The sequence below is a fragment of the Pantoea vagans genome (assembly GCF_004792415.1).
GTDB lineage: Bacteria > Pseudomonadota > Gammaproteobacteria > Enterobacterales > Enterobacteriaceae > Pantoea > Pantoea vagans.
On sequence record NZ_CP038853.1, the window covers coordinates 1,894,449 to 1,952,119 of the forward strand.

The window sequence follows — 57,671 nt, forward strand, 5'->3', positions numbered from 1 at the left end:
GTGATGCAGGCCTGACCGATCTCAGCGTCAAGGATTCATGGGGTGTTGCGGGCCAGGTCGGTCTGGATTACCAGATTAACCGCGACTGGATGCTGAATGCGTCGGTGTGGTACATGGATATCGATACGGAAGTGAAGTTCAAAGCCGCTGGCGAGCAGCAGAACATCAATATGCGCATCGACCCATGGGTCTTCTTCTTCGGGGCGGGTTACCGCTTCTGATGAGAAAAAGGCCGCTGAATTAGCGGCCTTTTTTTGTCTGTGAAGACGTTATTTGATCTGCATATTGTTGACGACTGATTTCACGCCCGGCACGCTGCGCGTAACCTGAACGGCACGATTCGCCATCTGTGGTGATGAAACAAAACCGCTCAGCTGAACTTTACCTTTAAAGGTTTCTACGTTGATTTCAGTCGATTTCAGCGAGTCATCTTTCAGCAGTTCACCTTTAACTTTAGTGGTCACCACGGTGTCATCAATATAGCCACCGGTTCCCTCTTTGGTTGCGGTTGGCGCACAGGCGCTCAGTGTCAGCGCAACCACGCCCGCCAGTACAGCACCTGTCAGCAGTTTAACGAATTTCATTGCTTTCTCTCCCTGTCACAAAATGGATGCGACGTTACCGTAACGGCGCATTGTCATTGTGGTGCAGATTTTGCAAAAAGGGCAAATAGCGGAATGAAAAAAAAGGAAACAAATCATGCCTTATCGCGCGATAAGGCATGATGGCAGGATTAACGGCTGGCGGCCTTGAGGCGGCTGACAAAATTCTTCAGTTCACTCAGCATGACCTCAGGCTCTGCATGGTGTTTTTCAATGATTCTGACAATCGCAGAGCCGGAGATAGCGCCCGCTGCACCGGCAGCGATCGCCTCCTTCACCTGTTCCGGTTCTGAAATACCAAAGCCCTGCAGCGGTGGCGCGGCGTGGTATTCACGCAGCTTGTCGATCAGATGCTTCAGCGGCAGGCTGGCGCGGTTTTCAGCACCGGTCACACCCGCGCGTGACAGCAGATAGGTGTAACCCCGTCCGTGCGACGCGATCTCACGCAGCAGCTCATCGCTGGCGTTAGGCGGACAGATAAAGATAGGGGCTACACCATGACGCAGTGCGGCCTGACGGAAGGGCGCAGACTCTTCAACCGGCACATCCGCCACCAGCACCGAATCCACACCGGCTTCAGCACAACGGGCATAGAACTCATCCACGCCGTTGGTGAAGACCAGGTTCGCGTACATCAGCAAGCCAATCGGCAGATCCGGGTATTTACGGCGGATAGTCGCCAGCATTTCAAAACACTGGCTGGTGTTGGTGCCCGCCGCAAAGGCGCGCAGCGTCGCGTTCTGAATGGTCGGGCCATCTGCCAGCGGATCGGAGAAGGGAATACCCAGCTCCAGTGCATCAGCGCCACCTTCCACCAGCGCGTCAATCACGCGCAGTGAAAGCTCCGGAGAGGGATCGCCCAGCGTAACGAAAGGAACGAAAGCGCCTTCGTTATTCGCTGACAGCCGGGTAAACAGTTGATTGTAACGTTCCATCAGATTTCTCCCTGCGCTGTCAGAATGTCATGAACGGTGAAAATATCTTTGTCGCCGCGGCCAGAGAGGTTGACCACAATCAACTGCTCTTTTTCTGGTTCAGCGTGAATCATCTTCAGGGCGTGCGCCAGCGCGTGCGAGGATTCGAGCGCCGGAATAATACCTTCCGCGCGACACAGCTGTTTAAAGGCGTCCATCGCTTCATTATCGGTAATAGAGACATACTCCGCGCGACCAATGCTGTTCAGATGCGCATGCTGCGGACCGACCGACGGGAAGTCGAGGCCGGCAGAGATGGAGTAAGACTCCTCAATCTGGCCATCGTGGGTCTGCATCATCGGCGATTTCATACCGAAGTAGATGCCGACGCGACCATGTTTAAGCGGTGCGCCATGCTCGCCGGTTTCAATGCCGTGACCCGCAGGCTCAACGCCGATCAGCTTCACGCTGGTCTCATCGATAAAGTCGGCAAACATCCCGATGGCATTTGAACCGCCGCCTACGCAGGCGAGGATCGCATCGGGCAGGCGGCCTTCTCTTTCCAGAATCTGCTTTTTGGTCTCTTCACCAATCATGCGCTGGAACTCACGCACGATCGTCGGGAAGGGATGCGGACCCGCCGCGGTGCCGAGCATATAGTGTGAAGTCTCATAGCTGCCAGACCAGTCACGCAGCGCTTCGTTACAGGCATCTTTCAGCGTGGCGGAGCCGCTGTGAACCGGGATCACTTCTGCGCCCATCAGACGCATGCGGAACACGTTAGGGGACTGACGCTCGACATCTTTCGCGCCCATATAGATGCGGCATTTCATGCCCAGCAGCGCACAGGCCAGCGCGGAAGCGACGCCATGCTGACCGGCACCGGTCTCGGCAATGATTTCGTTTTTGCCCATGCGTTTGGCTAACAGCGCCTGACCCAGCACCTGGTTGGTTTTATGCGCGCCACCGTGCAGCAGATCTTCACGCTTGAGATAGAGGCGGGTTTTGGTGCCTTTCGTCAGATTTTTACACAGCGTCAGGGCAGTAGGACGGCCCGCGTAGTTCTTCAGCAGGTCGGTAAACTCGGCCTGAAACTCGGGATCTTTCTGGGCGTCGACAAACGCCTGTTCCAGCTGGCGCAGGGCTGGCATCAGGATCTGCGGAACATACATTCCGCCAAATTCGCCAAAGTAGGGATTCAGTAACGTCATTTTTTATCTTCCTTTCTCGGGCCCGCCGTAGAGCAGGCCAGGCAAATCAGTAGGCACGCAGTGTCTGAAACACCGCGGCAATTTTACGGGCATCTTTGATGCCAGGCGCGCTTTCCACGCCCGAGTTGAAGTCCAGTCCGGCACAGCCCAGCTGCGCGGCTTCAACACAGTTATCCGCACTCAGGCCACCGGCCAGCAGCACATTGTCCAGCGTCTGCCCCTGTAACAGCGACCAGTCGAAACGCTGTCCGGTTCCGCCATCGCCATTATCAAACACATAACGGTCGACGTGCGGCCAGTCGCGTGCCGGCAGGGCACCTTCAATGCGCAGCGCCTTCCAGATTTGAATCTCTGCTGGCAGAGCCTCGCGCAGTTCGGCCACAAATTCTGGTGTTTCATTACCATGCAGCTGTACTGCTGACAGCGAAAGCGCGCTGGCCTGTGTGACAACGTCACTGACAGAGTTGTTGCGGAACACGCCGACGTAGCGCAGCGGCGCGGCGGCGATCACGTTCTGCGCGGTAGCGGTGTCAATCTGACGTGGTGATCCTTCCGCGAAAATCACACCGCCATAAATTGCGCCAGCTTCATAGGCGGCACGGGCGTCTTCGGCACGCGTCAGACCGCACACTTTATTGCTACCCAGCGTAACCCGACGCACCGCACCGGTCAGGTCAGCTTCTTCCATCAGGGCAGAGCCAATCAGGAAGCCGTTGGCAAAGTGGCTCAGCTCACGAATATCTGCGTAGCTGTTTATGCCCGATTCGCTGATCACGGTGACGCCGTGTGACAGGCGCGGCGCCAGCTGACGGGTGCGGTTGAGATCGATAGAGAGATCGCGCAGGTCGCGGTTGTTAATCCCCACGACTTTTGCCTGTAGCGCGATAGCCCGCTCCAGTTCCTCTTCATTACTCACTTCGGTCAGAATGCCCATCTTCAGGCTATGCGCCACGGCGGCCAGCTGACGATACTGCTCATCATCCAGCACCGACAGCATCAGCAGAATGGCATCCGCCTGGTAGTAACGGGCCAGATAGATCTGATAGGGGTCGATGATAAAATCTTTGCACAGCACCGGCTGGGTAATGGCGGCGCTCACAATCGGCAGAAAGGCGAAGTCGCCCTGAAAATATTTCTCATCGGTCAGCACGGACACCGCAGAAGCATAGTGGCGGTAAACCCCGGCAATGGCGGCCGGATCGAAATCCTCGCGAATCACGCCTTTTGAGGGGGACGCCTTTTTACACTCCAGGATAAACGCGGTTCTTGCACCCTGCAGCGCGTCGTAGAAATGACGGCTGGCAGGTTCAATGCTGTTCTGAAAGGTGGAGAGAGGCTGCTGCTGCTGACGGGCTTCAACCCAAATCGCTTTGTCCTGAACAATTTTTTCTAACACGGTGCCTTTCATGATTATCCTCTTGCTGCCAGTGCGACGACGCGTTCATAAGCCTGCCCGCTGCGGATGGCGTTAAGCGCCTGCTGTGCGTTTTCACGCAGATCTTCCTGACCGAATACTTTAAGCAGCATCGCCACGTTAACGGCGACCGCTTCCTCATGGGCCTGCTGGCCATTACCCTGGAGTAAAGCCGTCAGAATGTCACGATTTTCTTCCGGCGTGCCGCCTGCCAGCGCCTCTTTGGGATGGAAGCCAAAACCAAAGTCTTCCGGCGAGAGCTGATAGCGGGTGATTTCCCCTTCACGCAGCTCAGCCACATGCGTCACATCGTGCAGCGCCACTTCATCCATGCCGCCACCGTGAACCACCGCCGCACGCTGATAACCCAGCACTTTCAGGGTCTGCGCAATCGGCAGCACCAGTTCCGGGCTGTAGACGCCAATCACCGCCAGTGGCGGGCGCGCCGGGTTGATTAATGGACCTAACACGTTGAACAGCGTGCGGGTCTTCAGCTGCTGGCGCACTGGCATCGCGTGGCGAAAGCCGGTGTGATACTGCGGCGCAAACAGGAAGCAGACGTTAAGGTCGTCCAGCGCCTGACGCGCCCGATCAGCGGGCATATCCAGATTGATACCAAAGGCAGCCAGCAGGTCAGACGAGCCCGATTTGCTGGAGACGCTGCGGTTGCCGTGCTTCGCCACTTTCAGACCGCAGGTGGCGGCAACAAAGGCGCTGGCCGTAGAAATATTAATGCTGTTGCTGCCATCGCCGCCGGTGCCGACGATGTCCGCGAAAGCGTAATCCGGGCGGGGAAAGGGTTTCGCATCTTCCAGCAGCGCGGTGGCGGCTCCGGCGATCTCTTCCGGCGTTTCACCGCGCACTTTCATAGCGACCAGTGCAGCGGCGAGCTGCGTGGGTTCCAGCTGTCCGGTAATAATAGCGCTGAACAGCTGATGACTCTCAGCCTGATTCAGCGTCTGCGCCTGGTAAAGTTTTTCCAGTGTCTGTTGCATCGTTATTCTCCCTGTTACTTCGCCAGCGCCCAGGCCAGCGTCTGCTCAAGCAGGCGCGCGCCCTGAGAAGTCAAAATCGATTCAGGATGGAACTGAAACCCGCAGACGCGATCGGTTTCATGACGAACCGCCATCACCATCCCGTTAAAGCTGGCATTAACCGTCAGCTCATCCGGCGTGTTGCTGCCTACCAGCGAGTGATAGCGCGCCACCGGCAGCGGATTGCTCAGGCCAGCAAACATCGCCTCGTCGTCATGGACGATAGACGAGGCTTTGCCGTGCAGGATTTCGCCCGCCTGGCCTACATGGCCGCCATAGGCTTCCACAATCGCCTGATGTCCCAGACAGATGCCGATGATCGGCAGGCGTCCGCGCAGCACCCGCAGCAGCTCCGGCATACACCCGGCATCTTTTGGCGCGCCGGGGCCGGGTGACAGCATCAGCACCGGATCTTCCATCCGCTCCAGCTGAGCAATTAACAGTTCAGCGGGCAGGTTGTTGCGGTAGATCACCACGTTGTGACCAAAGGTCCGCAGCTGATCAACCAGGTTGTAGGTAAAAGAGTCGATGTTATCGAGCAGCAGAATATCGGCCATCAGAAGATCTCCTTGCAGTGATGGGCAGTCGCGATAGCGCGCAGAACGGCGCGGGCCTTATTGCGGCTTTCATCAGCTTCAGCCTGCGGATTAGAATCCAGCACCACACCAGCACCCGCCTGAACGGTGGCAACGCCATCTTCGACATAGGCCGAACGAATAACGATGCAGGTGTCGAGATCGCCCTGCGCGGTGAAGTAGCCCACCGCGCCACCGTAGCTGCCGCGACGGGTGCGTTCAGCACCGGCAATCAGCTGCATAGCGCGAACTTTTGGCGCACCGCTCAGCGTGCCCATATTCATACAGGCGCGATAGGCGTGCAGCACGTCGAGGTCGGCGCGCAGCGTGCCGACGACGCGGGAAACCAGATGCATCACGAACGAGTAGCGATCAACTTTGGTCAGGTCAGCCACGTAACGGCTGCCGGGCACGCAGATGCGCGCCAGATCGTTACGCGCCAGATCGACCAGCATCAGATGTTCAGCCAGCTCTTTATGGTCGGTGCGCATCTCCAGCTCAATGCGGCTGTCGAGGTCGCGGTCCAGCGAGCCATCAGCATGGCGGCCGCGCGGGCGGGTACCGGCAATCGGGTAGATCTCAATCTGACGCGAGGTGGCGTCATACTTCAGTGAACTCTCTGGCGACGCGCCAAACAGGGAGAAATCCTGATCCTGCATAAAGAACATATATGGGCTGGGATTGCTGTTTTTCAGCGTGTCATAGGCGGCCAGCGGTGACGGGCACGGCAGCGAGAAGCGGCGTGATGGCACGACCTGGAAAATTTCACCGATGCGAATCGCCTGCTGCATGGTGCGAACGACTTCACAATATTCTTCATCGCTCTGGCTGGTGGTCAGCGTCATCTGTTCGACCTTTTGTACCGGCAGCGCAGGTGCTGGCTGCAGCATCTGGCCATGCAGCTGCTCGATACGGCGTTGCAGACGCTGGAATTCGCTGGTGGACGGGCAGAACAGGCTGGCCTGCAGACGCGCGCTGCGGGTCTGGTGATCGATCACCAGTAATGTCTCTGCCAGGTAAAAACAGTAGTCAGGGCAGCGCTGCTGATTATCCAGTTCCGGCAGGGTTTCAAAACCAGCCACCAGATCATAGGCAAACAGACCACCCAGCAGCACGGCTTCGCGCTCGTCGGCAGGGGCGTTAACCAGCTGGGGAATCAGTCGCAGTGCATCAAACACCGAAAGTGCTTTGAGACGGGAATCTTCGTCCTGATGCGGATCGGTGCTCTGCGGAAAAGTCAGCTCACGGCCATCGGGACGGACCTGATTGCTGACGGAAGCGGGCAGAGCCTCATCCAGCAGCGGCAGCACGGCACGGCCATTTTCTGACAGCGCCTGAACGGTCACCGTATTACCCATGGCGCTGATACGCAGCGCGCTGTCGACAATCAGCAGACTTTTTAAATTACGCTTGCTGTCGATATCCGCAGATTCGAGCAGCAGGGTTGCCGGACGTGCGCCGCACAGCTGGTGAAACACTGCGGCCGGATCTTCGCGATAAGGCGCGGTGCCGGTAATCAACTTCACTGTAGGTTTCGCATTTGGCATGATGATTTCTCTGAATTTCGCTCAAAAAAAAGCCCGCTCGGTGGCGGGCTCAGGTATTAGCACAGCGGTTACGCAAAGTGTGCACGATCCTGTCGCCCGTTTTCGGGAACATCGCGCCAACCGTTAAAATGCGTGATTACAACAGCCATGATTGAATACCCGTTACGTGTGAACTTGTGTACTAGTTAACGGGTTCATGGCGTAAATGTCAATACACTTTTTCACTGACCGTGAAAATCGTTATCATGCTGGCCGGTTTAGTTTTAGCAGGAGTTCTCTTGAGCGATATCGCCCGTTTCCCGGTTTATGATTTACACAGCCACACGCGCGCCTCCGATGGCTTACTGACGCCAGCAGACCTGGTGCAGCGAGCCGTTGAGATGCGCGTTGGCGTACTGGCGATCACCGATCACGACAGCGTTGCAGGGGTAGAGGAAGCGCAACAGACGGCACGCGACCACGATTTACCGATAAAAGTGCTGGCCGGGGCAGAGATCTCCACGCTGTGGGAGAACCATGAGATTCACATCGTCGGCCTGAACATTGATATTCATCATCCGGCGATGGTGACGTTTCTGGCCGGACAACATGACTGCCGTCGGACGCGGGCGGAAGAAATCGGTGAGCGACTCGCGAAGGCACGTATCCCGGATGCGCTGGCGGGTGCGATGCGTCTGGCTGATGGCGGCATCATTACCCGTGGTCACTTTGCCCGCTTCCTGATTGAACAGGGCAAAGCGGACAATATGGTGCAGGTATTCAAAAATTATCTGGCGCGTGGCAAAACCGGCTACGTGCCGCCACAATGGTGTACAATTAAACAAGCTATTGATGCGATTCATCATTCTGGTGGGTGTGCCGTGCTGGCGCATCCTGGCCGATACGGCTTATCGGCGAAGTGGCTTAAACGGCTGGTCGCCCATTTCCGCGAGGCGGGCGGCGATGCGATGGAAGTCGCGCAGTGCCAGCAGCCACCCAATGAGCGTACAACACTGGCACAATACGCCAGAGATAATGAACTGGCCGCATCACAAGGTTCTGATTTTCATCAACCCTGCCCGTGGATTGAGCTGGGCCGTAAACTCTGGCTGCCCGCAGCGGTTGAGCCGGTCTGGGAACGCTTCCCGGATCTCGCGCCCGGCCTGACAATCACGGAAAGGTGACACGAGGTTTCTATGAGTCAATTGTTTCACATTCATCCGGACAATCCCCAGCCACGGCTGATTAACCAGGCGGTCGACTACCTGAACAAAGGCAGCGTTATTGTCTATCCTACCGACTCTGGCTATGCGCTGGGCTGTCGGCTGGAGGAGAAGGGCGCAATGGAACGCATCTGCCGTATCCGTCAGCTCGACGGGCACCACAACTTCACCCTGATGTGCCGGGATCTTTCGGAGCTGTCGGTTTATTCGCAGGTCGGCAACTCGGCTTTTCGCCTGCTGAAAAACAACACGCCAGGCAACTACACCTTTATTCTCAAGGCGACCAAAGAAGTGCCGCGTCGCCTGATGAATGAAAAGCGTAAGACCATTGGTCTGCGCGTGCCCTCCAATCCGGTGGCGCTGGCGCTGCTGGAAGCACTGAATCAGCCGATGATGTCGACTTCATTGATTCTGCCGGGCAACGATTTTACCGAGTCAGACCCGGAAGAGATCCAGCACAGCATTGGTAAGCTGGTCGATCTGATCATCGACGGCGGTACGCTGGGTCAGCAGCCGACCACGGTGGTCGATCTGACCACCGATTCGCCAGAAATCGTGCGTGAAGGCGTGGGCGATACTCGCCCGTTCCTGTAATTACGTCGGGCTTCAGACACCGCGCGACGGTGTCTGAGCCAGATTCGACTCTAACCAGTTCTTAAACTGACCGTAAGGAATATAAAGTGATACATCTTTAAGGATCACTTTGTTATTACGCCCATTCTTAATCGAGTCAGAATAGCCAACAATAACGCCGCCCAGCGTATCATCCCGATTATAAACGCCACCGCCAGACATTCCCTGAACGACGCCCGCATTCGAGGCCATCGCTAAGCAGGGGCTTTTATTCCATTTATTCCGAATAGCCGTGCGGGCTAAATTAACCCCGGACGATTCAACCGGCATCGCTGAAATAAAGCTGTAGCCATACATTTTAACCGGATCGCCGATGTCGCTGCTGCGGAACTTAGTCAGCGTGCTGGCATCATTCTTGTGATAAATAATCGCAAGGTCGCAATATGGGTGATAAGACTTCACACGCTGCACAGCAGTTTTAGCCACGTGCGCAGCCGTGAGGCTATATTCAGGCGTCAGAGGAATGCTGGTGCCCAGTGTACCCAGACCGAGGATCGTCGGAATGCCTGTCACGCTCATATCTACGTGCTGCATCGCCGTACGACTGTACTCGGTGTGGCCCACGGAACACCCGCTCAGCACCAGTGCAGCGAGCACCGGGCACAGAAACAGGTTTCTCATGATGTTTTTCTTTATTCAGGCATGTCGGGAAATCCCTGGTGAAGATTTTTGACATGCAAGCAGGGTTCATCACTGAACCGTATTAACGCAACAACTCCGGATGCGCCGGTTTATTGGATTAATGTAAAAACACTATTTTTATTAACGATTGGCAAAAGCCAGACTGCAATGTCGCAAGGCCTCTTTAATACGGCCTTTGCTTTTTTATTGTGCTGCTGAGATACAGTGTATCAGCTTAATAGTGTCGTACAATTTATTAAATCTTATAAAAACCAAATGCCATGAGAAATAAGGTTTTAAATAAATCTTCATTAAGAATAATCTGATGTTTTGCGTTATTTGTGGTTTTTTGTATCAAAAAAAACTTAATTTGTGGTTTTTTGTGCCAGGTATGTCGTTTTTTATCAGGGGATTAATGGTCAGTACGAAGTCGTGGAAGTGTAAGATAGCGTTAAGATTTTTATCTGTCGGACATGACATTAATGAGAAAAGAGTGGTCAGGAAATTTAATTGTCTTCAGCTATAAAGTTTTCGACATATGCATTTTATTAAACATATTTTCTAATCATTGCAACGATCCTTATTTAATCAGCCATAAAGATTATCAGGGTTAAAACTATCTGAGACTGACTCTTCTTTATTCGCTGTTGGCGTACTGATAAAGCGCGTTACTTCAACGTTAAATGCCTGTATAATGGGGCGAACTTACTAAGTTAACCTGTTGATTTAGAAAGGATTATCACCTAATCATGACGCCTGGGAAGGCGACAAAGAGGAAGCTCAATGAGCGAAAAGTTACAGAAAGTCTTAGCGCGTGCCGGTCATGGCTCGCGTCGTGAAATCGAATCAATGATTGCTACCGGCCGTGTCAGCGTTGACGGCAAGATCGCCACCCTGGGCGACCGCGTCGAAAGCAGCAAATCCCTGAAAATCCGTATTGATGGCCATCTGGTTTCTATTGCTGAATCAGCAACCGAAGTCTGCCGCGTGCTGGCTTACTACAAACCGGAAGGCGAACTCTGTACCCGCAGCGATCCTGAAGGCCGCCCGACGGTGTTTGACCGTCTGCCGCGTCTGCGTGGCTCACGCTGGATTGCCGTTGGCCGTCTGGATGTGAACACCTGTGGTCTGATGCTTTTCACCACCGACGGTGAACTGGCGAACCGCCTGATGCATCCGAGCCGTGAAGTGGAACGTGAATATGCGGTGCGCGTGTTTGGTCAGGTGGACGACGATAAAATTCGTCAGCTGAGCAAGGGCGTTCAGCTGGAAGATGGTCCGGCTGCGTTTAAAACCCTGAAGTTTGGCGGTGGAGAAGGCATCAACCAGTGGTACAACGTGACTCTGACCGAAGGACGTAACCGTGAAGTGCGTCGTTTGTGGGAAGCGGTCGGTGTGCAGGTCAGTCGTCTGATGCGTGTCCGCTACGGCGATATCACGTTACCAAAAGGCCTGCCACGCGGTGGCTGGACCGAACTGGATCTGCCTGCGGTTAACTATCTGCGTAACCTGGTGGAGCTGGATGATGAAACGGTCACCAAGCTGGTGGTCGAAAAAGATCGTCGTCGTACCAAGGCGAACCAGATTCGTCGTGCGGTGAAACGCCACAGCAAAGTGAGCAGCACGCCACGTGCGCCACGCCGCAATCCGGGCAGCAAACGTAACTCCGGTTAATCGTGTTGCCCGATTGCTAAAAACGCAGCCCCAGGGCTGCGTTTTCTTTTTCTGTTACCAGTCAATGCCCTGCTGAGCCTGTATACCGGCATCAAAGGCGTGCTTCACCGGCCGCATCTCCGTCACCGTATCCGCCATTTCAGTCAGGCTGCGATGACAGCCACGTCCGGTAATGATTACGCTCTGATGCGCCGGGCGCTGTTGCAGAGCGGTAATCAAATCGTCCAGCGGCAGATAATCCATGCTGACCATATAGGTGATTTCGTCCAGCACTACCAGGTCAAGCTGCGTATCGGCCAGCATGCGTTTTGCATGCTGCCACACGGCCAGACAGGCGGCGGTATCCGTTTCGCGGTTCTGCGTATCCCAGGTGAAACCGGTTGCCATCACCTGAAACTCTACACCATGCTGTTCCAGCAGATTACGCTCACCATTCGGCCAGTCACCTTTAATAAACTGAATCGCCGCCGCACGCTTGCCATGTCCTGTAGCGCGCAGGGCGGTGCCAAAAGCCGCCGTCGTTTTGCCTTTGCCGTTGCCGGTGAACACCATCAGGATGCCACGCACCTCGGTGGCTGCCGCAATCCGCGCATCGACCTGCTCCTTTAGCCGCTGCTGACGCTGTTGATGACGATCGTCAGCCACTACTCTGCGGCTCCGGGTTTTCTGCCCGGCTGCGCATCAAAGCTGATACCGGTTTTGCGCCGGCTGTCATCACCCATCAGATAAAGGTAGAGCGGCATCAGATCGGCAGGCGTTTTCAGCTTGTTAGCATCTTCCTGCGGGAAGGCGCTGGCGCGCATTTTGGTCCGCGTTCCGCCCGGATTAATGCAGTTCACCCGCAATGCCTGCGTTTTATACTCATCCGCCAGCACCTGCATCATGCCTTCGGTGGCAAATTTAGAGACGGCATAAGCCCCCCAGCCTGCGCGACCGGTTCGGCCAACGCTGGAGGTGGTAAACACCAGTGAACCGGCATCTGACTTCAACAGCAGCGGCAACAGCGCCTGAGTCAGGAAGAAGGTGGCGTCCAGGTTGATGTTCATGACCTGCTGCCAGATCTGAGGGTCGAGTTCCGCCAGCGGCACGATTTCACCGAGGATACCGGCATTGTGCAGCACGCCATCAAGACGCGGAAACTGCTGTGACAGCTCTTCTGCTACCTGATGACAACGTTCCGGTGTCGCTTCAGCCAGATCAAACACGACGGTATGAGCAGCACATTTATTAAGTTGATCGATAACCTCTTTGACCTGCTGAAGCTTCTCAGGGTTACGGCCCATCAGGATCACTTCAGCGCCATAACGGGCATACGTCAGCGCCGCTTCCCGGCCAATGCCATCTGAAGCGCCAGTGACCAGGATAATACGGTGATTGAGCAGGTCGCTTTTCGGTTGATAATGCACAGCGGGGTCCTCCAGCGAAAACAGCATGATTCCGCTTTATGCCTGAATTTACGAATGGGCGCAATCGCCAGACCACCCATTCTGTGCCGGCTGCTGGCATTTCAGGCGACGGAGCAGGGTAAAACGGCTAAACTGGCGAATTGTTTTTTTATTCTTTGTGACTAAGGCGACCTGATGGATTTTATTTCAACGTATGGACTGTTTTTAGCAAAAGCGGTGACGCTGGTGGTTGCCGTCGCTGCGATTGTCATGATTATCATGAATGCCGCGTTGCGCAAACGGGCACAAAATGGTCAGCTTCGCCTGACCCATCTGGGTGATGACTATCAGCAGATGAAAGAGGATTTGCAGCTGGCCAAAATGAAGCCGCAGGCGCAGAAAGTCTGGCTGAAAAATCATAAAAAAAGTGAAAAGCTGAAAGCCAAAGCGGAAAAACAGGCGGCAAAGCAGGGACAGACAGAGAGCGTTAAGCCCACGCTTTATGTACTCGATTTTAAAGGCAGCATGGATGCCGGTGAGGTGAGCTCACTACGTGAAGAGATTTCAGCTGTGCTGGCGGTGAAGCAGCCTGGCGATGAAGTGCTGCTGCGTCTGGAAAGCCCTGGCGGCGTGGTGCATGGCTATGGTCTGGCAGCGTCGCAGCTGCAGCGCCTGCGCGATGCGGGTCTGCGCATCACGGCGGCCGTTGATAAAGTGGCAGCCAGCGGGGGTTACATGATGGCCTGCGTGGCCGATCGCATTGTGGCGGCACCGTTCTCGATCATTGGCTCCATCGGCGTGGTTGCGCAAATCCCTAACTTCAACCGCCTGCTGAAGCGTAACGATATTGATGTTGAGCTACATACTGCCGGACAGTACAAGCGCACGCTGACGCTGTTTGGTGAGAATACCGAAGAGGGACGTGAGAAATTCCAGGAGGATCTTGACGAAACGCACCTGCTCTTCAAGCAGTTTGTTCACCAGATGCGCCCGACACTCGATATCGACCGGGTGGCAACCGGTGAACACTGGTATGGTCGCCAGGCACTGGATCTCGGCCTGATTGACGAAATCGGCACCAGCGATGACCTGATCATCCGTCAGATGGATCAATTCAGCGTACTTGGCGTGCATTACGCCCGCCGTCGTAAAATGATGGACCGTTTTACCCAGAGCGCTGGCTCAGTGGCTGAGCGGTTGCTGCTGAAACTCTGGCAGCGCGGCGAAAAGCCACTGCTCTGATGCGAAACCCGGCCTGTGCCGGGTTTTCATTCCAGGTGATAGCGCGGCGACAGCTCCACAGCAAGGTATTTGAAGACGTTAAACACCGCCGTGGTTTTCGCGGTCGGCAGTCCATCCGCATCAAGAAAGAACGGTCCGCGAAAGACCAGCACATCCGCCTGCTGACTTACCTCATCCGCCTGCATGCCTGCTAAATAATCATCATGTTCTTTAATCAGCGCATTGGCCTTTTCCAGCAACGCCTGGCGGGAAATAGCCTGAGTTGATCTCTGCATTTATTCGCTCCTTTTTGACAGCATCCAAATCCTTTCTATATTACTGGCCTGTCACGCGCTGTGACAAATCGGTCTGAACGATGAAAACCTGGCGTAAGTTCGGGCTGAGTGCTAATTAAGTTGCGTAACAGATTTTATCAGGTAGAGTGTGGGCGATTCCGATTTCAGGGATTTTGCACCGGGATGTGCGAAGAGTTCAGATGGAAAAAGCACGCTTTATCATGCAGTTGCAGCAGGCCGCATCATCTGATCTGAGATTGACCCCTCCGCCTTGAAATGTTAAACAGGCGCAGCAATATTGAACCCACTGGGTTTTTGGGCATCCAATCCTCTCCCGTTAAGCAGGATGTTTTCATTAGGTAAAGGTAAATATGGGTAAAGCACTCGTTATTGTTGAGTCCCCGGCAAAGGCTAAAACAATCAATAAATACCTGGGTAGTGACTACGTGGTTAAATCCAGCGTGGGTCATATCCGGGATCTGCCGACCAGTGGTTCAACCGCGAAGAAGAGTGCTGACGCTTCGACAGATAAGAAAGTCAAAGACGCTTCAACTGACAAGAAAGTCAAAAAAGTTAAAAAAGATGAGAAAGCCGCACTCGTCAGCCGCATGGGTGTAGACCCTTATCACGGCTGGGAAGCGGATTATCAGATTCTGCCCGGCAAAGAGAAAGTCGTTGCTGAACTGAAGGCGTTAGCCGCCAATGCTGACCACATCTATCTCGCAACCGACCTTGACCGCGAAGGGGAAGCCATTGCCTGGCACCTGCGGGAAATGATCGGTGGTGATGACTCGCGCTTCAGCCGCGTGGTCTTTAACGAAATCACCAAGAATGCGATTCGTCAGGCATTTGAAAAGCCGGGCGAACTGAATATTGACCGGGTAAATGCTCAGCAGGCGCGTCGTTTCATGGACCGCGTGGTGGGCTACATGGTTTCGCCACTGCTGTGGAAAAAAATCGCCCGTGGCCTCTCGGCCGGACGTGTGCAATCTGTTGCGGTTCGCCTGGTGGTGGAACGTGAACGTGAGATCAAAGCCTTTGTTCCCGAAGAGTACTGGGAAGTTAATGCCGCACTGACCACGCCAAAAGGCGATGAGCTGTCCATGGACGTGACGCACAAAGGTGATAAAGCCTTCCGTCCGGTCAATCGCGACGAGACTTATGCCGCGGTAGCGCTGCTGGAAAAAGCGCGCTATGAGATCGTCGACCGTGAAGATAAGCCGACCAGCAGCAAGCCGGGCGCGCCTTATATCACCTCGACACTGCAGCAGGCTGCCAGCACCCGTCTGGGCTTTGGCGTGAAGAAAACGATGATGATGGCTCAGCGCCTGTACGAAGCCGGTCACATCACCTATATGCGTACCGACTCGACCAACCTGAGTCAGGATGCGGTCGCCATGGCGCGTGGCTATATCGAAAGCAATTTCGGTAAAAAGTATCTGCCTGAAACCGCCATTACTTACGCCAGTAAAGAGAATTCCCAGGAAGCGCACGAAGCGATTCGTCCTTCCGACGTGGAAGTGGTGGCGGAAAAGCTGAAGGATATGGAAGCGGATGCGCAGAAACTCTATCAGCTGATCTGGCGTCAGTTTGTTGCCTGTCAGATGACACCAGCAAAATATGACTCCAGCACCATTACAGCGGCGGCGGGTGAATTTAAACTCAAAGCAAAAGGCCGTATTCTGCGTTTCGATGGCTGGACCAAAGTCATGCCAGCGCTGCGTAAGAATGATGAAGATCGTACATTGCCTGCCGTCAGCGTGGGTGATGTTCTGGATCTGCAACAGCTTCTTCCGGGTCAGCACTTCACCAAGCCACCGGCGCGCTTCAGCGAAGCGTCACTGGTGCGTGAACTTGAGAAGCGCGGCATTGGTCGTCCATCCACCTACGCAGCCATTACCTCGACCATTCAGGATCGCGGCTACGTGCGGGTAGAAAACCGCCGCTTCTATGCGGAAAAAATGGGTGAAATCGTCACCGATCGTCTGGAAGAGAACTTCCGCGAACTGATGAACTACGATTTCACCGCCCGCATGGAAAGCAACCTCGATCAGGTGGCGAATAACGAGGCGCAATGGAAAGCGGTTCTCGATCACTTCTTCGCCGACTTTACTCAGCAGCTTGAACTGGCTGAGAAAGATCCTGAAGAGGGAGGCATGCAGCCGAACCAGATGGTGCTGACCTCGATTGAGTGTCCGACCTGTAGCCGTCAGATGGGAATCCGTACCGCCAGTACCGGCGTTTTCCTGGGCTGTTCCGGCTATGCGCTGCCGCCTAAAGAGCGCTGCAAACAGACCATCAACCTGATTCCGGAAAATGAAGTCCTCAATATTCTGGAAGGCGATGATGCTGAAACCAACGCCCTGCGTGCCCGTCGTCGCTGCCAGAAGTGTGGCACCGCGATGGACAGCTACCTGATCGACAACGAACGTAAACTGCACGTCTGTGGTAATAACCCGGAGTGTGACGGTTACGAAATCGAGAAGGGCGAGTTCCGCATTAAAGGCTATGACGGCCCGGTGGTGGAGTGCGAGAAGTGTGGTTCGGAGATGCACCTGAAGATGGGACGCTTTGGTAAGTACATGGCGTGTACCAACGAAGAGTGCAAAAACACCCGCAAGATTCTGCGCAGTGGTGAAGTTGCACCGCCGAAAGAAGATCCGGTTCCGCTGCCAGAGCTGGCGTGTGAGAAGTCCGATGCTTACTTCGTATTGCGTGACGGCGCAGCGGGCGTTTTCCTCGCGGCCAACACCTTCCCGAAATCACGCGAAACGCGTGCGCCGCTGGTGGAGGAGCTTCAGCGCTTCAAAGATCGTCTGCCTGAGAAGCTGAAATATCTGGCCGACGCGCCAGCAGCCGATCCGGAAGGCAATAAAACGCTGGTGCGCTTCAGCCGCAAAACCAAACAGCAATATGTCTCCTCTGAAAAAGAGGGTAAGGCAACCGGCTGGTCCGCCTTCTATATAGATGGCAAGTGGCAGGAAGCGAAAAAGTAAGTCTCAGGCCAGCATTTGCTGGCCTTTTTTCTGAAGACAATGTCTGAGCCAAAGTCGGGCTAATCTGACCCAGCGGTTTAGTCTGATGCGCAGGGAACAGGGACAGAGGAGGAAAGCGTCCCGCGCCCGGGACAAAAACGCCGGGAGCGTTTTTGAACAACGCGAAGCGTTGGCCCGGTAACGGGCGCACCTCAGGGATGAGGTGCGTAATCGCGCGGGCCGAGCGGCCAGGGATTGGCTTAAGCGACTTTCCGATCTGTCCCTGTTCCCTGAGCCAGCAAACGCGCAAAAAAGGCAGAACCAGACTCTGTCGTCACAATCCGGCCAGCGCTCGCTGGCCTTTTTCTGAGCCTTATATCAATCCGTTCTACTCTGTCACTTAAACTGATATAGTTGTTATAGCATTTCCGACCTTTCCTGATGCATAGCATTTCTTGACCCTTGCGACTATACGTCAAGCGGGGATGCGACTCTGTAACTTACCGGGATGGAATAGATATGAAATTACAGCAGTTGCGCTATATCGTCGAAGTGGTGAACCATAATCTCAATGTCTCTTCGACAGCGGAAGGTCTCTACACCTCTCAACCCGGCATCAGCAAACAGGTGCGTATGCTGGAAGATGAGCTGGGCGTGCAAATTTTTGCCCGCAGCGGTAAACATCTCACTCAGGTGACGCCTGCAGGGGAAGAGATCATCCGTATAGCGCGTGAAGTCCTTTCCAAAGTGGATGCGATTAAATCCGTTGCTGGCGAGCATACCTGGCCGGATAAAGGCTCGCTTTATGTCGCCACCACACATACTCAGGCACGTTACGCGCTGCCAGGCGTGATCAAAGGATTTATCGAGCGCTACCCGCGCGTCTCTTTGCATATGCATCAGGGTTCACCAACCCAGATCGCCGAAGCCGTTTCCAAGGGTAATGCGGACTTTGCAATAGCCACTGAAGCCCTGCATCTCTATGACGATCTCATCATGCTGCCGTGCTACCACTGGAACCGCGCGATTGTCGTCACGGCTGACCATCCGCTGGCCGGAAAAGGGCAGGTGAGCATCGAAGAACTGGCTGAATATCCGCTGGTGACTTACACCTTTGGCTTTACCGGGCGCTCAGAACTCGACACGGCCTTTAATCGCGCTGGATTAACACCCCGCATTGTCTTCACCGCGACTGATGCTGACGTCATCAAAACCTATGTCCGTTTAGGTCTGGGCGTGGGGGTTATTGCCAGTATGGCGGTTGACCCGGTGGCCGATCCTGACCTGATTCGTATTGAAGCCGCCGACATCTTTACCAACAGTACTACCAAGATTGGCTTCCGCCGCAGCACCTTCCTGCGCAGCTATATGTATGATTTTATCCAGCGTTTTGCGCCACACCTGACCCGAGACGTGGTGGATACCGCCGTGGCGCTGCGCTCAAACGAAGACATTGAGGCGATGTTTAAGGACATTAAGCTGCCATTTAAATAGCGTTGATGCGCTACGCGACAACATAAGGCTGCCTGGTGCAGCCTTTTTTGTTGCCAGGCTTTAGCGCCAAATGAGAATCAAAAGTTTTTATGATTTTTTTGTAAATGAAACATTGATCACATGTTTTCCGGTTGGGCTTTCTTAAATGCGAAATACAACACACTTTTAACTATGTCACTTTGCGACTCGCCAGGATTATTCCCATACTCCAGTTAAGAGCTGATGTGTGAAGCCAGTAAACATAAGGTTCTTTAGATGGGTCTTTAGTTTTAAATGGATCTGTTTTTAAATTAACTCAAATTTTTCAGGTGACTGTTTAATTAAATATTCGTTCAGGAGTTAATGATTTCTTACGTTATCGAAGCCTATTGATTAATACCGTTAATCGTTTTACTCAATAAAAATAACTGGATTTTTGGCCTTAACGCGTTTAGGATTCCTCCTAAATCTTAATCGATGTTATCAATCATTTTGTTGAGAGTGATTATCAAAAACTATGAATACACGACTGACTGTACAACCGGGCTTCCCGGCAAAAAGCACCAAGGTTGAGCGTACTGGCAACACCCGTCGCAATGCCTGGTTAACCGTATTCGCTGCCTCTGCGCTGTTCTGGGTGGTTGTAGCGTTAATGATTTGGCGTATCTGGGGCTAAAGCCATGTGGGCACATACACTCAGTCATAAACGTTCTTTGACCACGGGTCAGCACAAGCCAGTATCCTGCAAAGGAAAAGAAGCTCTTGCAAAGGACGAAAAAGTGTCTATCCCCGAGTCATGGGATTTGAGTGATAACCAGCGACTGTTTATTGAGTCGTTTCTGGACCCTAAAAACAAATAACGTTGTAAGACCATCTATTCGTCACTGCTCTTTTATAACCGGAGTTTCCGGTGGGCTTTTAAATGCCCCTTTCCACATCCTGTAAGACCAAAGGGTGTCGCCGATTGACAGGCGACCGCAAAAACTTTTACGCCCGATTCCGGCGAAGGAGTGAACCAAATGAATATTATTAAAATGTCCTGGCTTAGCGCGTATGCTTTCTCCTTTGCGTTCTGGTCTGCGGCGGTGTGGATAACGCTGTAATTTGAATTAAATCACCTCTTTCTGATGCCTCGTGTTTTCACGGGGCATTTTCGTTTTCGGCGATTGTAGCAATTTGTGTTGTAATCAAAACGTTAACGAATTTGTGGTCTATCTTTAACATAAACCTTTATCTCACTAAGGTTTAAGACCATGACCGAAAAAGGAGGAGCTATGTCGTCTACCCTACGCGAGCTGAGTCAGGAAATACTGCAGGTCGACACCAACAAATATCACATCTTCAGTCTTCCCCGCGCGGCTCAACATCTCGGCAACATCGATAGCCTGCCCAAATCTCTTAAAGTTCTGCTGGAAAACTTACTGCGCTGGCAGGATGGCGACTCTGTCACCACAGAGGATATCCAGGCGCTGGTTGACTGGCAGAAAGATGCTCACGCCGACCGTGAAATCGCCTACCGGCCAGCCCGCGTATTAATGCAGGACTTTACCGGCGTGCCGGCCGTGGTCGACCTGGCGGCCATGCGGGAAGCGGTGAATCGTCTGGGCGGCGATGTCGCCAAAGTGAATCCGCTGTCGCCCGTCGATCTGGTTATCGACCACTCGGTCACCGTGGACCATTTTGGTGATGATGACGCTTTTGAAGAGAACGTCCGGCTGGAGATGGAGCGTAACCATGAGCGCTACGTTTTCCTTCGCTGGGGTCAGAAAGCGTTTGATAAATTCCGCGTCGTGCCCCCAGGAACCGGCATCTGCCATCAGGTGAACCTGGAATATCTCGGCAAGGCGATCTGGCATGAAACCCTCAATGGCGAAGAGTATGCCTGGCCCGACACGCTGGTCGGTACCGATTCACACACCACCATGATCAACGCGCTCGGCGTGCTTGGATGGGGAGTCGGGGGCATCGAAGCTGAAGCAGCCATGCTGGGTCAGCCTGTCTCCATGCTGATCCCGGATGTCGTAGGTTTCAAACTTACCGGCAAACTGCGCGCAGGCATTACTGCTACCGACCTCGTTCTGACCGTCACTCAGATGCTGCGTAAGCATGGCGTCGTCGGCAAATTCGTTGAGTTTTACGGTGACGGCCTGGCCGATCTGCCGCTGGCTGACCGTGCGACCATCGCCAACATGGCACCGGAGTATGGTGCGACCTGCGGATTCTTCCCGGTCGACGACGTCACGCTGAGCTACATGACGCTGACAGGACGTGATGCCGATCAGGTCGCCTTAGTGGAAGCCTATGCTAAAGCGCAGGGTCTGTGGCGCAATCCCGGCGATGAGCCGCGTTTCACCAGCACCCTGGCACTGGATATGAATGAGGTGGAGTCGAGCCTTGCCGGACCAAAACGTCCGCAGGACAGGGTGTCGCTGGGCGATGTGCCCGCTGCGTTTGATGCCAGCAACGAGCTGGAAGTGAATCAGGCGCAAAAACCGCATAAGAATGTTGAGTATACCGATAGCGACACCGGCCTGACTCACACACTGACCGATGGCGCGGTGGTGATCAGTGCAATTACCTCCTGTACCAACACCTCTAACCCAAGCGTGCTGATGGCAGCCGGTTTACTGGCGAAGAAAGCGGTAGAGCGTGGTCTGAAACGTCAGCCGTGGGTCAAAGCCTCGCTGGCACCCGGTTCCAAAGTGGTTTCCGATTATCTGGCCGTCGCGCAGCTGACCTCGTATCTCGACGAGCTGGGCTTTAATCTGGTCGGCTATGGCTGCACCACCTGTATCGGTAACTCCGGTCCGCTGAAAGATGAGATTGAGTCTGCGATCAAAGCGGGCGATCTCACGGTCGGTGCCGTTTTATCCGGCAACCGCAACTTTGAAGGCCGTATTCATCCGCTGATTAAAACCAACTGGCTGGCTTCGCCGCCGCTGGTGGTGGCTTACGCGCTGGCGGGTAACATGAAGATCAACCTGCAGACGGAGCCGCTGGGCCACGATCGTCAGGGCCAGCCGGTCTATCTGAAAGATATCTGGCCGTCGCCGGAAGAGATAGCCACAGCCGTGCAGCAGGTTACCAGTGATATGTTCCACAAAGAGTACGCCGAAGTCTTCGATGGCACGCCAGAGTGGCAGGCGATCAGGGTCAGTGAAGCGGCAACGTACGACTGGGATGAAGGTTCGACCTACATCCGTCTGTCACCTTTCTTTGATGATATGGAGAAAGAACCTAAGCCGGTGCAGGATATTCGCGGTGCGCGGGTGCTCGCATTGCTGGGCGATTCTGTCACCACGGACCACATCTCGCCAGCGGGTAGTATTAAAGCGGAAAGTCCCGCCGGACGCTATCTGCTGTCACACGGCGTCGAGCGCAACGACTTTAACTCTTATGGGTCGCGTCGCGGTAATCATGAAGTGATGATGCGCGGCACGTTCGCCAATATTCGTATCCGCAATGAGATGGTGCCAGGCGTGGAGGGCGGCTATACCCGACACTATCCGAGTGGCGAACAGCTGGCCATCTACGATGCGGCGATGAAATATCAGGCGGAAGGCGTGCCGCTGGCGGTCATTGCAGGTAAGGAGTACGGCTCTGGTTCAAGCCGCGACTGGGCTGCTAAAGGGCCACGTCTGCAGGGGGTAAGGGTCGTGATTGCCGAATCATTTGAGCGTATTCACCGCTCTAACCTGATTGGGATGGGCATTCTGCCCCTGGAGTTCCCGCAGGGCGTGACCCGCAAAACTCTGGGGCTGACTGGTGAAGAGCGCATTGACGTGGAAGATCTTCAGGCACTGACGCCAGGCTGCAGCGTGAAAGTCACGCTGACCCGTGCTGACGGCAGTAAGGAAGAGCTGGACACCCGTTGTCGCATCGATACCGGTAATGAGCTGACCTATTACCGCAACGACGGCATCCTGCACTACGTTATCCGCAACATGCTGGACTGACAAAAAAGCCGGGGAGACCCGGCTTTTTCATTTATGACTTCGGCAGCAGATGCCCCATCTTTTCCGCTTTCGTATCCAGATAGTGCGCATTCTTTGGATTACGTCCCACGACCAGCGGCACACGTTCAACAATGTTGATCCCGGCTTCGCTGAGGATCTCCACTTTGCGCGGATTGTTGGTCAGCAGACGCACTTCATTCACGCCCAGCAGTTTGAACATATCTGCGCACAGGGTGAAGTCGCGCTCATCGGCGGCAAAGCCAAGCTGATGGTTCGCTTCTACGGTGTCATAACCTTTATCCTGCAACGCATAGGCGCGGATCTTATTCAGTAGACCAATGTTACGGCCTTCCTGACGGTGATAGAGCAGCGCGCCGCGACCTTCTTCTGCGATGGCATTGAGCGCGGCTTCCAGCTGAAAACCACAGTCGCAACGCAGGCTGAAGAGTGCATCGCCGGTCAGGCATTCGGAGTGAACGCGTGCCAGTACCGGCTCGTTGTCATTAATATCGCCAAAGACCAGTGCAACATGGTCATGTCCGGTTGCCAATTCTTCAAAACCAACCATCAGGAAATCTCCCCATGGCGTGGGCAGTTTAGCTTCTGCCACCCGTTTAAGCTGCATGTGACTCTCCAGAACCTTCAGAGGATGCACTATCATCATGATAGCGCACAGGCCAGTGTGGCCTGACAAACGTGCAATATTGTGCCACAACCCGGAAGCGGGCTGGTAATCTCTGAGACCAATTGCAGTGATAAAGCACAATTATCCAATCGGCAACGGTTATGTTATTCTTTTTTAAGCTAAAGTTATGCAAATGTTGCCATTTGACACTAGGATAAGGGAAGAGGATGTTTAAGATTTCGCGTCGTACCACCTTCGGAATGCTGCTGTTGCTCATCATGCCGGTTGCCGTCTGGCTTACCGGCTGGCGCTGGCAGCCAGGTGAAAGCAATGCGCTGCTGAAAGGTTTCTTCTGGATGACGGAAACCGTCACCAATCCGTGGGGTATTGTCACCAGCGTGCTGCTGAGCGCCTGGATGCTCTGGTGCCTGCGCTTTCGCCTGAAGCCCGCCATCCTGCTGCTGCTGATCATGAACGCCACTATTCTGGCGGGACAATACACCAAATCCTTTATCAAAGAGCAGATTCAGGAGCCGCGTCCCTATGTGATCTGGCTGGAGCAGCATCACGGGCTGGATGAGAAGACTTTTTACGAGCTGAAGCGTAAACAGCGTGGTGAGATGGTGACGTCACTGATTGCCGATGAGACGCAGATTCCGGGCTGGCTGAAACGACACTGGGCATTTGAAACCGGCTTTGCTTTTCCGTCGGGGCATACCATGTTTGCCGCCAGCTGGGCACTACTGGCACTGGGGCTGCTCTGGCCCCGCCGGCATTATAAAACCGTGGTGGTGATTTTCCTGTGGGCGACGGGCGTGATGGCGAGCCGCCTGCTGCTGGGCATGCACTGGCCACGCGATCTGGCGATGGCAACCGTGCTCTCCTGGTTGCTGGTCACCGTTGCGACCTGGCTGGCACAGCGCTTCTGCGGCCCGCTGACGCTGCCGCCGGAAGAGCAAAAAGAGGTGGCACAGCGGGAGCCCTGATTGTAATTCACCCTTAAGACCCCATATTATTAGTCGGGCCTGCGCAAAAGCGACTCGCCCGATGCTGCTGGGAGCAGCATTTATGCTGGATTTTTGGCATAATTCTACCCGATAACCTCACAACAGGATGCACTGTGAAATATTTGCTGATTTTTTTAGTGGTACTGGTCATTTTTATCATTTCCGTCACCTTAGGCGCGCATAACGATCAGGTCATTACTTTTAACTATCTGCTGGCGCAGGGTGAGTTCAGCATCTCGACCTTACTGGCATCACTGTTTGGCGCAGGTTTTGTGCTTGGCTGGGTCATCTGCGGGCTGTTCTGGTTACGGACCCGTGTTTCACTGGCCAATGCCAACCGGAAAATTAAGCGTATGCAGACGCAAATTGAGCAGAGCACCGCCCTGGCGACAACGCCATCTTCTCCGGCTGGCCGGGAATAATCCTCAATGCATGAATTGCTGTTTCTGTTACTGCCGGTTGCGGCTGCCTATGGCTGGTATATGGGCCGCCGCAGCGCGCATCAGGATAAGCAACAGGAAGCCAACCGGCTGTCACGTGAATATGTGGCGGGCGTCAATTTCCTGCTCTCCAATCAGCAGGACAAAGCCGTTGATCTGTTCCTCGACATGCTAAAAGAGGACAGCGGCACGGTAGAGGCACATCTGACGCTGGGTAACCTGTTCCGATCGCGCGGAGAAGTTGACCGCGCTATCCGTATCCATCAGGCATTAATGGAAAGTGCTTCCCTGAGCTACGAGCAGCGTCTGCTTGCCGTTCAGCAGCTGGGTCGCGACTATATGGCGGCGGGCTTATATGACCGCGCAGAAGATATGTTTAAGCAGCTCACCGATGAAACGGATTTTCGTATCGGCGCGCTGCAGCAGCTTTTACTGATTCATCAGGCCACCAGTGACTGGCAACAGGCCATCGAGGTCGCAGAACGCCTGGTTAAGCTCGGCAAAGAGAAGCAGAAAGGTGAAATTGCTCACTTCTACTGTGAACTCGCACTGCAGGCGATGAGCAGCGATGATCTGGATCGTGCGATGAGCCTGCTGAAGAAAGGGGAGGCGGCCGACCGCAACAGCGCACGCATCTCCATTATGATGGGCCGTATTCTGATGGAAAAAGAAGACTTCGCCAGAGCGGTGGGTCATCTGCAGCGCGTGCTGGATCAGGATAAAGAGCTGGTGAGTGAAACATTGGGCATGCTGGAGACCTGTTTCCAGCGGCTCAATCAGCCTGACGCCTGGGCAGACTTTCTGCAGCGCTGTGTGGAACAGAACACCGGCGCGGCAGCGGAACTTTATCTTTCAGACATCCTGGAGCAGCAGCAGGGCGCTGAAGCGGCACAAAATTACATCAGTCGTCAGCTTGAGCGCCATCCGACGATGCGTGTTTTCCATCGCCTGATGGATTTAAACCTGCGTGAAGCCGAAGATGGCCGGGCCAAAGAGAGTCTGATGGTGCTGCGCGACATGGTGGGTGAACAGATTCGCACCAAGCCACGCTATCGCTGCCAGAAGTGTGGTTTTACCGCACATGCACTTTACTGGCACTGTCCATCCTGCCGGACATGGTCTTCAGTGAAGCCCATCCGTGGTCTCGACGGCCAGTAAAGCGGCCGTGATAACTGAATTAACATCACCTCATAATAGTTACAACATACTGTATAGGCAATAATCAGCAGGCTTCGGCAGAGGTGCATTTATTGCCAGGCAGAGGGGCAATGGCGATTGTGATGGCCAGACGCCGCAGGTAGAATGCTTGCCGTTTGTCAATCGCGCCTGCGGGTGCTCACTGCAGAGGAAATGCCATGCCTTCACCCCACAACGTGACCGCTTCGCCGATTCTGGTAGCGCTGGATTATCATGATCTCGACAGCGCATTGCGTTTTGTCGACCAGATCGATCCCCGCAGTTGCCGCCTGAAAGTGGGCAAAGAGATGTTTACGCTGTTTGGTCCCTCGCTGGTTAACACTCTGCAGCAGCGCGGCTTTGAGCTGTTCCTCGATCTTAAATTCCATGATATTCCTAACACCACCGCGCATGCCGTGGCTGCCGCAGCCGATCTTGGCGTCTGGATGGTCAATGTGCATGCCAGTGGCGGGGCGCGGATGATGAATGCGGCGCGCGAGGCGCTGCTTCCCTTTGGTAAAGATGCGCCGCTGCTGATTGCGGTGACCGTACTGACCAGCATGGATGCCGACGATCTCAGAGAGCTGGGCATTACGCTTTCCCCTGCCGAACAGGCTGAGCGACTGGCGAAGCTGACCCAGTCGTGCGGACTGGATGGTGTGGTCTGTTCTGCACATGAAGCGGTCCGCTTCAAACAGGCGCTGGGTCAGGACTTTGCGCTGGTCACGCCGGGAATTCGTCCGGCAGGCAGCGATGCCGGCGATCAGCGTCGCATCATGAAACCGCAGCAGGCGAAGCAGGCGGGCGTGGACTATATGGTTATCGGGCGTCCGATTACGCAGTCCGCCGATCCCGCCGCCGCCCTGCAGACGATCCTGGACAGTCTGGAGACACAATAATGGCGAATGACAATCCACTGGTTTACTCAACCGACAGCGGGCGCATTACGCAGCCTGAGCCAAAAGCGGAACGGCCAAAAGGGGATGGTGTTGTGCGGATCCAGCGTCAGACCAGCGGACGCAAGGGCAAAGGCGTCTGCCTGATCACCGGCATCGACCTGGATGATGCGGCTCTGACGCTGCTGACAGCTGAACTGAAAAAGAAGTGTGGCTGTGGCGGTTCGGTAAAAGAGGGCGTTATTGAAATTCAGGGCGATAAACGCGATTTACTGAAAACGCTGCTGGAAGCTAAAGGGATGAAGGTCAAACTGGCGGGTGGCTGAATAAAAAATCGGGCTACCAGAGTAGCCCGATTGTCATGCAGATGCTTAGCGTAGCCGATTATTCTTTTAATAAGGTCCTTAGTGGACCTGATGACCGATAATACCACCGACAGCGGCGCCGCCGACTGTGCCGAGTGCGCTACCATTGGTCAATACTGAACCACCAATTGCGCCCGCGCCCGCGCCAATCGCGGTGTTGCGGTCACGTTTAGACCAGTTAGAACAGCCGCTCAGTGCAACAGCTAACGTGGTCGCCAGTACAACGGCAGTGATTCGTTTCATTGTTGTTGTCATACACTTCTCCTTTGATGTGCTCACAGAGGCAACACTCTTAGTATAGCTCCGATATTTCCTCAGCCCGCTTGTGTCGCATCATTGCCGCATCCGTGACGGCATCGAAATGTGATCACCATGGACAAACCGTTTGTAGCGGGTGAGGCACAATGCCGGACCCGACAGGTCCACGCATTGCCTGAGAAGATTCTAAGCATTCTGGATAAATTCCGAAGATAGAAAATTCTTAAATCACGACACATTTTTCGATTCACAGCTATTCCTTCTGCGTTTATAGCCATTTGCTCCATAACCCTTTGGCGTCTGACTCCGCAAAATTCAGGGACGATTGTCAGCAGGAGAAAAGGCATGCTGGAACACCTTAAACAACAGGTTCTGGAAGCGAATCTGGATTTACCCAAATATAACCTGGTGACCTTCACCTGGGGCAATGTCAGTGCGGTTGATCGCGAACAGGGCTTGCTGGTGATTAAACCGTCTGGCGTAAGCTATGACGTGATGAAGCGCGACGACATGGTTGTGGTCGATCTGGCGACTGGTGAGGTGGCAGAAGGGGATAAACGACCCTCATCGGACACGGCGACGCACCGTGCGCTCTACCTTGCCTGGCCCGAGGCAGGCGGTATTGTCCATACTCACTCGCGGCATGCCACTATCTGGGCACAGGCCGGACGCCCCATTCCGGCCTGGGGAACTACCCACGCTGATGATTTCTATGGCGAGATCCCCTGTACCCGTGCAATGCGCAATGAAGAGATTCAGCACGACTACGAGTGGAATACCGGCCAGGTGATCATCGAGACCTTCGCGCAGCGTGAATTGTCACCCTCGGCGATCCCGGCGGTGCTGGTCAACTCCCATGGCCCCTTTGCGTGGGGGAAAGATGCCCACGCCGCCGTGCACAGCGCCGTCGTGCTGGAAGAGGTAGCTTATATGGGTCTGTTCAGCCAGCAGCTGACCGCTAACCTCCCGCCTATCAATCAGACGCTGCTTGACCTGCACTATCTGCGAAAGCATGGCGAGAATGCCTGGTACGGCCAGAAATAACAGGCGGGACGCAATAGCGTCCCGTTTTTTTGGTCTCTTTTGAGACTGGTATGGCGATCCGCATCATAGTTAACAAAACAAGCTATCAACAAAAATAAAACAGTGTTTCATTTAATCGAATCGATCACTGTTTTGATTACCTCAAGTCACTACTTTGCCTGCATCGCCTTCGGGCACTTCAAGCTCCACCCTCTGGCATAGCAAAGGTGACATTCATATGCACATCAAACGGGCAATAGATAAAATTCCGGGCGGCATGATGCTCGTACCGCTGTTTATCGGCGCACTCTGCCATACGTTCTCACCAGGGGCCGGGAAATATTTCGGTTCCTTCACCAACGGTCTGATGACCGGCACCGTGCCCATCCTGGCCGTCTGGTTCTTTTGTATGGGGGCGTCGATAAAACTCAGCGCCACCGGAACGGTACTGCGTAAATCAGGCACGCTGGTGCTTACCAAAATTGCCGTGGCATGGGTGGTAGCGGCGATCGCCTCGCGGGTGATGCCGGAAAATGGCGTAGAAGTGGGGATGTTTGCTGGTTTATCGACGCTGGCGCTGGTCGCCGCGATGGATATGACCAATGGCGGTCTTTATGCCTCCATCATGCAACAGTACGGTTCGAAAGAGGAAGCGGGCGCTTTTGTGCTGATGTCGCTGGAGTCCGGGCCATTGATGACCATGGTGATCCTGGGCACCGCCGGCATCGCCTCATTCGAGCCGCACGTGTTTGTCGGCGCTGTCCTGCCGTTTGTGGTGGGATTTGCATTAGGGAATCTTGATCCGGAGTTACGCGACTTCTTCGGAAAAGCGGTACATACGCTGATTCCCTTCTTCGCTTTTGCCCTGGGTAACACCATTAACCTTGGGGTGATTGCGGAAACCGGTCTGCTGGGCATCATGCTGGGCATAGCCGTCATCATCATTACCGGCATTCCGCTTATTCTGGCCGATCGGCTGATTGGCGGGGGAGATGGCACGGCTGGCGTGGCCGCATCCAGTACGGCAGGCGCGGCGGTGGCCACACCGGTGCTGATTGCCGAAATGCTGCCGCAGTTCAAACCGGTTGCCCCGGCAGCCACGGCGCTGGTTGCCACGTCCGTGATTGTGACCTCTGTGCTGGTGCCCATCATCACCGCCATCTATTCAAAACGTCTTAAGCGTCTTCATGTTGCCGTCGGGCAGCGTGCCGCTATTAAGTAACCCGCCTAATCAATCCCCGACGCGCCAGTCGGGGATCACTCTGGATTTTGTGTTGTAAATCAATCTCTCATTTGGTCTGGCCTCACTCTGCATTACGCTGATGTGGCGTATTTAACGCATCAAAATATAAACAGAGGATGAGACAATGACAGTTATTAACCAAGCAACGTGCAGATTATTTACCGAAGTCGGCAACACCACGCAGTTAGTCGCCTATTACGAAGAAGGGCGTCGTACCATGTGGATGATGCTGCGTGCGCAGCCCCGTCCGAGCTTCAACCACGAACTGATTGAGGAGATCATGAACCTGAGCTACGCCGCTCAGCGCTCCGGTCTGCCAATTGATTTCTGGGTCACCGGCTCACTGGTGCCGCAGATGTTCAACGCCGGTGGCGATCTGCGCTTCTTCGTCGAGTGCATTCGCAATAACCGCCGTGAGGCGCTGCGAGCCTATGCCCGAGCCTGTGTGGACTGCATCCATTCAGCAGCACGCGGTTTCGACACCGGCGCGGTGACGCTGGCGATGATTGAAGGCAGTGCGCTGGGCGGTGGATTTGAAGCGGCGCTGGCGCATCACTTCATTCTGGCGCAGAACAACGCGCGGATGGGCTTCCCGGAAATTGCCTTTAACCTGTTTCCTGGCATGGGCGGCTACTCGCTGGTGGCGCGTCGTTCCGGCATGAAGCTGGCAGAGGAGTTAATCTGTGAAGGAGAGTCCCATAGCGCGGAGTGGTATGAGACGCGCGGACTGGTGGATAAAGTCTTCCAGCCTGGCGACAGCTACCGCGCCACACGCACCTTTATCGATACGTTACGACCTAAGCTCAATGGCGTGCGGGCGATGCTGAAAGCGCGTCAGCGCGTGCTGCAACTGTCACGCGCTGAGCTGATGGATATTACTGAGGATTGGGTTGATTATGCCTTCACTATCGAACCCAAAGATATTGCTTACATGGAACGCCTGGTACAGTTACAAAACCGCCACAGCGCATCACTGCGTAAAGCGGGTTAATCTTAACCAGCGTTAAACGCGGGCAGGATGCTTAGCCAGCCAATGCCCAAATTGTTCCGCGGGCATTGGTTTTGCGTAATAGTAACCCTGACGCCCATCGACACCACTTTTGAGGACAAACTTCTCTTCATCCGGGGTCTCAATACCCTCAGCGATTACCTGCAAATCGAGCGCCTTGGCGACGGCGACGATAGCGCGCACCAGCGATTGTGAAACCGGCTGCTTGTTAATATCGCGGATAAAGCTCTGGTCGAGTTTGATGGCATTGATTGGTACGCGTGCCAGTTGAGAAAGCGAGGAGTAACCGGTGCCAAAATCATCCAGGTGCACCTGTGCGCCCAGTTCCTGAAACTGCTTCATCAGCTTCAGCGCTTCAGTTTCATTCTCAATCAGGCAGCTTTCGGTCAGCTCAATATCGATGGGGCAGTCGGTGATATTAGCCTCGTGCAGCGCCTGTTTCAGGTCAGTGTAGATGCTCTGATCAATCAGCTGACGGGCTGAAACGTTGACGGCGACGCGCAGAAAAATACCCTGCTCACGCCAGGCGATAATCTGCTTCAGCACGTTTAGCATGACCCAGCGTCCCAGCGGCACAATCAGCCCTGACTCTTCAGCATAGGGAATAAAGTCAGCGGGCGAGACCAGACCACGCTCAGGTGAGTTCCAGCGCACCAGTGCTTCAGCGCTGCGGACCTGGCCGTCGCTGTCGATTTTTGGCTGGTAGTGCACCAGCAGATGATCCAGTTCCAGCGCCTTGCGTAGGTTAGTATCCAGCCACAGATACTCAAAGACCCGCTGGTTCATCTCTGCCGCAAACACGCAGAACTTGCCGCGCCCGTTCTCTTTGGCGTGATACATCGCGGTGTCCGCGTTGCGAATCAGGCTCTCGCGATCGTCGCCATGGAGCGGCGCAAAAGCGATGCCAATTGAACAGCCGCTGTAAACTTCGATTAGCCCGATACGGAAAGGCTGACGCAGCCGCTCAAGAATGCGGGAAGACATCGCTTCCAGTGCAGCCTGGCTGGTGTGCTCAGCCAGCACCACAAATTCGTCGCCACCCAGACGGCCCAGGGTCTGGTCTTTACCCAGACAGCTGAGGATGGCCAGTGAAACTGCCTGCAGCAACTGATCGCCGAACATATGACCGTAGGCGTCGTTCACTTTTTTAAAATTATCGAGGTCGAGATAAACCACGCCGGTCTCATCCCCCTCGGACCGCTCCAGCGCCAGGCTAATCTGTTGATGAATGGCGTTGCGATTGGGTAAACCGGTCACCGTATCGGTGTTTGCCAGCACCCGCAGGCGTTCCTGGGCGCGTCGCTCCTCGGTGATGTCTGTGCCAGAACAGATGAGGAAAATTTCATTTTTGCCACTGCCGCTGTGAACAAACTTATTACGAAACAGAAACAGTCGCTGACCCTTTTTGGTTTTGACCCAGCGCTCAACCTCATAAGAGTTACCGTCACGGAAGAAGCCTGCAATGTTGCGTCGTGACTGTGAGGCTTCCTGTTTGGTCATAAAAAGCTGAAAGACATTACGGCCAATAACCTCGTGCTCATTCAGGCCGGTATATTCTTCACTCAGGCGGTTAAAACGCTGAATATTGCCGCGCTGATCGAGGATTACAATCACCGAATTAGCTTCAGAAACCACCTGTTCAGCGAACGACAGCCCCAGGGTTAAATCGCGTGCAACTGCAGACGTATCGCCCCAGGCAGAGGCGGTGCCGGCCCATGAAGCCTGATTCACTTTACGTCCGACAAAATGCATCGGCACATCAATGCCCTGGAGGGTCATAGTCAGATTGATGCTTGAGGTGATGACCGGCATCGCGCGGATCATTGCGGCCTGGCCGGGGGTCAGCGGCAGGGCGATATTGGTTTGTGATGACTCATCTTCGGCAAAATGCAACGCATCGCTGTCCGCGGTCAGACGCCAATGAGGGCTGGTTGTACCAAAAAGAGTGTACAACAACGTTTGCCCGTGTTCATCGGTCATGGAAACTTCCTCCGGGAAGTGCTCTGCAGGCGTTATCTCATTATTTTAGCAACAGTATTCATCATCTGACGCCAGTACAAGATGCAAACCAAATATATTTTTCTATCCAGATAAGAATGGCACAAAAAAGCCCCGGCGGCGCGGGGCTGTAGCGTGCGGTCAGCAGGGGCATTTGCCCAGTTTACCCGCCTGGCTGGGGAAGCGGGCGTCAAGGCAGTAACGGTGGAAATCGCGCTCATTCATCGGCGGCTGGTCGGGATGATGCAGACGCATATGCTGCAGATATTTTTGATAATCCTGGACCCCGACCATTAAGCGGAAGCACTGTTGCAGACCGCGCCAGAATCCCCGCCAGCTGAGGGCCTGCGGCATCGGCGAAGCCGTCAGGTGGCAGCGGATAATCTGCCACTCACCCTGTGGACGGTGGCCCTGATGAATGGCATCAGACATGACGCACCGCCTTGTTGCGCAGTGCCACCGGCGTCTCGTTGGTGGTTGGCACTGTACTGTTCAGCGCACGACGAATCACAAAGAACGCGGCGACCAGCATCGTGACCGCCACCAGCATAAAGAAGGCGCACAGCGCCGCATTAATCTGATTGCTGAACACGATGGTCTGCATATCCGCCACGCTTTTTGCCGGCGCAATGATCACGCCTTCATCCAGCCCTTTGCGGAACTTATTCGCCTGGGCCAGGAAGCCGATGGACGGTTTTTCGTGGAAAATTTTCTGCCAGCCCGCGGTCATCGAAGTGATAAACAGCCAGACGGTGGGCAGAATAGTCACCCAGGCGTAGCGCTGTTTTTTCATTTTGAACAGCACGACGGTGCCAAGAATCAGCGCCATCGACGCCAGCATCTGGTTGCCGATACCAAACAGTGGCCACAGGGTGTTGATGCCGCCCAGTGGATCGACCACGCCCTGATAGACAAAGAAGCCCCAGCCCGCGACCGCGACGGTGGTGCCCGCCATGTTACCCAGCCAGGAGCGGTTGTTCGCCAGAGAGGGCACCACGGTGCCCACCAGATCCTGCACCATAAAACGGCAGGCGCGGGTACCCGCATCGACGGCGGTCAGGATAAACAGCGCTTCGAACAGAATGGCGAAGTGATACCAGAACGCCATCATCGCGCGGCTGTTAAAGATCTCGGTAATGATGTGAGCCATACCTACGGCGAAAGTGGGCGCGCCGCCTGCGCGGGAGAGAATCGAGCCTTCACCCACATCACGGGCGATGCCGCTCAGCATTTCTGGCGTCACGACAAAGCCCCAGCCGTTGATCACCTGTGACGCGCTTTCAACGGTGGTACCAATCAGCGCGGCAGGTGAGTTCATGGCAAAATAGACGCCGGGATCCAGCACCGAGGCACAAATCAGCGCCATGATCGCCACAAACGACTCCATCAGCATGGCGCCATAGCCAATAAAGCGGATATGACTTTCCCGCTCCACCAGCTTCGGCGTGGTGCCGCTGGAGACCAGCGCATGGAAGCCGGAGATCGCGCCGCAGGCGATGGTAATAAACAGGAACGGGAACATCGCACCGGAGAAGACCGGGCCGGTGCCGTCGATAAATTTGGTCACCGCTGGCATTTTCATCTCAGGCATCGCAAAGACAATGCCCACCGCCAGCCCGACAATCACGCCGATTTTAAGAAAGGTCGAAAGGTAGTCGCGCGGTGCCAGCAGCAGCCAGACCGGCAGCACCGAAGCAATAAAGCCGTAAATCACCAGTACCCAGGTCAGCGAGGTGCCTTTCAGGGTAAAGAAGGGGCCCCAGTAAGGATGCTGTGCCACGTCACCGCCATAAATAATCGCCGCCATCATCAGCACAAAGCCAATCAGTGACACTTCGGCAATTTTACCAGGCCGGATAAAGCGCATGTAAACGCCCATAAACAGCGCAATGGGAATGGTGGCCGCGATGGTAAACAGGCCCCACGGACTGTTCGCCAGCGCCTTCACGACAACCAGCGCCAGCGCCGACAGGATAATGATCATCACGCCCAGCGCCCCGAGCATCGTCACCACACCGGCAAACGCCCCCAGCTCCTGCCGCGCCATCTCGCCCAGCGAGCGACCGTCACGTCGGGTTGAGATAAACAGGATCAGGAAATCCTGTACCGCGCCCGCCAGCATCACGCCGACCAGAATCCAGATGGTGCCCGGCAGAAAGCCCATCTGCGCCGCCAGAATCGGACCGACCAGCGGACCGGCACCGGCAATAGCCGCAAAGTGATGACCAAACAGCACCCATTTATTGGTCGGGACATAATCGAGTCCGTCGCTCAGCCGCTCGGCGGGAGTCATCCGGCGATCGTCCAGTTCGAAGATATTGCGGGCGATAAACAGGCTGTAGAAGCGATACGCGATGCTGTAACAGGCGACAGCGGCTATCACCAGCCAGACTGCGTTGACGTGTTCGCCGCGGCTGAGGGCCAGCATGGCGAAAGCGCCCGCGCCGATTAACGCCACCACTAACCAGATGACACTGGTTTTGACGTTTTTCATGACTAACTCCTTGTAGGGACCGAGGGAAGGCGATCGAAAACAACGAGTTAAACTTAATGTAATGGAATGTAAGTGAAAGTTAATCAGTGGAGAAGTGTGAAGCGGGGTACAAATTTAACGTTTTTGTAACGCGGACGGGGCGGGAACAGGCGGGATAACCGAAGTTATCCCGCCAGATTTATCGCTTAAACACGCCGTGTTCAGACGGCAGGACGGGCCACAACGCTGCGGGTTTCCATACGGACTTCGGCGATGATCACATCAATCACGTCAGTCACGCGGTAAACCACTTCACCTTTAATCTGGACGCTGCCATTTTCCTGGCTGAGAACCAGCTCATCACGCACGGCGTGAATGAAGGGTGCCGGGATAAAGGCGACGGCGCCAAACTCGACCAGGCGAACGCGCATACCGCCGCGCGACACATCGATAATCTCAGCGCTGAAGCGACGGTCGGTGCCCGCAAACGGGGCCAGATAACGGGCGTAGAGCCAGTCACCGACATCACGTTCCGCCATCCGGTTCAGGCGACGGCGCTCACTCATCGTCACCGTTACGGCATCATCCGGGCGGGCAATCTGCTCACCGCGAATAATCGCTTTCAGCAGACGATGGTTGATCATGTCGCCGAACTTACGAATCGGTGAGGTCCAGGTGGCGTACGCCTCCAGACCGAGGCCAAAGTGCGGGCCTGGCTCGGTGCTGATCTCCGCGAAGGTCTGGAAACGACGGATGCGGCTGTCGAGGAACTGGGTTGGCTGAGCATCAAGCTCACGACGCAGCACGCGGAAACCATCCAGCGTGGTGATCGCCTGTGCATCCACGGTAATACCGTGATTGGCCAGCACGGCGGCGGCCTGCTCAGCATTGGTCGCATCGAAACCGGCATGGACGTTATAGATACCAAAGCCGAGACGGTCACGCAGCACTTTCGCCGCGCAGACGTTCGCCAGAATCATCGACTCTTCAACGATGCGGTTAGCGATGCGGCGAGGTTCAGCCACGATCTCCAGCACTTCGCCTTTTTCACCCAGCAGGAAGCGGTAGTCCGGGCGATCTTTAAACACCAGCGCGTGGGTCTGACGCCACTCGCTGCGCGCCAGGCAGAGACGGTGCAGCAGACGAATCTGTTCCGCAATCGCCTCACTCTCCGGCTGCCAGCTGCCGCTGTTTTCCAGCCAGTCTGAGACGTCGTCGTAGGCCAGCCTGGCTTTGGACTCAATCCAGGCCGCAAAGAACTCGACGTCATCACTTAAGGTGCCATCGGCGGCCACCGTGACGCGGCAGGCCAGCGCCGGACGGCGCACATTCGGACGTAGCGAGCAGACATCATCAGAGAGTTCGCGCGGCAGCATCGGGATGTTGAAGCCCGGCAGATAGTTGGTAAACGCGCGCTGCGCCGCCAGCTTATCAAGCTGGCTGCCTTCCGGCACGTAGGCGGTCGGGTCAGCGATGGCGATGGTCAGACGCAGGGCGCCATCATCCTGCGCTTCCACATAGAGCGCATCATCCATATCCTGGGTGCTGGCGCTGTCGATGGTGACAAAATCCAGCGCGGTCAGATCCTCACGCGTCAGATTTTCATCCAGCATCTCGCCAAAGCTGACGTCAGGCGCTTCACGCTCAAGGTTATGACGCGACAGCGTCACCCACCACGGTGCCAGGTGGTCATCAGCTTTAACAATAAAATCGGTAAGTTCGGCATAAAAGCCGCGATCGCCCTTCAGGGGATGGCGACGCATTTCTGCTACGGCCCAGTCGCCATTTTCAAATGCATGGCTGACATCGCGCGCAGGGCGACACTGAATGGCATCTTTCAGCAGGGGATGATCCGGCACAATCGACAGGCGATCGTCTTTTTTCTGCACCCGACCAACAAAGCGGCTCAGGAACGGTTCAATCAGGGTTTCCGGCTCAGCGCTTTCGCGATCTTTATCGCTGTGGATCACGGCGGTGATACGATCGCCATGCATGACTTTCTTCATCTGCGGTGGCGGAATGAAGTAGCTTTTTTGCGCATCGACTTCCAGAAAGCCGAAGCCTTTTTCGGTGCCTTTAACGACGCCTTCAGCACGAGGCGTTTGCGAATGGAGCTTCTCTTTCAGCTGCGCGAGCAGCGGGTTATCCTGGAACATAATTTTTACGTTTCGTTGGCTGATTGCGGCTGACAGTTTTACGCGAATCGACGCCGCGCGGCAAGGCAAAAAGCCGGACGAACCGGCTTTTCAGGGAGTAGCGAAGGCGCTATCAGGCGATGCGCTGTTCGGCCAGTGCCTCAGAGAGTTCCAGCTTCACCGGCACCGATTTAGAGGTCGGTGTACCGCTGTCATCGCCAAAGCTGTTCAGCGGCACCAGCGGGTTGGTTTCCGGATAATAGGCCGCCAGGTTACCGCGCGGAATATTGTAGGGAACCAGTTTGAAGCCGCTGACGCGACGGGTGATGCCATCATTCCACAGCGTTTCGATATCAACATTCTGGCCTTCGGTGAAGCCCAGGTCTGCCATATCGTCCGGGTTAATGAACACCACTTCACGCTGACCAAACACGCCACGATAACGGTCATCAAGGCCGTAAATAGTGGTGTTGTACTGGTCATGGGAACGCAGCGTCTGCAGCGTAAAGGGCACGTCCTGATCCAGCGTCGGGAACAGCGAGGTCGGCAGCGCCGACGCGTTGAACTCCGCTTTCTGGCTTGGCGTATTAAAGCGCAACTCTGCTGCCGCGTTACCCAGATAGAAACCACCCGGGATATCGCATTTGGCGTTGAAGTCGGCAAAGCCCGGAATCGTCGCGGCAATGTGCTCACGGATCAGGTTGTAATCACCCGCCAGCTCGCGCCATTTCACTTTCTCATCACCCAGCACTGCCTGGGCGATACCCGCAACAATCGAGGTCTCTGAACGCTGTGTTTCTGCCAGCGGAATACCGATACCTTCAGAGGCGTGGACCATGCTGAAAGAGTCTTCCACGGTAATGAACTGATTGCCGGTTGCCTGGGTATCGCGCTCGGTGCGACCCAGCGTTGGCAGAATCAGCCCTTCGTGACCCGGCACCAGATGGCTGCGGTTCAGTTTGGTGCTGATATGGACGGTCAGACCACAGCGTGACAGCGCCTCTTCGGTGCGCGGTGAATCCGGCGCAGCCGCAGCCAGGTTGCCACCCAGCGCGATCAGCACTTTGACTTCATCACGCAGCATCGCGTTAAGCGCTTCAACGGTGTTGTGGCCTGGCGCACGCGGTGGCTCGAAACCGAAATGATTACCCAGCGCATCCAGGAAGGCTTTGGCCGGTTTCTCATCGATACCCATGGTGCGGTTGCCCTGCACATTACTGTGACCGCGAACCGGGCAGAGGCCTGCGCCTTTTTTGCCCAGCTGGCCAAACAGCAGCTGCAGGTTGGTGATTTCGCGCACCGTGTCGACCGAGTGCTTATGCTGAGTGATGCCCATCGCCCAGGTACAGATCACGCGGTCAGCGCTCTGATAGATGGCAGCCGCTTCACGGATTTGCGCCTGAGTCAGGCCAGACTGCGCCACAATCTGCATCCAGCTGGTGTTATCCACCGCGTCGAGATAGGCCTCAATGCCGTTGGTTTTGGCATTGATAAAGGTCTGATCAAACAGGCCACTTTCACCGGCGGCCAGACGCGCACGATGGGTCTCCAGCAGGGATTTCACCATGCCGCGTACCGCCGCCATATCACCGCCCAGGTTCGGCTGGTAATAGGAGGAGCTGATGTTGCCGGCTTTCGAGGTCACCACTTCCAGCGGTTTCTGCGGATCGGCAAAACGTTCCAGACCGCGCTCGCGCAGGGTATTAAAGGTGACGATCTTCGCGCCGTGATCGGCAGCGTGACGCAGGCTATGCAGCATACGCGGATGGTTGGTGCCAGGATTTTGCCCGAAGACAAAAATGGCATCAGCGTGATCGAAATCATCCAGGCGGATGGTGCCTTTGCCGACGCCAATACTGCGCTTCAGACCGGTGCCGCTGGCTTCGTGGCACATGTTGGAGCAGTCAGGGAAGTTGTTGGTGCCCATCAGGCGGCCAAACAGCTGATAAAGCCAGGAGGCTTCATTGCTGGCGCGACCGGATGTGTAAAGCTCCATCTGGTCCGGATGGTCCATCGCCTTGATGTGCTGCGCGATCAGTGCAAAGGCATCATCCCAGCTGATCGGCTCGTAGTGGTCGGTTTCCGCGTTGTAGCGCAGTGGATGGGTCAGACGCCCCTGATACTCCAGGAAGTAGTCACTCTGGGTATAAAGCGTTGTCACGCTGTGCTTAGCGAAAAAATCGCTGTCGACCATGCGGCGTGTCGCTTCCCAGGTCACCGCTTTGGCGCCGTTTTCGCAGAAGCTGAAGGTACTTTTATTGTCATCACCCCAGGCGCAGCCCGGACAGTCAAAACCGCGTGCTTTGTTCATGCGCATCAGATTGCGCATATTTTTCAGGGCCGCTTTGCTGTCAAGAACGAAACGCGTGGTGGCTTCCAGTGAACCCCAGCCGCCCGCAGCCGCGCGGTAGGGTTTGATTTGGCGTTTAAATTTCATATTGAGTGCAGGCTTTTTATAGTAGGAATTATTGTTTGGTGTTTGTTATCAGGTTATAGCCTGATGGTGAAACAAAGTCTGCAGATATCCTCATACCTTGTCTAATTGATTGACTTAATGGTGCGATAGCTGCCGTTTATCGTGCATCGGCCTGAATTGTGATGGTGGTCAGATTTTACCCGCCTTTAACCGGCTGATAACGGGAGTTCTCCCCACAACAGGCTAATACTTGCTGTTCACTATCAGAGAGGGCGCAAATCCATGAAACAGCTGACCAGCCAGATCCATGCGTTTGGCAAAGCGTTGATGATGCCAATCTCGGTCATCGCTGCAGCGGGTATTTTCCTCGGGCTGGCGGCGGCGATGCAGAACCCGGCGGTGACCGGCGAGGCCTTTGCGCAGATGCAGGTGCCGCAGTTAATCATTGGATTTATCCGCAAGGTCGCCGGGGCGCTGTTTGCCAACCTGCCGGTCTTCTTTGCAGTGGCGAGCGCCATCGGACTGGCGAAAGCGGAAAAACCTACCGCCGCCTTTGCCGCGGTGATTGGCTATATCGTGATGAACGTGGGTATCAGCGCCACGCTGGCGGCGAAAGGGATCACCGCAGCCACTACTACGCCCGCCTCGCTGCAGCAGGCGGGGATGGATCAGACCACCGCCATGATGACCTCGGCGGAGTACATCAACATGCTGGGCGTCTTCACCTACAACATGAGTGTGCTGGGCGGGGTGATTGCCGGTCTGATCACGGTGGCGCTGCACAATCGTTTCTATACCCAGCAGCTGCCAACCGCGATCAGTTTTTTTGGCGGACGGCGTTTTGTGCCGATCGTGACCGTGGTCTGTCTGCCGCTGATTGGGGTGTTGCTGGCGCTGGTCTGGCCTACCATCGGGCAGGGTATCGCCTGGATTGGCCAGATGATTGGCAAAAGCGGCCAGTATGGCGCGTTTCTGCTGGGGGCCTTTGAACGCATTCTGATCCCCACCGGCCTGCATCATATCCTCAACGAAACCGTGCGCTTCACGCCAATTGGCGGCATGGCGGTGGTCGATGGTCAGACGGTGGTCGGTGCGCTGAACATCTTCAATGCCTCGCTGACCCATCCGGGATCAATACCCGATGAGACGCTGCGCACCGCCACGCAGTTTCTGGCACAGGGCAAGATTCCGGTGATGATGTTTGGTCTGCCTGCTGCGGCGCTGGCGATCTATCACACCGCGCGGCCCGAACATAAGCAGCGGGTCAAAGCGCTGGTCATGGCGGGCGCGCTGACCTCATTTACCACCGGGATTACCGAGCCGCTGGAGTTCTGCTTTATCTTTGTCTCGCCAGTGCTCTATCTGCTGCATGCTTTCCTGACCGGTCTGTCGTTTATGCTGATGTCGATGCTGCATCTGATGATCGGCAACGTGCAGGGCGGCGTTATCGATCTGGTGGTGTTCGGCATGCTGGGCGGCGCGAAAACCCACTGGTGGTGGACGCTGGCGCTGGGCGTCATCTATGCACCGATCTACTACTATGCTTTCCGGCTGGTGATAACCCGGATGCATGTCGAAACGCCGGGCCGGGAGTCAGAGGAGGAGAAACCGCAACAGGTCGCTGCGGATGAGCGGACGCAGGTAATTATCAGCGGACTGGGCGGGCAGGCCAATATCGAGGATGTCGATTGCTGCTTTACCCGCCTGCGGGTTCGGGTCAAAGAGATGAATCAGGTGGTCGATCAGACATTGATGAGCACCGGTGCTAACGGGGTTAATCGCGTCAGCGAGCACGATGTACAGGTTATCTATGGTCCGCAGGTCGAGAAGATCGCTAATGAAGTGAAAATGGCGCTAGGTGTCGCGTAACGACAGTTCTCTTCAGACTTGATTACTTCGCTAACCGTCCGGTGCCCGCAGGCGGTTAGCACCTCTTTCTGCTCATATACTGAACACTGCCGTTCCGCTTATTGTAACTAAAAAAAGTACAGCCCTAATGGGGCGCACCTTTCTGCCGATATAGCGACTAATACTCCCTGTTTCGGAACATCGCGATGTCGTTAAAAAAGTCTTCCCTGATTATCTTTTCCTTCCTGCTGGCGTTGTTTCTTACCAGCGTGGCGATCAGCACCTGGCTGCTGATTCAGAGCAATCACTCCCTGAACGCGGTCAACAAAGAGATTCGCGTGGTGCTCTCGGTTATTGACCCGATTAACCACAGCCGTACGCTGCGTGTTCGTCTGATGGAGTACATGAAGGAGATTGAGGGCAGTGATGCCAGCAATCCCGCCACGCTGGACAGCGTGCGGACCGTGGCAGGTAAAGCCGATGCCGCCTTCCAGGCCTATATGAATGCGCCGCGTCTGCCGGGCGAAGAGGCGGAGGCAGATGCCTACAGCCAGGCTTATCAGGCCTATCGTCAGCAGGGGTTGCAGCCGCTGATTGAGGCCGCAGAGGCGCACGATCAGGTGCGTTTTAAAAATCAGATTCCGACCGTGGTTCGTCTGGATCGTCAGTATGAAATTATTCTGGACCGTGTTCTTGCCCAGCACGAAACCTACGCCAAAAAGCTCAACAGCGACGCACAGAGTCACTTCACCTCTGGTATTACGTTGCTGGGTCTGTTTGGCGTGCTGTTTTTCGGCATCATCATCGCCATTTACATCTTCATGAAGCGCTATGTCCTTTCGCCAATCAATGAAGCGCAGGAGCACTGCAAGCTGATTGCGGCGGGCGTGCTGGATGCCACCGTGCCGGTAAAACCGGGTTCACGCAGTGAAATTCAGATGCTGATGGGCTCGCTGGAGCAGATGCGCAGCGCGCTGACCGCCATTATTCTTCAGGTGCGTGATTCAACCCGCTCAGTCTCTACCGCCTCGCAGGAAATTGCGGCGGGCAACATCGATCTCGCCTCGCGCACTGAACAGCAGGCCGCTGCGCTGACCGAAACCGCTGCCAGCATGGAGCAACTGGGCGCAACGGTGAAACAGAACACTGAAAACGTCTTTGAAGCCTGCCGTCTGACCAGTGAAGCGGTGAAAAACGCGGAAAGCGGCGAAAAAGTCTCGCAGGAAGTGGTGACATCGATGGCGCTGATTAACGCCAGCTCGAAGAAGATTGAAGAAATCACTACCGTTATCGACAGCATCGCCTTCCAGACCAATATTCTGGCGCTGAACGCGGCCGTTGAAGCCGCCCGTGCGGGTGAGCAGGGACGTGGTTTTGCGGTCGTTGCAGGGGAGGTGCGTAACCTGGCCCAGCGCAGCGCCACCGCCGCCAAAGAGATTGAGGGGCTGATTGCAGAATCGGTCTCCATCATCCACGCCGGTTCCGACCAGGTCAGCCGGACCGGCGAGGCGATGAGTGCCATTATCTCCTCGGTCAGCCGCGTGAATCTGCTGATGGAGCACATCTCTACCGCGTCTGATGAACAGAGTCGCGGCATCGGTCAGATTGAGCAGGCGGTTACCGAGATGGACAGCGTGACCCAGCAGAACTCGGCGCTGGTGCAGGAGTCTGCGGCGGCGTCGGCCTCACTGGAAGAGCAGGTGCAGTACCTGACGCAGTCGGTCTCGACTTTCCGTCTGGCAAACAGCTGACTGGTTTCTTCCGCGCTGCGTCCAGGCAGCGCGGGATCCTGCATGGGGCTGTGATGCGCATCGTGAGGCAGAGAATAACGTGTTTGATTCAGCGCCTTGTGGCTGAGGCAGAATGGGCGGATTATACGGCTTTGCACTGAACACGGGGTTGTCATGCTAATCAGCACAGAAAGTGCCCGCAGCAACAGCGCCGATACCCGACTGGCCTGCACGCTGGCCGCTGCCGCAGGCGCGCTGAATACCGCCGCCTTTGAGATTGTCGGTTTCTTTTCAGCTAACATGACCGGGAATGTCTCGCTGCTGTCCGATCATCTGGCAAAAGCGAACCTGGGGCCTGGCCTGTTTTTTCTGTCGATCGTGCTGCTGTTTATTGCGGGCTCCATGTTTTCAACGCTGATAATTAATGCCGGGCACCGCAGGAATATCCGTACTATCTATGCCTTCGTTATTCTGATTGAGGGGATCGCGCTGATGACGCTAGGCGTGATTGAGAATCACTTTCCGCCGCTGTCGCCCGGCGTGGTGTTGATCATGAGCCTGAGCTTTTTAATGGGGTTGCAGAATGCGGTGGTCACGCGGATCTCCAATGCCCGGGTTCGCACCACCCATATCTCCGGCACGGCGACTGATATCGGGATTGAGCTGGCGATGCTGTTTGAAGTGTTGCGGCGCAAAGCCTCAACGAAAGATGCGCCGCTCTGGCTGGGGCGGTTGCGGCTGCACAGTCTGACCCTGCTGTCTTTCCTTGCAGGCGGGGTGGCCGGCATCGGGCTTTACCGACTGCTCGGCTACGATTTCCTGTTACCCATAGGGTTCGGGTTAATCTGCCTGGCGCTGAATGCCCTGGTAACAAAGTCAGTAAACCAGAGGGTATGAAGCGGTGATTTTGCGGTTATCGCTGCGGTTCAGATAAGCGTCGCGCGTAGCTCTGATTTATTTGTCCCGACTGCGCCGATGATCCGTGCGGTTAAAAGATCAGAGCCCGCGCAGGGTAACATTGAGCCTTATACTCTGGTTGATACTGCCAGTGAGACAGTCACGCGAACAGTCTTAAACCTGCTGATGGATAATTAACATCGACATTAAACAACTTATTTACCTGTGTAACCTGGAGCGGGAACGCCATTTCGGGCGGGCCGCGGAAGCCAGTTTTGTTACACAGCCAACCCTCTCAATGCGTCTGAAAAATCTCGAGCGCGAGCTGGGCCTGCCGCTGATTAACCGCAGCAATAACTTTGCCGGATTTACGCCAGAGGGCGATCGCGTGCTGGCGTGGGCCCGGGAAATAGTTTCGGTCTATCAGGGGCTGAAGCTGGAAGTGGAATCGCTGAAACATGGGGTAAACGGCACGCTGCGGGTAGGCGTGGTGCCGCAGTGCAGCGTGGCACTGCCGCTGCTGCTGAAAGCCGTGCAGGCGCGTTATCCCCAGCTCGATTACCGCATTGCGGTACTCAGTGCTGATCAGCTGCTGGAAGCGCTTAACAGCCACACCGTGGATGTCGGCATTGGCTTTTTTGAGATGGCGACGCTGCGGGAGCTTCATTTCCAGACTGAGATGCTGGCCGATCAGGGCGTTGAAGCCGTATTCCATCCTGACCACTTCCCGGCGCTGGTGGGAGCAACCCCGCTGACGCTGGACGAACTGGCACAACAGCCGCTCTGCCTGGCAGAGCAAACACGCTATTTCCGCCGCTATCTTGATATGGCCTTTCGCGAGGCAGCGCTGGTGCCGCGGGTTATCGTGGAGAGTGCCTCAATCATGCAGCTGATGCAGTGTGCTCAGGTCGGTCTGGGGTTGCTGGTCTCGCCGGTGGGTCATCTGCTGCCCGCATCACTTCAGGGGTTACAGCAGCGCGGCATTACGCTGCCGCCGATGGCGCGCCAGGCGGCGCTGGTGATAGCGGAACCTGGCCGTGCCACTCCGCTGGCACAGCACTTTTTTGACGAAGCGCGCGGTCAGTTACCGGTCTAGCTCAGGCTACTGCGCCTCGCCCAGCGCGTAAAACAGGCGACTGTTCCAGTTGCCTATCGCCACGCTCTGAATCAGCGCGAACAGCGCCTCAGGTTCCCAGCCCGCCTCCATCAGCGGCTGCAGATGGGCCGCACTGAAACGCTCGGGTGAACGGGTCAGCTGCGCCGACAGCGCGACGATCTGTTGCTCTTCTCCTTTTAAATTCGTGTCATCGACACCCTCGATCAAAACCTCATTCCTGGCCAGAAGCCGGAACGCCCAGCGGCTGCCGAGAATACGGGCGGCTGTCGCTTCCGCCAGGGTGTTTTCCTGTGAGAGATGCTGATGCAGCTGCGCCCAGCCATACAGCGCCGATGGGTCATGGGCCAGCAGCCATACCGCGTCCTGCATACCGGGCAACGTCTGACAACGCGTAACGGCAGCGAGCTGCTCTGCACTGGCATACCGCAGCTCCAGCGGCTTCAGTACCGGCTGCCAGCGGGCTGGCTGGTCAAAACCAGTGGAATCTGCATCAGGTGGTGCGATGCTACCGGGCAGCCAGCGTACCGGCTGGGCCTGCAGCGCCTGTAATCCGGCGACGACGCGCGCCTGATAACTGACAAAGCCAATCAGCTGATTCAGCGTCACAATATCGGGTTCGGTCAGGCCGACCGTATCCAGGGCGGTGATGGCGCTGGCATTGATCAGTTCAGGCTGCATCGCCAGCTGGCGCGCATACTGTGTAATCTGGGTCAGGCGATTATTACTCTCCCGTGAAGAGTCAGGGCCAGGCAGCGGATTGAGGCGGGCAGAGTAGTGATTACACAACCGCTGTACACCCGCGACCTGTGCCACGGTCAGTGCGGTGCTGAGGCGGTCATAAAGCGTTAAGGTGTGCGTCAGCGAGGTGACAACGCGATCGGGAAACAGCAGCTGTGCCAGATCGCGCGCCGCCAGCAGTGCCGGCTGATGCGTGCGCAGCAGTGACTGCACTACGGCGTCGCTGGCGTGGCATCCCAGCAAAAAACGGTCATCGATATGGGCGGCCTCTGGCACCAGCGGTGCGGCCTGCGTGGTACGTGGACTGGTCTGGCTCTCGTAAAACCAGTGGTTATGGCCCGGATAGCGGCGTTGTTCCATGATCAATCCTTTTGCAAATTCGGGTTCGGTATGCAGGCGGCAGAATCTGAAAATATGCATAAACCGAAGGGCAGGCTTATCGTCGCTGATGGCCAGTCCGGGGCAAAAGATTGATCGGTGATAATTAATAGCGTTACGGTATAACGGCAGCGAAATCAGGCGGGAAGGGCAGGATGGGCGTAAAGTGAAGGGCGAGCCAGGCTCGCCCTTGCAGAACTTATTTCAGTTCCAGTTCGTTCATTGCGGCGATGCTGAAGCCGCCATCAACGTGTACCACTTCACCGGTGATGCCGCCAGCCAGGTCAGAGCAGAGGAATGCTGCTGAGTTGCCGACATCTTCAATGGTAACGGTACGGCGAATCGGGGTAACCGCTTCGCAATGTGCCAGCATCTTACGGAAATCTTTGATGCCTGATGCAGCCAGGGTGCGGATTGGACCGGCAGAAACGGCGTTAACACGCACACCTTCCGGGCCCATGGCGTTCGCCATGTAACGCACGTTCGCTTCCAGCGACGCTTTAGCCAGACCCATCACGTTGTAGTTCGGGATCGCGCGCTCAGCACCCAGGTAAGAGAGGGTCAGCAGCGCAGAGTGTGGATTCAGCATCTCGCGGCACTCTTTGGCCATCGCGACGAAGCTGTAAGCACTGATGTCATGCGCGATTTTAAAGCCTTCGCGGGTAACGGCGTTCACGTAGTCGCCAACCAGCTGCTCGCCAGGGGCGAAACCGATAGAGTGAACGAAACCGTCAAATTTCGGCCAGGTTTTTGCCAGTTCAGTGAACAGAGATTTGATGCTCTCATCTTCGGCTACGTCACATGGCAGCACGATGTCTGAACCCAAATCTTTAGCAAACTCTTCCACACGACCCTTTAACTTGTCGTTCTGGTAGGTGAAAGCCAGTTCTGCGCCCTGTTTGTGCATCGCCTGTGCAATACCGTAGGCGATGGAAAGTTTACTGGCAACGCCAGTAATCAGAATGCGCTTACCGGAAAGAAAACCCATAGCTGTAATCCTTATGGTCATTGTAGTTGGCGGCCGCATGGTTAAAAAGTAAGCGACCGACGTTAATCGACGTGCGGATTCTAGCACGTCTCTCATTAATCAGGTAAATCGGCCCGCAATTTCCGCGATATGCAGCAAAAATCAGCGCTCGCGCCGCCAGGCCTCGGCACTCAGTGCTTCGCCAAAATGGCTGCTGATCAGGCGTCGGGTCAGATCGTGCAGCGGGGAGGCGAGCACATCAGCCGTGCCGCCGCGCTCAACCACTTCGCCCTGATGCATCACCAGCACTTTATCGCTGATGTGCTTCATCATGCCCAGATGCTGGGTGACATAGATGTAGGCGATTCCATGTTTCTCCTGCAGCTCCAGCATCAGATTGACCAGCTGGGAGCGCATGGTCATATCCAGTGAGGCCAGCGCTTCATCGGCCACAATCACTTTAGGTTGCAGGATCAACGCGCGGGCCAGACCCAGACGCTGTTTCTGACCGGGTGCCAGCATGTGTGGGTAATATCCGGCGTGATCGCGCAGTAATCCCACCTGTCGCAGGGTGGCGATAATGCGTTTCTCGCGCGCTTCTGCATCCAGTTCGGTATTAAGTCGCAGCGGAAATTCCAGAATCTGACTGATGCGCTGACGCGGATTCAGTGAGGTTGAGGGATCCTGAAAAATCATGCGGATGCGCTGACTGCGATAGCCGTAATCGCCAAAGGTCAGCGGGTGGTCGTCAATCAGAATCTCACCTTCGGTGGGGGCAATCATGCCGCTGAGCATCTTCGCCAGCGTGGACTTGCCGGAACCGTTTTCACCGATAATCGCCAGCGTCTGTTTTTCGCGCAGGGTAAAGCTGACAGACTTTACTGCCTCAACGTGCTGACGGCGGAACAGCCCGGTGCGATAGCGAAAAGTTTTACTCAGGTTGCGCACTTCCAGCAGGGTCTCCATATTACTGGCCCTCCATATTCAGCGGGAAATGACAGGCAAAGAGATGTGTTTTACTGCCGGTGAGGCGCGGCGTTTCGACACATTTACGCTGCGCGTAAGGACAGCGTGGCCCCAGGCGGCAGCCTATCGGAAGGCTCTCCAGTGATGGGATCGCCCCTGACAGCGTATTGAGACGGCTTTTGTGCGGCAGCGCGCGGCCAAAATCGGGCATCGCCCGAATCAGCGCCTGCGTATAAGGATGATGTGGCGTGCTCATTAAATCTTCGCTGTGAGCGGTTTCCACCGTCTGACCGCAGTACATCACGTTAATACGGTCCGCCCACTGGCTCATGGTGCGCAGGTCGTGGCTGATCAGCAGAATAGTGGTGTTGTTATTCTGGTTCAGGCGGCTCAGCAGGCGGAATATCTGCGCCTGCGTTGTCGGTTCCATCGCATTGGTGGGTTCATCGGCAATCAGCAGACGCGGCTGGTTAGCCAGCGCAATGGCAATCATCACTTTCTGGCATTCGCCTTCGGTCAGCTCATAGGGGAAGCTGCGCATGATGTCTTTATGATCTTTAATGCCGACGCGATGCAGCAGTTCGATAGCGCGGGTTTTGCGCCAGAACCAGAAGCGTTTCAGCCAGGGGCCTTTATAGGTCCAGCGCGGGATCACCTGCATCAGCTGACGGCCGATACTTTCAGAGGGATCCAGACAGGATTGCGGCTCCTGAAAAATCATCGAGACGTTATGCCCGATAATGCGACGGCGCTCGCGCGGGGAGAGGCGCAGCAGGTCCACATCATCAAACACCATGCGATCGGCCGTCACACGCCAGTTATCGTTGGTCACGCCGCAGATAGCCTTGGCGACCAGACTTTTACCGGAGCCGGATTCACCGACCAGCCCCCGGACTTCACCTTCGCCCAGCGTCAGATTGACGCGATCGACCGCTTTGACCGGCCCGTCAGCGGTCATAAATTCAATGGTCAGATTACGGATATCAAGTAACGGCATTTATTCCACTCCCGCTTCGACGGCGCGACGGATGCCGTCACCGAGCAGGTTAACAATGAGTACGCTGACCATCAGCGCCACCCCGGGCAGCATCACGGTCCAGGGCGCAACGTAGATCAGCTCCAGCGAATCGCCCAGCATCGCGCCCCATTCCGGTGAAGGCAGTTGCGCGCCCAGGTCCAGAAAACCGAGTGCGGCAATATCCAGAATCGCCATCGACAGCGCGCGGGTAATTTCGGTAATCAGCAGCGGCAGAATATTGGGCAGGATGGCGTAGCGCAGGATATTACGACCTCTGGCACCGTCCAGGCGCGCGGCAACCACATACTCTTTTTCCAGCTCATCATGCACGGCACTGTAAATTTCGCGCACCAGACGTGGCATCAGCGCCAGCCAGACCGCCAGCAGTGCGTGCTCAAGACGCGGCCCGAGAAACGCCACCACGATAATCGCCAGCAACAGCGACGGAAGAGAGAGCAGGGTATCCAGCACGTGGTTCATCACCGCCGAGCGAATGCCGTGCGTCATGCCCGCCAGCACGCCCAGCACCAGCGCGCCCAGCGTAGCGAACAGCGTCACCAGAATCGCGGAACCCACCGTCGGACCGGCACCGCTCAGCAGGCGACTCAGAACATCCCGCCCCAGATCGTCGGTGCCGAGGAAAAATGAGACATCGCCGTAGCGCGACCATGACGGTGGCAGCAGCTGATATCCCAGGAACTGCTGATCGATACCATAGGGTGCCATGAAACCGCCAAACAGGCAGAGCAGCAGCAGTGCGCCAAAGCCATACAGGCCGACCATCGAAATCGGGTTGCCATAGAAATGATGCCAGCTCTGACGAAACGCGCTGGGCAGGCGTTTTTCGGCGTAGATATTATCGGAGGGCATACGTTTTCACTTTACTATCCTTAAGGCCGGGCAATATTGTTTCAGAAAAATCAGTCATTTTAGTTACTTGCCCCGTGAGTCTGCTTTATGTTGCTTTGTCATGGAAAACTCTGAACAGCTTTAATTTACAGGGTTTGTGTACGCCTTTGCGAATACGCAGAGAAAATGTACCTGTCGCTTATCGATATCAGACACAGTTAAGCGCCGCGATAAAACGAAGGTATTCACGAACACGTCCAGCCTGCATGTCAGCCTCTTCCTTACTGGCGAAGTGACATTTTTCAACCGTTATTGCTGGGAGGGTAAGCCCGTTCAGCTGACTATAGGGGATTATCCGTCGAGATCCCCGTCACAGGCAAGGAAATGGCGTCAGCAATTTCGGCGCTGGGTTACAGAGAATTACAATCCGGGCCGTCAGGTGTTCCGTGACAGGCTGCAAAAAATGGCGGCAAAGCCGACAGAACGTTAAGACCCACATAAATCAGCAAAACTTCCTGGATCCTATTCTGGCGGTCCTGGGCAAAGGAGAGTGAACCAAATAATTAAGAGTGACGTTATGGGAAAAAAGCCGCTCACTCAGGTCAGTCGCGGGTCATTAGGATATCTTGTCGTTACCGTCGCTACAGCGTGCCATGCAAACGGACAGGGCCGTGATGTTAATCGAATCCGGCCAGCCACTGTCAGAGCAATCGGGCAAGACGATTCATGTGTGAACCCTGATGACGGTAGCGATCGCCTGATGAAATAAAAAATCGCGATTTTTAAGCGGTTTTTGATGTGAGTGACAATAAAACGTTGGGTAACATTCAAAGTGTATTTTTTATGATTTTTATATAAACGTAATATTTTATTAACAGCATTGATGGTTTATGTTTTTATGTCGTCACCTTAAAATTATGTTTTCTTTTTAAAACTTCACCTTTGTCGTCTGGCTTATTTTTTATCGGTGCGTTTCGCTTAACTGGTTTTTATCGCCGGGTCTTTCCGGGTGCGCTTGCAAACATCAGGGGTGCTTCTAGAATAAATATTTCAACACGACTATGACCGGTATGACTTATTTATACTGGTTGCCATCTATAAATAGAGTTATCCAGGAGGATATCATGGCCGAACATCGTGGTGGTTCAGGTAATTTTGCAGAAAACCCTGAGAAAGCATCTGAAGCGGGTAAAAAAGGCGGGCAGCATAGCGGAGGTAATTTCGCTAATGACCGTGAAAAAGCCTCAGAAGCCGGTAAGAAAGGTGGCCAGAATAGCCACAGCGGCGGACGTAAGTCTGAATAATCTGATCTTCTGATCAGGCCGCAGGCCCCGGCAAACCTGTCGGGGCTTTCACGTTTAAATGTTTTTTATATAACGTGGTTTTTACAATGAAAATATCTGCCCTGAATAAATCCCTGCCGAAAATGTACGGTTTATTAGCGGGGGCTTATGTGTTTGCCTGCGTTAACTATCCCCGTGATTATAAAAATGTTTCTCATTCGCTTGCTGGATTGTCATAACAGAGTAAACGAAGCAGGTCTTAAAAGAGAACGTGTTAAATTAATCAGCCATTCACCGCGCGACATCATTAAAATATTGCAACCTCTGCCCGGCCGTCGTTTATGCAAAAATAACGCTGTCTGGACTTTGTCATTTACTCCCTGCCAGACCTGATTCAGTCTCTTAAAATAAAATGCTTAAGTCATAAAAATAATCAACGCTGACAACGGTTGATATATTTTTCCGGCGTGGCATCCGCAGCGTGAAGACCGTGGTGATCAAAGGATTCAATTTAATCAGGAAACATGCTGTCTGGCAGCGGCAGGCTGGACGCTCACAGAACTCACAACAACATCGTGAGTCATCCCGGTCTGCTTGAAGTTATCTCATGCGTAAATTATGTTTAAGTATCAGGATTTAATGGAAATCATTGTGTTGAATAAAAACAGTGGCGGTGTTGTACCTTCAGGTATCCGTAATTCTCTTGGCCGCACGATGGCGTTTTTCCTTTTGGCAACCGTGCTTGCTGTCGTTGTGATTAACATATTTACGCTCTGGGGATCGTGGCAGCACAATCAGAATGTCCGTGAAGATGATGCCCGTAACCTCTCTGTTTCTCTCGCCAAACAGGCAGAAGATGCCTTTCTGCAGGTGGATATTACGCTGGCGGATGCCGTCAGACTGCTCAGCCTGAACGGGCTGGATTACGCGGCAACGCCCGTCTTCGCTCGTCAGCTTAAAGAGCAGCAGGGGAAACTGCGTCAGCTTCATGGGCTGTTTATTTATGACGCACAGGGTAAATGGATTGCCACGTCGGGCAACTACGTTCCGGCCAAAGGAAGCAACGCCGATCGGGACTATTTTATCTGGCACCGTACTCATGAGGATACCCGCGTAAGGATTGGCCGTGTTATCCGCAGCAGATCTACAGGTGACCTTGTTATTCCGGTATCGTTGCGGCTGAACGATTCAAAAGGCAACTTTGCTGGCGTCGCGCTGGCAACGGTTAAAGTAGACTATTTCCGGCAGTTCTACAGCTACTATACGCTGGGTGATCGCGACGTTCTGGGGCTGATTCTTGCTGATACCTCTGTCCTGTATATCCGGCCCTTCCCGCATTCTGCCATCAACCGCAGCCTGTCCATGAGTCCATTATTTACAACTGTCCTGAAAACCTCTGCCAGTGGCAGCGCAACGTGGCGTTCTGCACTGGATGGGGTGGAGAGGGTTTATGGCTACGCCCGCCTTGAGCAGTATCCGCTCATTGTCACGGCGGGATATGACCTCGATAAGATCCGGAGCGACTGGTTCTCCGCCAATATCATCGACGTCATCCTGAACGTGGTTCTGCTTGTAATGATTTCCGGGATGGGGATGTTTGTTCTCAGACAGGTTAAAAAGAACGTCAGAAATCAGCTGGAATTAACACAGATCAGGGATGAGCTGACCACGATCAACCATACGCTGCAGTCACTGGCATTGATTGACGGGCTAACCGGACTGGCTAATCGCCGCCAGTTTGATGCGATGTTAGATCAGGTCCTGAAGCGCTCTCAAAAATCGGGTGAACCCGTGTCACTGATCATGTTTGATATCGACTTTTTCAAGCGTTACAACGATACCTACGGGCATGTCGCCGGCGATACCTGTCTGCAGCGTGTCAGCGCCATTCTGAAAGAAATTACGCAGCGGCAGGATGCTGTGGTTGCACGTTACGGCGGGGAAGAGTTTGTTATTATCCTGCCTGCCAGTGGAGAGAGTGTCGCGAAAAAGCTGGCGGAGCGTGCAGTAAACGCAGTTATGTCTGCCGGAATACCGCACGAAACCTCCGGTATTCCTGAAGGTATTGTGACCCTCAGCGCCGGATACAGTAGCCTGATTTCAAACGGACAGCCAGATGAGGCCAAAAGACTTAAGCAACAGGCTGATAAGGCGCTCTATGAGGCAAAACACAATGGCCGCAACCAGGTTCATGGACTGAGTTAAATGAAATTCAGGATGTGATGAGTTCGTCCTGCTCTGGCCGTTTGGGAGTCTGGCGCCGCGCATGACCCGGCTGTGGTGACAAATCAATCGGCTGACCATTCCAGGGTTTTGGCGACGAAGGCTGCCTGACGCAGGCTTGTGGCAGAGGCTGACGTTGTTTCACCCTCCGTTAACGCCATCGAAAAACACTCACCCTTTAAGTCACCCTTCAGCTTTACCTATTTAACCCGGGGATTCTCTGGTTCCTGTGAAGATATGTGACTAAACGCTGGCTGGTTTTGGGTACAAAAAAGCCCGCGTTACGCAGGCATGAATTGCATCAAAAAAGGAAAATCGTAGCATCAGCAAAGGCTGATTCGCACACCATACAGTGTTACTGTGCGATTGATAGTGACAAAAGATTTAATAGCGAAGCGTAAGCACGTTATGGTGGCAGGAGCTGAAAAAGGCCCGCCCGTACCAGATTAGCTGAATGAACCTGATTGCTTACTTGCCATCAGCCCATCGGGTAATCTGATTATCGATTTTGTCATCAAGATAATGCGTAACCCTGAATGAGCCCGCCTTGAGTAACAGGGCAATACATGCTGCAAAAACCAGTACAAGTAACACTCTGCTGAGACTCATAATCTTTTCCCTGATGAATAACCTGTGGTCTTTATACCAGAATTTGTAAAGTCTGGTCGCGATATACAGAATCCTGCGGTGTCCCCTGAAATAAAACAGAAAGCCGTCCCGGTCACCACGGCTTCATCATTGCACCAGACGCATAAGCCATTGAAGCTTTAAGGAATTGCCAGAAAGGCGGCAGGATGTGCTTCTTCGCGTTCCTGTGCGAGGTCAGCATCATCCATAAATTCATAGCCTCATCCAGGTTGAAAGTCATTTAACAGCCCAAATTCATACCGGCATGTTTTGAATAACTTTCCCGCGGCGCATAAGCCCTACCGGAGGGCATACCATTCCTTGTGTTTCAGCGGATTCATTGCTGCACCAATCACGTCAGAAATCACATTCACCAGAATCACCAGCCCGCCAATCACCATCACACCGGCTGAGATTGCGGCATAATCCTGCTGACGAATCGCGTTAATCAGCCAGCGGCCCAGACCCGGCCAGTTAAAGACCATTTCGGTGATCATGGCCAGCGTCAGCATGGTGGAGAACTGCAGCCCCAGACGCGGGATGACCGGCGGTAGCGCGTTGTGCAACACGTGGCGGCGGATCACCGTAAAGCGCGAAAGACCGCGCGTGGCCGCCGCTTTGACATAGTTTTTATCCATCACGTCGCTGGTGCTGTTGCGCAGCAGGCGGATCACTTCTGTGGTCGGGGCCATCGCCAGCACCAGCACCGGCAGAATAAGGTGGGACAGGGCGCTGATAATCATCTCATGCCGCCACGGCGAAGGACTCATCCAGGCGTCAATCAGCGCAAAGCCGGAGATATTCTGCACCGGATAAAGCAGGTCATGACGTCCCGATACCGGCAGCCAGCCCAGCGTCAGCGAAAAGAACAGCGTCAGCAGCAGCGCCAGCCAGAAGATGGGCGCAGAGAAGCCGACCAGTGCCAGCGCACTGATGGTTTTATCCTGCCATTTATTGCGCATCACACCGGCGCAGATCCCCAGCGGAATACCTGCCAGCAGCGCAAACAGAAACGCCAGGATACAGAGCTCCATGGTAGCCGGGAAAACCTCACGCAGCTGCAGCCCAATCTCCTGACCGTTAGTGCTGGAAACGCCGAAATCAAATTGCAGCATCCCTTTGAACCAGAACCACCAGGCATCGGAGAGCGCAGCGCCTTCCAGCGGGGCGTTAGGGGTAAAGTAGCTCAGGCTGAAGCTGACCAGCGACAGCAGGAACAGGGTAATGAGCAGCAGCAGCAGGCGGCGCAAAATATAGATAATCACTCACTTACCCTCATCATCTTCACGATAAACCCCGGCAAACGAGGCGTTGCCAAACGGGCTAAGTACCAGCCCTTTGATGTCATGACGAAATGCCTGCAGTCGCAGAGAGGAAGCCAGCGGCAGCACCGGTAACTCCTGCGCCAGAATCTGCTGCGCTTTATCATAACTGTCGATGCGGCCAGAGAGTTGTTGTGATAGCAGAGCATTCTGCAGCGTTTCGTCAAAGGCCGGAGAGCACCAGTGCGCGTAATTGGTCTGCGAGCGAATCGCCGCACAGCTGAGAAGCGGGCGGAAGAAGCTGTCCGGATCGTTACTGTCGGTGGCCCAGCCTGACAGCGTCAGATCATGATTCATCGCCATCAGCTGCGCCTCCTGAAAACGGCCCTCGACCGGCACAATGGTCAGCCGGACACCAACCTGCGCCAGATCCGCCTGTAACAGTTCGGCGGTTTTCAGTGGGCTGGGATTCCACGACTGCGAGGCGGCAGGCACAACCAGCCGCAGATGCAGATCGCTGATGCCGAGTGCGGCAAGCGCGGCGCGTGACTTCTCAGGGTCGTAGCCGGTAATGCGCGCATCATTGTCATAAGCCCAGGACGCGCGCGGTAATATCGAAGCGGCCGTTTCGGCAGTGCCGTAGTAGATCGACTCCATTAACCGCTCATTGTTGATGGCCAGCGCCAGTGCATGCCGGACTTCAGGCCGGTCGAGCGGAGGCTTACGGGTATTAAAAGCCAGGTAAGCAATGTTCATACCGGGACGCAGCGTCATCCGCAGGCGCGGGTCATCGCGCAGTATGCTGAGCTGGCTTGCCGCGGGATAGGCCAGTACGTCGCATTCACCGGTTAACAGTTTGGAAAGGCGACCGGTCCCGCCGGAACCAAGATCGATCACCGCCTGTTGCAGACGCGGCACTCCACGCCAGTAGTGTGGATTGCGCGCCAGACGGATGTACTGACCGGTGCGGTATTCGCTGAGCTGATAAGGACCGGTGCCCACCGGCTGACGATCCATCTCTTCCTGACGGCCCTGAGCGGTGAGCTGGTCGGCATACTCTTTCGACAGTACCGGCGCATAGTGGGTCGCCATATGCCACAGGAACGAGGCATCCGGGCTGTTCAGCCTGAACTCAACCGTCCTGTTGTCGATCTTCTTCACACTCTGGACGGAATCGGCAAATTGCAGACTATCAAAGTAGGGGTAGTTACCGCCGTTGACGTTATGCCAGGGATGATGACGGTCAAACATCCTTGCGAAGCTGAATACCACATCGTCGGCGTTTAGTGCGCGGGTAGGGCGAAACTGGTTAGTCTGCTGGAACTGGACGCCGCTGCGCAGATGAAAGCGATACGTCGCGCCGTTATCGCGTACTTCCCAGCTCGACGCCAGATCGGGCTTAAGACGATAGGTATAGGGATCGACATCCAGCAAGCGGTCATACAACTGTGCCGCCAGCGTATCGACAGTGAGCCCGCTGCTGGCCATCTGCGGATTAAAGGTGTTCAGCGTGCCGCTGACGCAATAGACAAAGCCGGTCTGGCGGATATCCCCCGCAGGCGCTGACCACGCAGGCGAACTCAACGCGCTGAGGCTGAGCAACAGCGAACATAGTAGTTTTGACATAGAACTCAACGATTTTGAGGCATTAACCAGAGTGTATCGCAAAGCAGGCATAGTCCCAAAACCTGCAACCACTGCCAGCCTGATTTTCGTCATCGCAACTTAAAATGAGCGCACAAATGATGTGGTGATGAGAAAAGTTCTCAATAACCGCTTTACAGATGATAATAAGAATGATTATTATTCACCTGCACTTCGACGGTGGCTCTGCCGAAGAAGAGCACGACATTGCTCACATTGCTTCCAGTGTTGTTGCCCGCCTTAATGGCGGGCTTTTTTTTCATTTGGGGTGGAAGCAGCAGTGAGGGAGAGAGGAGGCATTCACTGAATGAGCAGTCTGTCTCAAAA

General features: G+C 55.0%; 49 protein-coding genes, 1 pseudogene and 1 other annotated feature (2 of these 51 cut by a window edge). Of the genes and pseudogenes, 25 read left to right on the forward strand and 25 right to left on the reverse strand.

The features are described 5' to 3' along the window. Positions 1–221 carry the final stretch of an outer membrane protein OmpW gene (gene ompW / locus EGO56_RS08825; RefSeq protein ID WP_033732824.1) on the forward strand. It extends 412 nt beyond the left edge of the window, so 221 of the gene's 633 nt are visible here — the last part of the coding sequence; the start codon falls outside the window, past its left edge; it ends in the stop codon at positions 219–221. A gap of 48 nt (positions 222–269) precedes the next feature. On the opposite strand, the gene EGO56_RS08830 is transcribed toward ompW, so the two are convergent. The 6 genes and pseudogenes from EGO56_RS08830 to EGO56_RS08860 form a co-directional block, all read right to left on the reverse strand. Next, complete coding sequence (locus EGO56_RS08830; protein ID WP_009089937.1) at positions 270–584, reverse strand: BON domain-containing protein; 315 nt, start codon at positions 582–584, stop codon at positions 270–272. Positions 585–733: 149 nt separating this feature from the next. Next, on the reverse strand, positions 734–1,537 hold the full coding sequence (gene trpA, locus EGO56_RS08835) for a tryptophan synthase subunit alpha (protein ID WP_033783257.1): 804 nt from the start codon (positions 1,535–1,537) through the stop codon (positions 734–736). Then, a complete protein-coding gene (gene trpB / locus EGO56_RS08840; protein ID WP_013358026.1) occupies positions 1,537–2,727 on the reverse strand; it encodes a tryptophan synthase subunit beta in 1,191 nt (396 codons plus the stop codon). Before trpB ends, trpA begins: the two co-directional genes overlap by 1 nt. Positions 2,728–2,773: 46 nt before the next feature. Beyond that, positions 2,774–4,135: a bifunctional indole-3-glycerol-phosphate synthase TrpC/phosphoribosylanthranilate isomerase TrpF gene (gene trpCF / locus EGO56_RS08845; RefSeq protein ID WP_135908582.1), complete on the reverse strand. Its 1,362-nt coding sequence runs from the start codon at positions 4,133–4,135 to the stop codon at positions 2,774–2,776. A gap of 2 nt (positions 4,136–4,137) precedes the next feature. Then, a pseudogene (gene trpD, locus EGO56_RS22495) lies at positions 4,138–5,732 on the reverse strand (bifunctional anthranilate synthase glutamate amidotransferase component TrpG/anthranilate phosphoribosyltransferase TrpD). Beyond that, complete coding sequence (locus tag EGO56_RS08860) at positions 5,732–7,297, reverse strand: anthranilate synthase component 1 (RefSeq protein ID WP_013358022.1); 1,566 nt, start codon at positions 7,295–7,297, stop codon at positions 5,732–5,734. The pseudogene trpD and the gene EGO56_RS08860 overlap by 1 nt, the downstream one beginning before the upstream one ends. 23 nt (positions 7,298–7,320) lie before the next feature. Further along, positions 7,321–7,422, reverse strand: a sequence feature (Trp leader region). Positions 7,423–7,575: 153 nt separating this feature from the next. Here EGO56_RS08860 and rnm point away from each other — a divergent pair. Together rnm and EGO56_RS08870 are read left to right on the forward strand one after the other, a co-directional pair. After that, positions 7,576–8,460 (forward strand): RNase RNM, encoded by an 885-nt coding sequence (gene rnm, locus EGO56_RS08865; RefSeq protein WP_135908584.1) that lies wholly within the window; start codon positions 7,576–7,578, stop codon positions 8,458–8,460. Between the two features lie 12 nt (positions 8,461–8,472). Beyond that, positions 8,473–9,093, forward strand: coding sequence for an L-threonylcarbamoyladenylate synthase (locus EGO56_RS08870; RefSeq protein ID WP_013358020.1), 621 nt, complete (start codon positions 8,473–8,475; stop codon positions 9,091–9,093). A gap of 12 nt (positions 9,094–9,105) precedes the next feature. Here the strand turns inward: EGO56_RS08870 and EGO56_RS08875 are convergent, their stop codons facing one another. Beyond that, on the reverse strand, positions 9,106–9,753 hold the full coding sequence (locus EGO56_RS08875; protein ID WP_033783249.1) for a hypothetical protein: 648 nt from the start codon (positions 9,751–9,753) through the stop codon (positions 9,106–9,108). 783 nt (positions 9,754–10,536) lie between these two features. On the opposite strand from EGO56_RS08875, the gene rluB reads away from it, so the two are divergent. Beyond that, a complete protein-coding gene (gene rluB, locus EGO56_RS08880) occupies positions 10,537–11,427 on the forward strand; it encodes a 23S rRNA pseudouridine(2605) synthase RluB (RefSeq protein ID WP_135908586.1) in 891 nt (296 codons plus the stop codon). Between the two features lie 54 nt (positions 11,428–11,481). Here the strand turns inward: rluB and cobO are convergent, their stop codons facing one another. Then, a complete protein-coding gene (gene cobO, locus EGO56_RS08885; RefSeq protein WP_135908588.1) occupies positions 11,482–12,072 on the reverse strand; it encodes a cob(I)yrinic acid a,c-diamide adenosyltransferase in 591 nt (196 codons plus the stop codon). Beyond that, a complete protein-coding gene (locus EGO56_RS08890) occupies positions 12,072–12,833 on the reverse strand; it encodes a YciK family oxidoreductase (protein WP_135908590.1) in 762 nt (253 codons plus the stop codon). The genes cobO and EGO56_RS08890 overlap by 1 nt, the downstream gene beginning before the upstream one ends. A gap of 174 nt (positions 12,834–13,007) precedes the next feature. On the opposite strand from EGO56_RS08890, the gene sohB reads away from it, so the two are divergent. Continuing rightward, the gene (gene sohB, locus EGO56_RS08895) at positions 13,008–14,054 is read left to right on the forward strand and encodes a protease SohB (RefSeq protein ID WP_135908592.1); all 1,047 of its coding nucleotides are present in this window, start codon (positions 13,008–13,010) and stop codon (positions 14,052–14,054) included. A 26-nt stretch (positions 14,055–14,080) separates the two neighbouring features. Here sohB and EGO56_RS08900 read toward each other — a convergent pair whose 3' ends face one another. After that, positions 14,081–14,329, reverse strand: coding sequence for a YciN family protein (locus EGO56_RS08900; RefSeq protein WP_013358014.1), 249 nt, complete (start codon positions 14,327–14,329; stop codon positions 14,081–14,083). Positions 14,330–14,700: 371 nt separating this feature from the next. Between EGO56_RS08900 and topA the strand changes: the two genes are divergently transcribed. From topA to acnA, 4 genes are all read left to right on the forward strand, one after another. Continuing rightward, on the forward strand, positions 14,701–17,325 hold the full coding sequence (gene topA, locus EGO56_RS08905) for a type I DNA topoisomerase (RefSeq protein ID WP_135908594.1): 2,625 nt from the start codon (positions 14,701–14,703) through the stop codon (positions 17,323–17,325). A gap of 498 nt (positions 17,326–17,823) precedes the next feature. Next, complete coding sequence (cysB, locus tag EGO56_RS08910; protein ID WP_013358012.1) at positions 17,824–18,798, forward strand: HTH-type transcriptional regulator CysB; 975 nt, start codon at positions 17,824–17,826, stop codon at positions 18,796–18,798. A gap of 496 nt (positions 18,799–19,294) precedes the next feature. Next, complete coding sequence (locus tag EGO56_RS08915) at positions 19,295–19,453, forward strand: YmiA family putative membrane protein (protein WP_003853864.1); 159 nt, start codon at positions 19,295–19,297, stop codon at positions 19,451–19,453. Positions 19,454–20,051: 598 nt separating this feature from the next. After that, positions 20,052–22,733 carry an aconitate hydratase AcnA gene (gene acnA / locus EGO56_RS08925; RefSeq protein WP_095707126.1) on the forward strand — a complete coding sequence of 894 codons (2,682 nt, stop codon included), beginning with the start codon at positions 20,052–20,054 and terminating at the stop codon, positions 22,731–22,733. 31 nt (positions 22,734–22,764) lie between these two features. Here acnA and ribA read toward each other — a convergent pair whose 3' ends face one another. Beyond that, positions 22,765–23,358, reverse strand: a complete 594-nt coding sequence (ribA, locus tag EGO56_RS08930; RefSeq protein ID WP_010244482.1) for a GTP cyclohydrolase II — start codon at positions 23,356–23,358, stop codon at positions 22,765–22,767. A gap of 227 nt (positions 23,359–23,585) precedes the next feature. Here ribA and pgpB point away from each other — a divergent pair, with 227 nt between their 5' ends. The 5 genes from pgpB (at position 23,586) to yciH (ending at position 27,203) form a co-directional block, all read left to right on the forward strand. Continuing rightward, the gene (gene pgpB, locus EGO56_RS08935; protein WP_107319792.1) at positions 23,586–24,344 is read left to right on the forward strand and encodes a phosphatidylglycerophosphatase B; all 759 of its coding nucleotides are present in this window, start codon (positions 23,586–23,588) and stop codon (positions 24,342–24,344) included. Between the two features lie 134 nt (positions 24,345–24,478). Continuing rightward, positions 24,479–24,787, forward strand: a complete 309-nt coding sequence (locus tag EGO56_RS08940; protein WP_013358009.1) for a LapA family protein — start codon at positions 24,479–24,481, stop codon at positions 24,785–24,787. A 6-nt stretch (positions 24,788–24,793) separates the two neighbouring features. Beyond that, on the forward strand, positions 24,794–25,963 hold the full coding sequence (gene lapB, locus EGO56_RS08945) for a lipopolysaccharide assembly protein LapB (protein WP_033783240.1): 1,170 nt from the start codon (positions 24,794–24,796) through the stop codon (positions 25,961–25,963). Between the two features lie 197 nt (positions 25,964–26,160). Continuing rightward, positions 26,161–26,880 carry an orotidine-5'-phosphate decarboxylase gene (gene pyrF, locus EGO56_RS08950; protein ID WP_167493427.1) on the forward strand — a complete coding sequence of 240 codons (720 nt, stop codon included), beginning with the start codon at positions 26,161–26,163 and terminating at the stop codon, positions 26,878–26,880. Further along, the gene (yciH, locus tag EGO56_RS08955) at positions 26,880–27,203 is read left to right on the forward strand and encodes a stress response translation initiation inhibitor YciH (protein WP_135908598.1); all 324 of its coding nucleotides are present in this window, start codon (positions 26,880–26,882) and stop codon (positions 27,201–27,203) included. Before pyrF ends, yciH begins: the two co-directional genes overlap by 1 nt. A gap of 78 nt (positions 27,204–27,281) precedes the next feature. Here the strand turns inward: yciH and osmB are convergent, their stop codons facing one another. Further along, positions 27,282–27,497: an osmotically-inducible lipoprotein OsmB gene (gene osmB, locus EGO56_RS08960; RefSeq protein WP_003853848.1), complete on the reverse strand. Its 216-nt coding sequence runs from the start codon at positions 27,495–27,497 to the stop codon at positions 27,282–27,284. A 348-nt stretch (positions 27,498–27,845) separates the two neighbouring features. Here osmB and araD point away from each other — a divergent pair, with 348 nt between their 5' ends. The 3 genes from araD (at position 27,846) to EGO56_RS08975 (ending at position 30,757) form a co-directional block, all read left to right on the forward strand. Further along, the gene (gene araD, locus EGO56_RS08965) at positions 27,846–28,544 is read left to right on the forward strand and encodes an L-ribulose-5-phosphate 4-epimerase (RefSeq protein WP_135908600.1); all 699 of its coding nucleotides are present in this window, start codon (positions 27,846–27,848) and stop codon (positions 28,542–28,544) included. Between the two features lie 217 nt (positions 28,545–28,761). Continuing rightward, positions 28,762–29,745: a 2-keto-3-deoxygluconate transporter gene (gene kdgT, locus EGO56_RS08970; protein ID WP_013358004.1), complete on the forward strand. Its 984-nt coding sequence runs from the start codon at positions 28,762–28,764 to the stop codon at positions 29,743–29,745. Positions 29,746–29,890: 145 nt separating this feature from the next. Beyond that, positions 29,891–30,757, forward strand: coding sequence for a crotonase/enoyl-CoA hydratase family protein (locus EGO56_RS08975; protein ID WP_003853843.1), 867 nt, complete (start codon positions 29,891–29,893; stop codon positions 30,755–30,757). Between the two features lie 12 nt (positions 30,758–30,769). On the opposite strand, the gene pdeR is transcribed toward EGO56_RS08975, so the two are convergent. The 5 genes from pdeR to EGO56_RS09000 all read right to left on the reverse strand — a co-directional run bounded on the left by pdeR (position 30,770) and on the right by EGO56_RS09000 (position 39,818). Beyond that, a complete protein-coding gene (pdeR, locus tag EGO56_RS08980; protein WP_013358003.1) occupies positions 30,770–32,755 on the reverse strand; it encodes a cyclic di-GMP phosphodiesterase in 1,986 nt (661 codons plus the stop codon). Positions 32,756–32,914: 159 nt separating this feature from the next. Further along, complete coding sequence (locus EGO56_RS08985; RefSeq protein ID WP_013358002.1) at positions 32,915–33,205, reverse strand: YbdD/YjiX family protein; 291 nt, start codon at positions 33,203–33,205, stop codon at positions 32,915–32,917. Further along, a complete protein-coding gene (locus EGO56_RS08990) occupies positions 33,198–35,267 on the reverse strand; it encodes a carbon starvation CstA family protein (protein ID WP_135908601.1) in 2,070 nt (689 codons plus the stop codon). Before EGO56_RS08990 ends, EGO56_RS08985 begins: the two co-directional genes overlap by 8 nt. Positions 35,268–35,467: 200 nt before the next feature. Continuing rightward, the gene (locus tag EGO56_RS08995) at positions 35,468–37,402 is read right to left on the reverse strand and encodes an exoribonuclease II (RefSeq protein WP_135908603.1); all 1,935 of its coding nucleotides are present in this window, start codon (positions 37,400–37,402) and stop codon (positions 35,468–35,470) included. Between the two features lie 112 nt (positions 37,403–37,514). Further along, positions 37,515–39,818: an FdhF/YdeP family oxidoreductase gene (locus tag EGO56_RS09000; RefSeq protein ID WP_135908605.1), complete on the reverse strand. Its 2,304-nt coding sequence runs from the start codon at positions 39,816–39,818 to the stop codon at positions 37,515–37,517. Positions 39,819–40,079: 261 nt separating this feature from the next. On the opposite strand from EGO56_RS09000, the gene EGO56_RS09005 reads away from it, so the two are divergent. The 4 genes from EGO56_RS09005 to EGO56_RS09020 all read left to right on the forward strand — a co-directional run bounded on the left by EGO56_RS09005 (position 40,080) and on the right by EGO56_RS09020 (position 45,368). Next, a complete protein-coding gene (locus tag EGO56_RS09005) occupies positions 40,080–41,666 on the forward strand; it encodes a PTS transporter subunit EIIC (RefSeq protein WP_135908607.1) in 1,587 nt (528 codons plus the stop codon). Positions 41,667–41,851: 185 nt separating this feature from the next. Further along, a complete protein-coding gene (locus tag EGO56_RS09010; RefSeq protein ID WP_033732802.1) occupies positions 41,852–43,396 on the forward strand; it encodes a methyl-accepting chemotaxis protein in 1,545 nt (514 codons plus the stop codon). Between the two features lie 153 nt (positions 43,397–43,549). Next, positions 43,550–44,272, forward strand: a complete 723-nt coding sequence (locus EGO56_RS09015) for a YoaK family protein (protein ID WP_135908609.1) — start codon at positions 43,550–43,552, stop codon at positions 44,270–44,272. 199 nt (positions 44,273–44,471) lie between these two features. After that, positions 44,472–45,368 carry a LysR family transcriptional regulator gene (locus EGO56_RS09020; protein ID WP_135908611.1) on the forward strand — a complete coding sequence of 299 codons (897 nt, stop codon included), beginning with the start codon at positions 44,472–44,474 and terminating at the stop codon, positions 45,366–45,368. A gap of 6 nt (positions 45,369–45,374) precedes the next feature. On the opposite strand, the gene EGO56_RS09025 is transcribed toward EGO56_RS09020, so the two are convergent. From EGO56_RS09025 to sapC, 5 genes are all read right to left on the reverse strand, one after another. Next, positions 45,375–46,487, reverse strand: coding sequence for a CMD domain-containing protein (locus EGO56_RS09025; protein ID WP_135908613.1), 1,113 nt, complete (start codon positions 46,485–46,487; stop codon positions 45,375–45,377). A 217-nt stretch (positions 46,488–46,704) separates the two neighbouring features. Continuing rightward, a complete protein-coding gene (fabI, locus tag EGO56_RS09030) occupies positions 46,705–47,493 on the reverse strand; it encodes an enoyl-ACP reductase FabI (protein WP_010244547.1) in 789 nt (262 codons plus the stop codon). 141 nt (positions 47,494–47,634) lie between these two features. Then, positions 47,635–48,438: a putrescine export ABC transporter ATP-binding protein SapF gene (gene sapF / locus EGO56_RS09035; protein ID WP_013357993.1), complete on the reverse strand. Its 804-nt coding sequence runs from the start codon at positions 48,436–48,438 to the stop codon at positions 47,635–47,637. Position 48,439: 1 nt separating this feature from the next. Then, positions 48,440–49,435 (reverse strand): putrescine export ABC transporter ATP-binding protein SapD, encoded by a 996-nt coding sequence (sapD, locus tag EGO56_RS09040; protein ID WP_135908615.1) that lies wholly within the window; start codon positions 49,433–49,435, stop codon positions 48,440–48,442. Beyond that, positions 49,436–50,326, reverse strand: a complete 891-nt coding sequence (gene sapC / locus EGO56_RS09045; RefSeq protein WP_013357991.1) for a putrescine export ABC transporter permease SapC — start codon at positions 50,324–50,326, stop codon at positions 49,436–49,438. It abuts the gene before it with no gap. A 136-nt stretch (positions 50,327–50,462) separates the two neighbouring features. On the opposite strand from sapC, the gene EGO56_RS22690 reads away from it, so the two are divergent. The 3 genes from EGO56_RS22690 to EGO56_RS09060 all read left to right on the forward strand — a co-directional run bounded on the left by EGO56_RS22690 (position 50,463) and on the right by EGO56_RS09060 (position 53,793). Next, positions 50,463–50,795 (forward strand): Arm DNA-binding domain-containing protein, encoded by a 333-nt coding sequence (locus tag EGO56_RS22690; protein WP_135908617.1) that lies wholly within the window; start codon positions 50,463–50,465, stop codon positions 50,793–50,795. Between the two features lie 634 nt (positions 50,796–51,429). Next, on the forward strand, positions 51,430–51,609 hold the full coding sequence (locus tag EGO56_RS09055) for a con-10 family general stress protein (protein ID WP_135908619.1): 180 nt from the start codon (positions 51,430–51,432) through the stop codon (positions 51,607–51,609). Between the two features lie 618 nt (positions 51,610–52,227). After that, entirely contained in the window at positions 52,228–53,793 is a 1,566-nt protein-coding gene (locus EGO56_RS09060) for a sensor domain-containing diguanylate cyclase (protein WP_420371899.1), read from the forward strand. A 944-nt stretch (positions 53,794–54,737) separates the two neighbouring features. Here EGO56_RS09060 and sapB read toward each other — a convergent pair. Both sapB and sapA read right to left on the reverse strand, forming a co-directional pair. Next, positions 54,738–55,703 (reverse strand): putrescine export ABC transporter permease SapB, encoded by a 966-nt coding sequence (gene sapB, locus EGO56_RS09065; protein ID WP_135908623.1) that lies wholly within the window; start codon positions 55,701–55,703, stop codon positions 54,738–54,740. After that, on the reverse strand, positions 55,704–57,326 hold the full coding sequence (gene sapA, locus EGO56_RS09070; protein WP_135908625.1) for an ABC transporter substrate-binding protein SapA: 1,623 nt from the start codon (positions 57,324–57,326) through the stop codon (positions 55,704–55,706). Between the two features lie 170 nt (positions 57,327–57,496). Between sapA and EGO56_RS22610 the strand changes: the two genes are divergently transcribed. After that, positions 57,497–57,628, forward strand: a complete 132-nt coding sequence (locus EGO56_RS22610) for a hypothetical protein (protein WP_272949257.1) — start codon at positions 57,497–57,499, stop codon at positions 57,626–57,628. A 37-nt stretch (positions 57,629–57,665) separates the two neighbouring features. Here EGO56_RS22610 and EGO56_RS09075 read toward each other — a convergent pair whose 3' ends face one another. Next, a protein-coding gene (locus tag EGO56_RS09075; protein WP_135908627.1) for a hypothetical protein crosses the window boundary here: on the reverse strand, positions 57,666–57,671 show its 3' end. Its footprint extends 423 nt past the window's final position; 6 of the gene's 429 nt are visible here — the last part of the coding sequence; the start codon falls outside the window, past its right edge; it ends in the stop codon at positions 57,666–57,668.

What these genes read in the sequence shown, in the direction of transcription:
- EGO56_RS09005 (WP_135908607.1), top strand. Translation starts at nt 40,080, where the DNA reads ATGAAACAGCTGACCAGCCAGATCCATGCGTTTGGCAAAGCGTTGATG.
- EGO56_RS08860 (WP_013358022.1), bottom strand. Translation starts at nt 7,297, where the DNA reads ATGCCAAATGCGAAACCTACAGTGAAGTTGATTACCGGCACCGCGCCT.
- fabI (WP_010244547.1), bottom strand. Translation starts at nt 47,493, where the DNA reads ATGGGTTTTCTTTCCGGTAAGCGCATTCTGATTACTGGCGTTGCCAGT.
- sapD (WP_135908615.1), bottom strand. Translation starts at nt 49,435, where the DNA reads ATGCCGTTACTTGATATCCGTAATCTGACCATTGAATTTATGACCGCT.
- acnA (WP_095707126.1), top strand. Translation starts at nt 20,052, where the DNA reads ATGTCGTCTACCCTACGCGAGCTGAGTCAGGAAATACTGCAGGTCGAC.
- EGO56_RS08830 (WP_009089937.1), bottom strand. Translation starts at nt 584, where the DNA reads ATGAAATTCGTTAAACTGCTGACAGGTGCTGTACTGGCGGGCGTGGTT.
- ribA (WP_010244482.1), bottom strand. Translation starts at nt 23,358, where the DNA reads ATGCAGCTTAAACGGGTGGCAGAAGCTAAACTGCCCACGCCATGGGGA.
- EGO56_RS08875 (WP_033783249.1), bottom strand. Translation starts at nt 9,753, where the DNA reads ATGAGAAACCTGTTTCTGTGCCCGGTGCTCGCTGCACTGGTGCTGAGC.
- EGO56_RS08985 (WP_013358002.1), bottom strand. Translation starts at nt 33,205, where the DNA reads ATGTCTGATGCCATTCATCAGGGCCACCGTCCACAGGGTGAGTGGCAG.
- trpA (WP_033783257.1), bottom strand. Translation starts at nt 1,537, where the DNA reads ATGGAACGTTACAATCAACTGTTTACCCGGCTGTCAGCGAATAACGAA.
- EGO56_RS08900 (WP_013358014.1), bottom strand. Translation starts at nt 14,329, where the DNA reads ATGCAGAGATCAACTCAGGCTATTTCCCGCCAGGCGTTGCTGGAAAAG.
- EGO56_RS09060 (WP_420371899.1), top strand. Translation starts at nt 52,228, where the DNA reads ATGGAAATCATTGTGTTGAATAAAAACAGTGGCGGTGTTGTACCTTCA.
- EGO56_RS09010 (WP_033732802.1), top strand. Translation starts at nt 41,852, where the DNA reads ATGTCGTTAAAAAAGTCTTCCCTGATTATCTTTTCCTTCCTGCTGGCG.
- EGO56_RS08915 (WP_003853864.1), top strand. Translation starts at nt 19,295, where the DNA reads ATGAATACACGACTGACTGTACAACCGGGCTTCCCGGCAAAAAGCACC.
- lapB (WP_033783240.1), top strand. Translation starts at nt 24,794, where the DNA reads ATGCATGAATTGCTGTTTCTGTTACTGCCGGTTGCGGCTGCCTATGGC.
- EGO56_RS08975 (WP_003853843.1), top strand. Translation starts at nt 29,891, where the DNA reads ATGACAGTTATTAACCAAGCAACGTGCAGATTATTTACCGAAGTCGGC.
- araD (WP_135908600.1), top strand. Translation starts at nt 27,846, where the DNA reads ATGCTGGAACACCTTAAACAACAGGTTCTGGAAGCGAATCTGGATTTA.
- trpCF (WP_135908582.1), bottom strand. Translation starts at nt 4,135, where the DNA reads ATGAAAGGCACCGTGTTAGAAAAAATTGTTCAGGACAAAGCGATTTGG.
- yciH (WP_135908598.1), top strand. Translation starts at nt 26,880, where the DNA reads ATGGCGAATGACAATCCACTGGTTTACTCAACCGACAGCGGGCGCATT.
- pgpB (WP_107319792.1), top strand. Translation starts at nt 23,586, where the DNA reads ATGTTTAAGATTTCGCGTCGTACCACCTTCGGAATGCTGCTGTTGCTC.
- pyrF (WP_167493427.1), top strand. Translation starts at nt 26,161, where the DNA reads ATGCCTTCACCCCACAACGTGACCGCTTCGCCGATTCTGGTAGCGCTG.
- EGO56_RS08990 (WP_135908601.1), bottom strand. Translation starts at nt 35,267, where the DNA reads ATGAAAAACGTCAAAACCAGTGTCATCTGGTTAGTGGTGGCGTTAATC.
- topA (WP_135908594.1), top strand. Translation starts at nt 14,701, where the DNA reads ATGGGTAAAGCACTCGTTATTGTTGAGTCCCCGGCAAAGGCTAAAACA.
- sohB (WP_135908592.1), top strand. Translation starts at nt 13,008, where the DNA reads ATGGATTTTATTTCAACGTATGGACTGTTTTTAGCAAAAGCGGTGACG.
- EGO56_RS09015 (WP_135908609.1), top strand. Translation starts at nt 43,550, where the DNA reads ATGCTAATCAGCACAGAAAGTGCCCGCAGCAACAGCGCCGATACCCGA.
- sapC (WP_013357991.1), bottom strand. Translation starts at nt 50,326, where the DNA reads ATGCCCTCCGATAATATCTACGCCGAAAAACGCCTGCCCAGCGCGTTT.
- EGO56_RS09025 (WP_135908613.1), bottom strand. Translation starts at nt 46,487, where the DNA reads ATGGAACAACGCCGCTATCCGGGCCATAACCACTGGTTTTACGAGAGC.
- trpB (WP_013358026.1), bottom strand. Translation starts at nt 2,727, where the DNA reads ATGACGTTACTGAATCCCTACTTTGGCGAATTTGGCGGAATGTATGTT.
- rluB (WP_135908586.1), top strand. Translation starts at nt 10,537, where the DNA reads ATGAGCGAAAAGTTACAGAAAGTCTTAGCGCGTGCCGGTCATGGCTCG.
- EGO56_RS22610 (WP_272949257.1), top strand. Translation starts at nt 57,497, where the DNA reads ATGATTATTATTCACCTGCACTTCGACGGTGGCTCTGCCGAAGAAGAG.
- sapA (WP_135908625.1), bottom strand. Translation starts at nt 57,326, where the DNA reads ATGTCAAAACTACTATGTTCGCTGTTGCTCAGCCTCAGCGCGTTGAGT.
- sapF (WP_013357993.1), bottom strand. Translation starts at nt 48,438, where the DNA reads ATGGAGACCCTGCTGGAAGTGCGCAACCTGAGTAAAACTTTTCGCTAT.
- cysB (WP_013358012.1), top strand. Translation starts at nt 17,824, where the DNA reads ATGAAATTACAGCAGTTGCGCTATATCGTCGAAGTGGTGAACCATAAT.
- kdgT (WP_013358004.1), top strand. Translation starts at nt 28,762, where the DNA reads ATGCACATCAAACGGGCAATAGATAAAATTCCGGGCGGCATGATGCTC.
- EGO56_RS09055 (WP_135908619.1), top strand. Translation starts at nt 51,430, where the DNA reads ATGGCCGAACATCGTGGTGGTTCAGGTAATTTTGCAGAAAACCCTGAG.
- EGO56_RS08995 (WP_135908603.1), bottom strand. Translation starts at nt 37,402, where the DNA reads ATGTTCCAGGATAACCCGCTGCTCGCGCAGCTGAAAGAGAAGCTCCAT.
- pdeR (WP_013358003.1), bottom strand. Translation starts at nt 32,755, where the DNA reads ATGACCGATGAACACGGGCAAACGTTGTTGTACACTCTTTTTGGTACA.
- EGO56_RS09000 (WP_135908605.1), bottom strand. Translation starts at nt 39,818, where the DNA reads ATGAAATTTAAACGCCAAATCAAACCCTACCGCGCGGCTGCGGGCGGC.
- EGO56_RS08870 (WP_013358020.1), top strand. Translation starts at nt 8,473, where the DNA reads ATGAGTCAATTGTTTCACATTCATCCGGACAATCCCCAGCCACGGCTG.
- osmB (WP_003853848.1), bottom strand. Translation starts at nt 27,497, where the DNA reads ATGACAACAACAATGAAACGAATCACTGCCGTTGTACTGGCGACCACG.